Genomic DNA, 57671 nt, shown 5'->3' on the forward strand with positions numbered 1-57671 from the left:
GGACCCTGTGGGAGAGTAGGACGCCGCCGAACAATTATTGTGAGATTGCCCCGTTGGGAGCCTTAGGGTTCCCGACGGGGCTTTTTCGCGTTCCCCGACAGTTTCGCGTTCCCCACCCATTCCCCTTCGTAATTCCGGGTGTGGAATCGGAGGGGCCTCTCTCGAGCTGACAGTCCCGGCGCGTTCGCTGTGAGGTGGTGTGGGGTGAGCCGTGGGGCAGCAGCACGCAGGTGTTCGTGATTGAGCTGGCTTTGGCGTGGTGGGCCCGGGACCGAATCTCGCACATCTTAGGGCTGGTGAGCGGGGAAGGCGCGGGTCTGGTTAGGCGACAGGCAGGACAGAGAAGAGCCCCGGGCGTCGTGACTGGCTCGACGCCCGGGGCTCTCTGGTACGTGGGGGAGGGGCCTCGTCAGAGGCGGCCGGCTGATTTGAGGGTGAGGTAGGCGTCGGCCAGATCGGGGGCCAGGCGGGAGGGCGTGGAGTCGATGACGGTGATGCCGTGTTGGCGGAGACGGTCCGCCGTCCGCCTGCGTGCGGCGCGGGCCTGTTCGGCTGCTGCTGCGGCGTAGACGGCCTGCGGAGTGTGGCGGCCGGCGGCCAGCTTTTCGATGCGGGGGTCGGCGACAGCGGCGACGATGAGCTCGTTGCGCCGGGTGAGACCGGGAAGGAGCGGGAGCAAGGCCTCCTCCACCGGTGCCGTGTCGAGGCCGGTGAAGAGCACGATAAGGGAGCGGCGCGGAGTGCGCCGGTGGATCGTGGCGGCCAGGCCGCGGGCGTCCGCTTCTACGAGTTCAGGTTCTAGCGGGGCGAGGGCATCGGTCAAGGCCGGGAGCAGGTCGCGCGCGGAGCGGCCCTGCACGGAGGCCCGTATGCGCCGGTCGTAGGCGAGCAGATCCACGCGGTCGCCGGCGCGGGCGGCGAGTGCGGCGAGGAGGAGGGCGGCGTCCATCGAGGCGTCGAGGCGGGGGATGTCGCCGACGCGGCCGGCGGAGGTGCGGCCGGTTTCGAGGACCAGCAGGATGCGGCGGTCGCGTTCGGGGCGCCAGGTGCGGACGGCGAGGGTTTGCCGGCGGGCTGTGGCGCGCCAGTCGATGGAGCGGGTGTCGTCGCCAGGGGTGTAGTCGCGGAGGCTGTCGAATTCGGTGCCTTCGCCGCGGGTCAAGATGCTGGTGCGGCCGTCGAGTTCGCGGAGCCGGGCGAGCTTGGCGGGGAGGTGCTTGCGACTGGTGAAGGGGGGCAGGACGCGGAGGGTCCAGGGGACGTGGTGACTGCCCTGCCGGGCTGCGAGGCCGAGTGGGCCGTAGGAGCGGACGGTGACGCGTACGGCGTGGTGGTCGCCGCGTCGGGTGGGGTGCAACGTGGTCGTGAGACGTCGGCGTTCGGCGCCGGGGATGCGCACGCTGTGGCGGGACATGGGGAAGTCCGAGCCGGGGCGGAAGGAGCTGGGGGGCCAGGCGTCCCGGATCCTGGCGCGGAGGATGCGGCGGCTCGGATTGGTGACAGTGAGGTGCGTGTGGGCTTCGCCTGTTAGTCGAACGCTTGTGTCACCGGTTCGGGTGAAATGGAGCTTTCGCACTGGCGCGGCGAGCGCGAGGTCGCACAAGATTGCTATCAGCAGGGCGAGTTGAACGATGAGGATGCCGAGCCAGCTGGGCAGGGCGAAGCCGACAAGCAGGGCTCCGAGTGCGGAGGCGAGGGCTGTGCGTCCGGTGAGGGCCACGGGGTCTTCTCAGCGGGGTACGGGGAGGTGGGCGAGGACAGCGTTGATGACGGAGTCTGCGGTGACTCCCTCCATCTCCGCCTCGGGGCGGAGCTGGATTCGGTGCCGGAGTGTGGGGAGCGCGAGGGCTTTGACGTCGTCGGGGGTGACGTAGTCGCGACCGGTGAGCCAGGCCCAGGCGCGGGAGGTGGAGAGCAGGGCAGTGGCGCCTCGGGGTGAGACGCCCAGGGAGAGCGAGGGGGAATCGCGGGTGGCACGGCAGATATCGACGATGTAGCCGGTGACCTCGGGGGAGACGGTGGTCTTGGCGACCGCGGCTCGGGCGGCTTCGAGATCGGCGGCGGAGGCTACGGGGCGGAGTCCTGCGGCACGGAGGTCGCGTGGGCTGAAACCGTCGGCATGGCGGGTGAGGATGTCGATCTCGTCGTGGCGGGCCGGCAGCGGGACCGTCAGCTTCAGCAGGAATCGGTCGAGCTGAGCCTCGGGGAGCGGATAGGTGCCCTCGTATTCCACGGGGTTCTGAGTAGCGGCGACGAGGAACGGCTCGGGGAGCGGTCGGGGGGTGCCGTCGACAGTGACCTGGCGCTCCTCCATTGCTTCGAGCAGCGACGCCTGGGTCTTGGGAGGCGTGCGGTTGATCTCGTCGGCAAGCAGGAGGTTGGTGAAGACAGGGCCGGGCTGGAAGGAGAATTCGGCGTTGCGGGAGTCGTAGACCAGGGAGCCGGTGACGTCGCTCGGCATCAGGTCAGGGGTGAACTGGACGCGCTTGGTGTCGAGTTCGAGGGTGGCTGACAGGGCGCGGACGAGCAGAGTCTTGGCGACGCCGGGGACGCCTTCGAGGAGCACGTGCCCGCGGCAGAGCAGGGCGACGACGACGCCGGTGACGGCGGGGTCCTGGCCTACGACGGCCTTGGCGATCTCGGTACGCAGAGCCTCGAGTGAGGCTCGGGCGCTGTCAGCTGTCGGGGTGCTCACGGGGGGCGTGCCTCTCTGGGGAAACGACCGCGTCCTGGGAAACGATCGAGGTTTCGAGTTCGTCGAGTTGGTCGGCCAGGCGGACCAGGGCCTTGTCGTCCGTGGGCGGCGGGCCGAAGAGCAGGGCGTCCAGGCCGGATCCGGTGCCGGGTGTGGCGCTCAGGTGGGCGTGCACGGCCGGGAGAAGGACTTCGGGAGTGTGGGCGTGTGCGGTCGGCACTCCGATGAGGGGCGCGAGCCGGGTGCGGGTCGCGGAGCGCAGGACGGCCGAGGCCCGGTCGCGGGCGTTGGCCTGCTCGTAGAGGCGTGCGTGTCCCTCGGTGGTTTCGGTGGCCGGGACGGGCACCGGGAGTCGTTCGGGCACCAGCGGGCCCAGTCGGCGGGCACGCCAGAAGGCTGCGAAGACGGCAGCGAAGCCGAGCTGGAGCAGGCCCCAGCTCCAGCCGGAGGGGATGAGGTCGAGGAAGCCGCGCTTGTCGTCCGGGGCGGACGTCGGGTCGCTGAGGGAGGGGAGGTACCAGACCAGATGCTTGTGTTCACCGAGGAGTTGAAGGGCCAGCGACGCGTTGCCGCGCTCGGCGAGGTGCTGGTTGTGGAAGAGGTCGGAGGAGCCGAGGAGTACGGTGTCGCGCCCGGTGGCGGGGGCCGGTATGCGCAGCAGGGTGGGCAGGTCACCGCTCGGGTAGCAGCGATCGGCGGTGGTGCCGGAGGTCTCGTAGCGCAGGCCGCCGAGGAGGGCGTCGCCGGCGCGGCGGGCCGCGGGGAAGGTGCAGGCGGGAGGACGGGGCGAGGTGTCGGCCGGGCTCTTTGCCCGGACGCCGAGAGCGAGGGTGTCCAGCGTGGTGGGGCCGGGTGCGAGGAGGACGGTGCGGCCCGGGGTGTGCGCGGTCGCGGTGCGCAGATTGGCCAGCTGTCGGTCGCTCAGCATGTCGGGGTCGGTCACGAGGAGGGTGCTGTCGGGGCCTGCGCCCGCGGCGGCCGCCTCGGAAGTGGTCACCACTTGAGTGGTGACGCCGTGGGCGCCGAGGAGGCGGGCGAGTGCACGGCTTCCCGAGCGGTCTGCCGAGCGAGGGTCGAGCCGGCCGTGTTGTTCTCCGGACTGCAGGGCGGCGAGCACCACCCCGCTGATGACGAGCAGGAGCAGCGCGAGGAGCAGTCCACGCGAGCGAGTCCACAGGCGACGGGCGCCGGGGGACAGGGATGAGGTGTCCGTGGTGGTCGTGCTCATCCGCGGCTCCCGGTCGGGGTGTTGTCCAACTGGGGCTTGGCTTGCTGCAGATCGGTGTCGAGGGTGCTCAGGCGGGCGTACTCCCGTTGCGTGCCGGTGCGTCCGCCGTATGTGACGTCGTCGAAGGTGCGGGCCGCGGTGCGGAGACGGTCGGCGTGTGCGGGAAGCACCAGGCCGGCTTCGTTGGCGGCTTCGCCGGCGGTGCGGCCGGGGCCGGGGGTGAGCAGTGCGCGTTCTTCGAGGGCGAGGACGATCGCGCGCATGCGGTCCTGGACTGCCTGGCTCCAGCGGGCGGCGGTGGCGTGTGCTTCGGCGGCGGAGCGATGCTCGGCAGCAGTGCGGGGGGTGTCGGTGAAGAGCGCGCCGCCGGTGGTCGGGGTGCGGCGTACGGCTCCCAGTCGCATCCGGAGGGCGACGAGGAGCAGGAGAACGAAGACGGCGATGGCGAGGAGCCCGATCCAGCCGCCCGGTGTGGTGCCGGAGGCTGTGTCGAGCAGCTCGCCGACGCGCTCCCAGAACCAGTTCAGGGCCCGCTGGATCGGGTTGGGGTCGTGCTGGTGGTACCGCGGATCGGACAGCTCCCGCTCAGCCGCCTCGCGGGCGGGGCCGCGTGGAGTCGACACAGGTATGTCGTCGCCGGAGCCGGCTATGAGCTGTCCGAATGCGGTGGTGATCCCCCTCATGGTCACCGCATCAGCTTCCGGGTGCGGAATCGCCGGGTCGCCGCTCGGGGCCGTCCGCCGGGGCGTCGGGGCTGTCGGGCGCGGTGGACGTGGGGTCGGCGGCGTCCACCGGGGGCGGCGTGGTGCCGGAGGTGGCCGGACCGGTGGTGTCCGAGCCGCTGTCCTCCGTACCGGCGGTGTCCTTTCCGGCCGACTGGCCGGTGGCGGACTCCGGGCGGTCCGCGGCGCTGCCGGCGGCGCCCGGGTCTCCGGTGGCCGGAGCGTTGGCGGCCGGCGGGACGGTGGTCGGCTTGTCCAGAGAGGGCGGCTGTGGCCCGTCTTCGGGAGTCGGGACAGGGGAGGCGGGCGCGGTGGGCGCCTGCGGGCCGTAGCCGGGGAGGCCTGCGGCGCGGGCGAGTTCGAGGTCGAGGGCCTCGCGGCGGATGCGCTGGTCCATGTAGAGAAGCGCGGTGACGCCGGCGCTGACCGGGATGGTGAGGGTGGAGCTGATGACGGCGCCGATGCCCAGCACGGTCAGGAACGTCCAGCCGGTGGAGCCGTCGGTGCCGTTCGCCCAGTCCATGATGTTCTCGCCGCCGATGAGGAAGGCGATGATCGTGGCGGGGATCTGGACGATGAACTCGACGATGGCGATCAGCAGGTAGGCCAGGAGCTGGACGCCCAGAACCCGCCACCAGGAGCCCCGCACGAGCTTGGCGGAGCGTCGCATGGAGGCGATGACGCCCTGCTTCTCCAGCATCAGCGCGGGCGAGGAGAGGCTGAAGCGAACCATCAGCCAGATGCTCAGGACGATGGCGGCCAGGCCGCCGAACAGGCTGAGGATCAGGCCCAGATCCAGGGTGCCCAGGACGGACGCGAGGATGCCGGGTGCCAGGCAGACCGCGATCACCGCCGTGATGAGCAGCGGGAGCAGTACGAGCAGGCCGAGCAGGCGCGGGAGTTGGCCGCGGGCGTCCCGCCAGGCATCGGCGGTGGTCACCGAGCGGCCCAGGACGGCGCGGCTGACGATCATGGTGAGGAGCCCGGTGGCGACCAAGGTGGCGAGCAGCCCGATCAGCGAGGTGATGGCGCTGCCGAGGAGGGAGTTGCCGATGTCGCGCATGAACTCGACCAGCGCGGGCCCGGGGTTCGCCTCCAGAGAGGGTGCACGGTCGCTTCCCTGGAACCACAGTCCGGTGACGACCGTGATCGCGGCCTGCGAGACGACGGCCACGATCAGGGAGATGCCCAGCACGGTACGCCAGTGGGCGCGCATCGTGGAGACCGCGCCGTCGAGGATCTCGCCGACGCCGAGCGGGCGCAGCGGGATGACGCCGGGCTTGGCCGCCGGTGGCGTGGGGGACCAGCCGCCGCCCCAAGGCGCCTGATTGCCGGGGCCCGGAGGGGAGCCCCAGCCGCCCTGGCCGGGGCCCGAGCCGGCTCGGGCGCGGTCACTGCCGGGGCCGCGCCGGCCACCCGGGCCGCTCTGGCCGGGGATGCCGGCGGGAGCCGACCACTGTCCGGCGGGCGGCTGTTCCTTCGACCAGTTCGGCGGGGACGGCTGCTCGGCGGAGGCCGGGCCGTCTTCCGGGGCAGGCCGTGGGGCGGGCGGTTCCTGAGTGCCGCGGTCCGGCTCGTCAGAGGGGGCGGATCCGGGCGAGGCCCAGCCCGGAGAGTTGTTCATCGTCGCTCCTTCTTGAGGCCCGTCCGCCGGGGCGGCCGGGGTCCAGGGTCCGCGGTGGCAGTCATCGTGTCATGGCGCGTGACGCGGTGTACCCGTGCCCTGAGAGACAGGGGACCTTCTGTTCGAGGCGCTGTCGGCGGCAGACTGAGCGAATGGACGATCGGTACGAGGTATCTGAGGCGGGTGCCGTGGCGCCCGCAGTCCCGTCGTTGCGTTGGGAGGAGCTGCCTGAGGGGCCGGTTGTGGTCCTCCTTGATCAGACCCGGCTGCCCGCCGAGGAGGCCGAGCTGGTCTGCACGGACGTGCCGGCGCTGGTGCAGGCGATCCGGACGCTGGCCGTACGGGGGGCGCCGTTGCTCGGGATCGCGGGTGCGTACGGAGTCGCGCTGGCGGCGGCCCGCGGGTTCGATGTGGACGATGCGGCGGAGACGCTGGCGCATGCCCGGCCGACCGCGGTCAATCTGGCGTACGGCGTACGGCGTGCGGCGGCCGCCTATCGCGCGGCGCTGGCCGGCGGGGCCGGTCCGGACGGGGCTGCCGCGGCCGCGCTGGCCGAGGCGCGTGCCGTGCACGCGGAGGACGTCGAGGCCAGCAAGGGGATGGCGGAGCACGGGCTGGGGCTGCTGGCAGAGCTGCTGCCCGGGGGTGGTCACCGGATTCTCACGCATTGCAATACCGGTGCGTTGGTGTCCGGTGGCGAGGGCACCGCCCTGGCGGTGGCGCTCGCCGCGCACCGGGCCGGTGAGCTGCGGCGCCTGTGGGTGGACGAGACGCGCCCGCTGCTGCAGGGGGCGCGGCTGACCGCGTACGAGGCGGCGCGTGCCGGGATGGCGTACACGGTGCTGGCGGACGGGGCGGCGGGGTCGCTGTTCGCCGCGGGTGAGGTGGACGCGGTGCTGATCGGCGCCGACCGGATAGCTGCGGACGGGGCGGTCGCCAACAAGGTCGGCAGCTACCCGCTGGCGGTGCTGGCGCGTTATCACCACGTTCCGTTCGTGGTGGTGGCGCCGACCAGCACGGTCGATCTGGAGACCGAGGCGGGCGCGGACATCGAAGTGGAGCAGCGGCCGGGCCATGAGGTGACGGAGTTCTCTTTGCCGTTCGGGCAGGGTGCCGGAGCCGAGGGTGGCGGTGGGACGCCGGTGGCTCCGTTGGGCGCGCAGGCCTACAACCCGGCCTTCGACGTCACTCCGCCGGAGCTGGTGACGGCGATCGTGACGGAGGCCGGGGTGGTGTCGCCGGTGACCCGGGAGGGGCTTGCCGAAGTGTGTTCCACGTCACGTTGGAGTAAGTCACGATCAGGTAATGGGATGATGGCTGAATGAAGGGACGCGTCCTGGTCGTCGACGACGACACCGCACTGGCAGAGATGCTTGGCATCGTGCTGCGTGGCGAAGGCTTTGAACCGTCGTTTGTGTCGGACGGTGACAAGGCGCTTGCCGCGTTCCGCGAGACCAAGCCTGATCTTGTCCTGCTCGATCTGATGCTGCCCGGACGGGACGGCATCGAGGTGAGCAGGCTGATCCGGGCCGAGTCCGGGGTGCCGATCGTCATGCTGACCGCCAAGAGCGACACGGTGGATGTGGTGGTCGGGCTCGAATCGGGCGCGGACGACTACATCGTCAAGCCGTTCAAGCCCAAGGAGCTGGTGGCCCGGATCAGGGCCCGTCTGCGGCGCTCGGAGGAGCCGGCGCCCGAGCAGCTCTCTATCGGTGACCTGGTCATCGATGTCGCGGGCCACTCGGTGAAGCGTGAGGGCCAGTCGATAGCGCTGACCCCGCTGGAGTTCGATCTGCTGGTGGCGCTGGCGCGCAAGCCGTGGCAGGTGTTCACGCGTGAGGTGCTGCTGGAGCAGGTCTGGGGCTATCGGCATGCCGCCGACACCCGGCTGGTCAATGTCCATGTGCAGCGGCTGCGCTCCAAGGTCGAGCGGGACCCGGAGCGGCCGGAGATCGTGGTGACCGTGCGCGGGGTCGGCTACAAGGCCGGGCCGAGCTGAGATGAGCCGGGACGGTTCGACCCCGGAGGTAAAGCGGGGGCGCACCGTCGGTCCGGCGGGCGAAATGTCCTTTTCGGGAAAGTTGTCTGCTTGGCTGCTGCGTGGCGGCCAGCTGCTTCCCGACGGGGCGGTGAGCGGACCGGTCCATCCGCTGCTGCGGCTCTTCAGCCGCTGGGTGCGGCGCCCGCTGCTGCCCGCACTGCGGCTGTGGCGGCGCAATATCCAGCTCAGGGTGGTCGCGACCACCCTGCTGATGTCGCTCGCCGTGGTGCTGCTGCTCGGCGTCGTGGTCGTCGGACAGGTCCGTAACGGCCTGCTCACCGCCAAGGCGCAGGCAGCCCAGAGCCAGGCCGTGGGCGGCTTCGGCGTCGCCCAGAAGCTGGCCGACGGCGCTGACGCCGACGGCACCCGGCCCGATGAGGGCGCCCGCACCGGGAATCGCGGCAATCAGGACTCCGCGACCTGGCTGACCAGCCTCGTCGAGCAGCTCGCCAGTGGCGGGCAGGGCGTGTTCTCCGTCGTCGCGCTCAGCTCGGACTCCGAGGAACCCTTCGGCGACTCCAGCCGCGGCACCCGGGGGCCCCGCGCCTCCGGGGACGTCGATCCCGAGCGCAGCGTCCCCGCCGACCTGCGGCGCAAGCTCGACGCCAAGGCCGGGACGTTTCGCCAGTACACCGAGATCAAGCGCATCGGCTCCGATGACGGCGTGCCCGCGCTCATCATCGGCAAGCGGCTGAACGACGTGAACAGCAATCAGTACCAGCTCTACTACCTCTTCCCGTTCAGCCAGGAAGCGGAGTCGCTGAAGCTGGTGACGGGGACCCTCGCGACGGCCGGCGTCTTCGTCGTGATCCTGCTCGGCGCGATCGCCTGGCTGGTGGTCCGGCAGGTCGTGACGCCCGTACGGATGGCGGCGGGGATCTCCGAGCGGCTGGCCGCGGGCATCCTCCAGGAGCGGATGAAGGTCACCGGCGAGGACGACATCGCCCGCCTCGGCGAGTCCTTCAACAAGATGGCGCAGAACCTCCAGAGCAAGATCCAGCAGCTGGAGGAGCTGTCCCGGATGCAGCGCCGGTTCGTCTCCGACGTCTCGCACGAGCTGCGTACGCCGCTGACGACCGTACGGATGGCGGCCGACGTCATCCACGAGGGGCGGGAGGACTTCGATCCCGCCACCGCGCGCTCCGCCGAGCTGCTGCGCGGGCAGCTCGACCGGTTCGAGTCGCTGCTCGCCGAGCTGCTGGAGATCAGCCGGTTCGATGCGGGCGCCGCCGCGCTGGAGGCCGAGCCGATAGATCTGCGCGATGTCGTGCACCGCGTCATCGAGGGCGCCGAGCCGCTGGCCGAGGCGAAGGGCACCCGCATCGTGGTGCGCGGCGGTGAGCAGCCGGTGATCGCCGAGGCCGACGCCCGCAGGGTGGAGCGTGTACTGCGCAACCTCGTCGTCAACGCCGTGGAACACGGCGAGGGCCGCGATGTCGTGGTGAAGCTGGCGTCCGCGGGCGGCCGGAGCGGCGGGGCGGTGGCCGTGGCGGTGCGCGACTACGGCGTCGGGCTCAAGCCCGGTGAGGCGAGCCGCGTCTTCAACCGCTTCTGGCGCGCGGACCCGGCGCGGGCGCGTACGACCGGCGGTACGGGCCTCGGCCTGTCCATCGCCGTCGAGGACGCCCGGCTGCACGGCGGCTGGCTGCAGGCCTGGGGCGAGCCGGGCGGCGGATCGCAGTTCCGGCTGACGCTGCCGCGTACGGAGGGCGAGCCGCTGCGCGGCTCGCCGATACCCCTGGAGCCGGACGATTCGCGGCGCCACCGCGGCCTGGACGAGGCGGGCCTGCCGCGCGCCGCGACGGGCGCCAAGGCCTCGACGATCCCGGTCCAGCCACGGGCCGCGGAGCCGCGTGCCGCGGACCGGCCGTCCGCCGACCCGGCAGCGATGCCCGGCAACGGCGCCCGTGTGGTGCCGCAGACCGGGGGCGTACGGAGCGAGGAGACGGCGCGCGGCGCAAGCGTGCGCACCGACGAGGACGAGCCGGCCGACGAGTGTGCGCCGGCCGACGGTGTGGAGCAGGGAGCCGGACGGGGCGTGGAGCAGGAAGGCAGGACGCGTGGACACTGACCGCGGAGGGGAGCGCGGAGTGCGTACGGCGTACCGTGCGCAGGTGCGCGGCGTGCTGCCCGGGACGCCCTGGGCCGGGCGGGCGTTCGCGCTGCTCGGCTGTGCGGCGCTGCTGCTGGCCGGGTGCGCGTCGATGCCGGACAACGGCGACGTCAAGGCTGTCGACCAGTCGCCGCGCGCCGAGGGGGAGTCGCAGGTGCGGGTCTATGGCGTCCCGCCGCAGGACGGCGCGCAGCCGACCAACATCGTCCGCAGTTTCCTCGACGCGACGACCAGCGACGAGGCGGACTTCCGTACGGCCAGCCAGTATCTGGCCAAATCGGCGAAGCGGACGTGGCAGCCCTTCCTGGCCACCAACGTGCTGCAGGAGCGGCCGAAGCCCGAGCCGAAGGCGCAGCCCAGCCGTGAGGACTCCGGCGGCTACACCGTCACCCTGTCCGGCAGCCAGGTGGCGACGGTGGACAGCAACCACGCCTACACGCCCCAGGAGAAGCCGTACCGCCAGACGATCCACCTGATCAAGGAGGGCGATCAGTGGCGCATCGACCGGCTGCCCAACGGACTGGTGCTGGGGCAGTCGGACTTCCAGCGCATCTACCGCTCCGTCAACAAGTACTACTTCGCTTCCTACTCGGAGTCCGAGCAGCCCAGGTCCGGCCGCGACGTCCTCGTCGCCGACCCCGTCTACCTACGCCAGCGAATAGAGCCGATCACGGCCAGTGTGGAGGCGCTGCTCTCCGGCCCCACCAACTGGCTGGACGAGGTGACGACTTCGGCGTTCCCGCGTGGCACCCGGCTCGCCTCCCGTGATCTGTCGCTGGACGACTCCAACGCGCTACGGGTCAAGCTCAGCAAGCAGGCGGCCAGTACGGACATGGCCCAGTGCAAGCAGATGGCCGCCCAAGTCTTCTACACCGTGCAGGACATGACGCGGGCGTCGAAGATCAGCCAGGTGGAGCTGCAGGACGGCAGCGAGAACTCGCTGTGCGCGCTGACCCAGGAGCAGGCCGACCGCGACTTCGCCCCGACCCGGCGTGCCGGGCGCTCCGCCGGCGAGTACTTCATCGACGGCGACCACCGGGTCGTCTCCATGTCGGACCACGCCACCGAACCGACGCCGGTGCACGGACCGTTCGGCACGGGCGCGACGCCGCTGCGGTCGGTCGCCATCTCGCGCGGCGAGGACACCGCGGCAGGTGTGTCGAGCGACGGACGGTCGCTGTATGCGGCGGGCCTGCAGGACGGTGCGGAACGCGGCGATCCGCTGCTGACCAGCTCCCATGGCGGCAAGCACGCCAACGACGGGCTGACCGCGCCGAGCTGGGACGGCCTGGGTGACCTGTGGATCGCGGACGGCGATGCGCGGGGCTCGCGGCTGCTCCGGCTGCGGGAGGGCAAGGGCGACCCCCAAGAGGTCGCGGTGCCGGGGCTCGGCAAGCGGCGGATCACCGCGATCCGGGTGGCCGCGGACGGCATCCGCATCGCCATGCTGGTCGAGGACAAGGGGCGTACGACGCTCCAGTTGGGGCGGGTCGAACGCAGCGGCTCCGCGGAGCATCCGGTGCTCTCGGTGAAGGAGCTGCGGCCCATCGCGCCGCAATTGGAGGACGTGGTGGCGGCTTCCTGGGCGGGCGGCAGCCGGCTGGTGGTCGTCGGCCGGGAGTCCGGCGGCGTTCAGCAGATGCAGTTCATGGAGACCGACGGTTCGGCGTCCAACGCGCAGACCCTGCCGGGAGTCAACGGCGTCAAGGCGGTCGCGGCCTCGGAGGACGAGACCCGGCCGTTGATCGCCGATGCGACGGAGGGGATCGTGCGGCTGCCTCCGGACGCGAACTGGAAGACCGTCGCGAAGGAAGGCTCGGCGCCCGTCTATCCGGGGTGAGGCAGGCCGGCCGGCCCCGATGCCGCCCCGCCCCCGCGCTCCGTCCTGCTTCCGGTTTCCGGTCCGCGTTGTCCACAGCTCCGGTGGGTGGTTTTCCACAGGGGTGGTGGGCCGGGCCGGGCGGCGGGACAGTGGAGTCATGCAGGGGGTATGGCGGGAGCTGGCGGGTCTGGTGTTGCCGGTCGACTGCGCGGGATGCGGCCGGCCGCGTACGGAGCTGTGCGTGACGTGCCGGACGGCGCTGTCGCGGGACGGGCGCGGTGCGCGCCGGGTGCGGCCGGTGCCGGTGCCCGCGGGGCTGCCCCGGGTGTGGGCCGGTGCGCCGTACGCCGACGAGGTGCGGGCGGTGCTGCTCGCGCACAAGGAGCGGGGCGCCATGCGGCTGGCCGGGCCGCTGGGCTCGGTGCTGGCCGGGGCGGTGCGGGGGCTGCGGGCCGCGGGAGGGCCGTTGCTGCTGGTGCCGGTGCCGTCGGCCCGAAGAGCGGTGGCCGGCCGGGGCCATGATCCGGTCCGCAGAATCGCGCTGGCCGCGGCGGCCGAGCTGCGGCGGGCAGGGGGCGTCGTCCGGGTGTGCGCGGTGCTGCGGCAGCGGCGCGCGGTGGCCGACCAGGCGGGCCTGAGCGCCCCGCAGCGGCTGGCGAATGTGGCGGGTGCCCAGGAGGTGCGGGGAGGGGCCGGGAGGCTGCTGGCGGGGGCCTCAGTGGTGCTGGTGGACGACCTGGTGACGACGGGGGCCACTCTCGCGGAGGCGGCCCGGGCGGTGGTGGCCGGCGGGGGCCGGGTGGCAGGGGCCGCTGTGGTGGCAGCGCCGCGGAATGCTTTCGAAATCAACTGGAACGGGGTCCGGAACTGAACAAGAAAATTCATCGTTGCAGGTTGTGAGGGGCAAATGTCACCCAAACGGAGCCAGAGGCGCCGAGGGGGTGCCGACACCCGTCCAGGAGAGCTATGTTCGGTTGTGAGGACTTGGCGGACGCTTTGCCTCGGATGTCGTGATGGCTGCGTTTAGGGGCATTTGAGGCGACCCTGAAAACGTTGGAGTGGAGTGCCTGTCCTCGGGGGAGGAGGAGGTGAAAGTCGCCAAGTCCGAGGCTCCGGCAACCACCGGAGCCTGGTGCAAGAAGGAATTGCCCCGCCCGCTGAGCGGGGTGATCCGGGAACGGAGTTCTGCGTGGACATCGTCGTCAAGGGCCGCAAGACCGAGGTGCCCGAGCGGTTCCGCAAGCACGTGGCCGAGAAGCTGAAGCTGGACAAAGTCCAGAAGCTCGACGGCAAGGTGATCAGCCTGGACGTCGAGGTGTCCAAGGAGCCCAACCCGCGGCAGGCCGACCGTTCCGACCGGGTGGAGATCACTCTCCGCTCCCGTGGCCCGGTGGTCCGGGCCGAGGCGGCCGCAGCCGACCCCTATGCCGCGCTCGACCTGGCAACCGCCAAGCTGGAGGCGCGCCTGCGGAAGCAGCACGACAAGCGCCACTCACGTCGCGGCAACGGCCGCATCCCGGCGAGCGACGTCGCCGGCAGCGTCCCCGACGCCGCACTGCTGAACACCAATGGCGAACTCGCCGCCGAGCGCCCGGCCGAGCCGAAGGTGCCGACCACCAAGATGGGTTCGCTGGATGTGCAGGGTGAAGGTCCCCTGATCGTCCGCGAGAAGACGCACGCGGCGGCGCCGATGGCGCTCGACCAGGCGCTCTACGAGATGGAGTTGGTCGGACACGACTTCTACCTCTTCGTCGACGCCGAGACCAAGCAGCCGAGTGTCGTCTACCGGCGGCACGGATACGACTACGGCGTCATCCACTTGAACCCTGACTCGTTCGGGGAGGAAGAGCCCGGCGGCGCAGGCGGCGCGCTCGGCGGCTGACCCTTACCGGCCCGGTGCCCCCGGCTTGTGCCGGGGGCACCATCGTGCCTGCGGAGGCCAGGAGTTGAAGCCGTATAGTGTTTGTGCCAGCCAGGGACTATGTGGGCACGAAACGGCGACATGCCGGGGAGACGGTCGTATGGCATTGATCGGGCCGGCCGCAGAAGGCTGCAGTCAACCAGCCTTATATCCAAGCTCGGCCTCGCGGCCGGGCAGTTGACGGGGAGGGACAATGGGGGACAGCTTCGGGCCCGTGCATGACCACGCGGACGGCCACGGAAGTGCTGTCGGGGACGGCGACGCGGATACGGCAGAGAGCGTGCCGCGCAAGGAGCCGATCCGGGTCCTGGTGGTGGACGACCACGCGCTCTTCCGGCGGGGCCTGGAGATCGTGCTGGCCCAGGAAGAGGACATCCAGGTCGTCGGCGAGGCCGGGGACGGCGCGGAGGCGGTCGACAAGGCCGCCGATCTGCTGCCGGACATCGTCCTGATGGATGTACGGATGCCCAAGCGCGGCGGCATCGAGGCCTGTACCTCCCTCAAGGAGGTGGCCCCCAGTGCGAAGATCATCATGCTGACGATCAGCGACGAAGAGGCCGATCTCTACGACGCGATCAAGGCCGGCGCCACCGGTTACCTCCTCAAGGAGATCTCCACCGACGAGGTGGCGACCGCGATCCGTGCCGTCGCCGACGGCCAGTCGCAGATCAGCCCGTCGATGGCGTCCAAGCTCCTGACGGAGTTCAAGTCGATGATCCAGCGCACCGACGAGCGCCGCCTGGTGCCCGCGCCGCGGCTCACCGACCGCGAGCTGGAGGTCCTCAAGCTCGTCGCCACCGGCATGAACAACCGCGATATCGCCAAGGAACTCTTCATCTCCGAGAACACCGTGAAGAACCACGTCCGCAACATCCTGGAGAAGCTGCAGCTGCACTCCCGGATGGAGGCGGTGGTCTACGCGATGCGGGAGAAGATCCTCGAAATCCGCTGAGGCGGCGGGGGACCGGCCGGGGCGTTCAGCCGCCCTGGTGGGCGAGTTCACTGCGCAGGGCGGCCGCCAGGCGCGCGTCGTCGCAGCGTTCGAGGCGTACGGAATCGCAGCCGACCCAGCCCGCGGCCTCATGGAGGGCCTGGGCCATGGGACCGACGGCCTTGGGACCCTGCACTGAGACCTGGCGGGCGACGAGGGTGCTCCCGTCGCGTCCCGGGTCCACGCGGCCGACCAGCCGGCCGCCGGCGAGCAGGGGCATCGCGAAATAGCCGTGGATCCGCTTGGGGCGGGGGACGTAGGCCTCCAGGCGGTGGGTGAAGCCGAAGATCCGTTCGGTGCGCGGGCGGTCCCAGATCAGGGAGTCGAAGGGCGAGAGCAGGGTGGTGCGGTGCCGGCCCCGGGGCGGGGTGGCCAGCGCGTCCGGATCGGCCCAGGCGGGCTTGTCCCAGCCCTCCACCTCGACCGGGACCAGGCCCGAGTCCGCGAGGACGCCGTCGACCTGCTCGCCCTTGAGGCGGTGGTAGTCGGCGAGGTCGGCCCGGGTGGCGACGCCCATCGCGGCACCGGCCTGGGCTACCAGGCGGCGCAGGCATTCCGCGTCGTCGAGGTCTTCCGTCAGCAGTGACCCCGGGACGGCGCGCTCGGCGAGGTCGTACACCCGCTTCCAGCCACGGCGCCGGGTGCAGACCACCTCGCCATACATCAGCGCACGCTCCACGGCGATCTTGGCGTCGCTCCAGTCCCACCACAGGCCGCCGTTCTTGGCGCCGCCCAGCTCCGTCGCGGTCAGCGGGCCGTCCGCGGTGAGGCGGTCGATCACGGCGTCGTACGCGGCCTGCGGCATGTCGTGGTGCCAGTGGGGGCGGGAGCGGTAGGCGCGGCGGCGGAACGCGAAAAGCGGCCACTCCTCGATGGGCAGGATGCAGGCGGCGTGCGACCAGTATTCGAAGCTGTGGGGTGCCGCCGCGGGGGAGCCGGCGGTGGGCGTGTGCCAATAGGCGGCCTCGACGGCCGGGCGGCCGACCGCGCCGAGCCGCGCGTACGGCACGAGCTCATGGGAGCGGGCCAGCACCGAGATCGTGTCCAGCTGCACCGCGCCGAGGTGTCGGAGCACCCCGCGCACTCCGGACCGGCGGTCCGGGGCGCCCAGCAGGCCCTGCGCCCGCAGCGCCAGGCGCCGGGCGTCGTCCTGCGACAGGGTGGTCACGGGCTGCGGCTGCGTCACTGCGGTCATGCGGCACAGCGTAGGGGTGGGCACTGACAACGGGGCCCGGGTGAGCCGCCGCCCCGGTGGGGCGGCCTCGGCGTGGTCTCAGCGGGGGTAAGGCAGATACGGCGTCGGATCGGCCCCGGCCCCGGACGGCTCGCCGTCCCCGGCCTCGGACTTCGCCCCCTTCTCGCCGTATTCATGCAGGTCATAGGGGAGCAGGGAGCCGATCCAGGCGTCCCGGCGGGTGCCGTCGTGCAGCAGCTTGGCGCGCAGGGTGCCCTCCAGGTGGAAGCCGACCTTGCGGGCGACGGCCCGGGAGCCCTCGTTGCCGGCCTCCGCGATCCACTCCAGACGCTCCACACCCAGGTCACGGAACGCCCAGCGCGCCACGGCGCGGGCCGCCTCCGCCGTGTACCCCTTGCCGCGCTGCTGCTTCGCGGTCCAGAAGCCCAGCTCGGCCTGCCGCTCGGCGGTGTGCAGCCGGTCGAGGCGGACCAGGCCCATGGCCCCGACCAGCGTGCTGCCGTCCCGGGTGAGGACGGCGAAGCTGTAGGCCGTGTCGTCACGCCAGCCCTCCGGGACGACGGTGCCGATGAAATGCCGCGCGTCCCGGAGGCCGTACGGTGAGGGCACATTCGTCCAGCGCGGGATGTCGGGTTCCTGGCAGGCGGCGTGGACGGCGGCCGTGTCCTCAGGGGCGAAGGGGCGCAGAATGAGGCGCTCGCTGGTCAGGGTGACAGGCTCCATGGGAGGAGTCTGCGGCGCCGCGGAAGGCGCCGCGAACGGATTTCGCGGTGATTCCCGGCACCTTCTCGTGGGCTCATGCGTTCACGTGGGGAGGGGATACCGGCCTTCGCGGCGGCGGACCTCCCGGCCGAGCTGCGTCCTCCCTTACGATGGCCGTTGCGGCGGGGCCTGCCCCCTTGGAAAAATGCCGCGCCCGCGCACCCGACCGTGCAGGCCCGACCGGCAAGGAGACCAGCCCAAGTGTCCGTCTTCAACAAGCTCATGCGTGCAGGCGAAGGAAAGATCCTGCGCAAACTGCACCGCATCGCGGGCCAGGTCAACTCCATCGAAGAGGACTTCGCTGCCCTCTCCGACGCCGAGCTGCGGGCGCTCACCGATGAGTACAAAGAGCGGTTCGCGGACGGCGAGACCCTCGATGATCTGCTCCCCGAGGCGTTCGCCACGGTCCGTGAGGCCAGCCGGCGTGTCCTCGGCCAGCGCCCCTACGACGTCCAGCTGATGGGTGGCGCGGCTCTTCACCTGGGCTATGTCGCCGAGATGAAGACCGGTGAGGGCAAGACCCTCGTCGGTACCCTCCCGACGTATCTCAACGCGCTGTCCGGCAAGGGCGTCCACCTGATCACGGTCAACGACTATCTGGCCGAGCGTGACTCGGAGATGATGGGCCGGATCCACAAATTCCTGGGTCTGACGGTCGGTTGCATCCTCGCCGACATGACGCCGGCCCAGCGCCGTGAGCAGTACAACTGCGATATCACCTACGGCACGAACAACGAGTTCGGCTTCGACTACCTGCGCGACAACATGGCGTGGTCGCAGGACGAACTCGTCCAGCGGGGCCACAACTTCGCGGTGGTCGACGAGGTCGACTCGATCCTCGTCGACGAGGCCCGTACGCCGCTGATCATCTCCGGCCCGGCGGACTCCGCCACCAAGTGGTACGGCGACTTCGCCAAGTTGGTGCGCCGCCTGAAGAAGGGCGAGGCCGCCAACCCGCAGCGCGGCATCGAGGAGACCGGCGACTACGACGTCGACGAGAAGAAGCGCACGGTCGGCATCCACGAGTCCGGCGTCAGCAAGGTCGAGGACTGGCTGGGCATCGACAACCTCTACGAGTCGGTGAACACCCCGCTGGTCGGCTACCTCAACAACGCCATCAAGGCCAAGGAGCTGTTCAAGAACGACAAGGACTACGTCGTCATCGACGGCGAAGTCATGATCGTCGACGAGCACACCGGCCGTATCCTCGCGGGCCGCCGCTACAACGAGGGCATGCACCAGGCCATCGAGGCGAAGGAGGGGGTGGAGATCAAGGACGAGAACCAGACGCTCGCCACGATCACCCTCCAGAACTTCTTCCGCCTCTACGACAAGCTCTCCGGCATGACCGGTACGGCCATGACCGAGGCCGCCGAGTTCCACCAGATCTACAAGCTGGGCGTCGTCCCGATCCCGACGAACCGCCCCATGGTGCGGATGGACCAGGCCGACCTGATCTACCGCACCGAGCCGGCGAAGTTCGACGCGGTCGTCGAGGACATCGTCGAGAAGCACGGGAAGGGCCAGCCGATCCTGGTCGGCACCACCTCGGTCGAGAAGTCCGAGTACCTCTCGCAGCAGCTCAACAAGCGCGGCGTCACCCACGAGGTGCTCAACGCCAAGCAGCATGACCGTGAGGCGCCGATCATCGCGCAGGCCGGCCGCAAGGGCGCCGTGACCGTCGCGACGAACATGGCCGGCCGTGGTACGGACATCAAGCTCGGCGGCAACCCCGACGACCTCGCCGAGGCGGAGCTGCGCCAGCGCGGCATGGACCCGGTGGAGCACGTCGAGGAGTGGGCGGCGGCGCTGCCCGCCGCTCTGGAGCGCGCCGAGGCCGCCGTCAAGGCCGAGTTCGAAGAGGTCAAGAGCCTCGGCGGGCTCTACGTCCTGGGCACCGAGCGGCATGAATCGCGCCGTATCGACAACCAGCTGCGCGGCCGTTCCGGCCGTCAGGGCGACCCCGGCGAGTCCCGTTTCTACCTCTCCCTGGGCGACGACCTGATGCGGCTGTTCAAGGCGCAGATGGTCGAGCGGGTGATGGCGATGGCCAACGTCCCCGATGACGTCCCGATCGAGAACAAGATGGTGACGCGGGCCATCGCGTCCGCCCAGTCGCAGGTCGAGCAGCAGAACTTCGAGACGCGTAAGAACGTCCTGAAGTACGACGAGGTCCTCAACCGCCAGCGTGAGGTCATCTACGGCGAACGGCGTCGCGTCCTCAAGGGCGAGGACCTGCAGGACCAGGTCACGCACTTCATGGACGACACCATCGACGCCTACATCCAGGCGGAGACCGTCGAGGGCTTCGCCGAGGAGTGGGACCTGGACCGCCTGTGGGGCGCGTTCAAGCAGCTCTACCCGGTCAAGGTGACCACCGAGGAGCTGGAGGAGGAGGCCGGCGACCGCGCGGGCATCACCTCCGACTTCATCGCGGACGCCATCAAGGACGACATCCACGAGCAGTACGCCGCCCGCGAGGAGCAGCTCGGCTCGGACATCATGCGTGAGCTGGAGCGCCGCGTCGTGCTGTCCGTCCTGGACCGCAAGTGGCGTGAGCACCTCTACGAGATGGACTACCTCCAGGAGGGCATCGGCCTGCGGGCGATGGCGCAGAAGGACCCGCTGGTCGAGTACCAGCGCGAGGGCTTCGACATGTTCACCGCCATGATGGAGGGCATCAAGGAGGAGTCCGTCGGCTACCTGTTCAACCTGGAGGTCCAGGTCGAGCAGCAGGTCGAGGAGGTGCCGGTGCAGGCCGACAAGACCTCGCTGGACAAGGACGCGCAGGACGCCGTGCCGGCCGGCACGGGCCGCCCGGAGATCCATGCCAAGGGCCTGGAGGCGCCGCAGCGGCCGGACCGGCTGCACTTCTCCGCGCCGACGGTCGACGGCGAGGGCGGTGTCATCGAGGGTGACTTCGCCAACGACGAGGACGGTGAGCCGGCCCGTTCCGAGTCGGACGGCCTGACCCGCGCCGAGCGCCGCAAGGCCCAGAAGAGTGGCGGGCGTCGCCGCAAGAAGTGAGTGCGGCCCTCGGCGGCGGAGATGCGGCCGCCGAGGGTGAGAACGCGCGCGAGGGGCGCTCCGGCCGGTCATCGGCGGGGGCGCCCCTCGTCGTTGCCGCGGCAGGTGTGCGGCGGGCACGCGTCGGCTCACGCCGTCCGCCAGGGGGCAGGGCCGATGTCGAGGGCGGCGCAGCGCCAGCGGGAGTCGGCCCCGAGCTCCAGCCGGAAGGCCAGGGCCCGCAGCCGTTCGCCGGTCGCGATCCGGGCGAAGGCCTCGATGACGCCGCTGCGCGGCCGGCACAGCCCGCAGTCGCGCACGGTGGGGGCGGGCATCCGGCGGCCGGGCCCGATGGCGGGCCGCAGCGGGGCCTGCGGGGCGAGTTCGGCCAGCCGGTCGTACGCGACCGGGAGGGCGTGCCCCAGCAGGGCGTGCACGGGGCGCTGTCCGCTGAGGGTGAGCAGCAGCTGCTGGGCGAACCAGTGGTGCGGCCGCTGTTCGTGGGCGCGGCGCTGTGCGCCGACGGTCGGGAGCGGGGCGCCGGCGGCGCCGCGCGGGAGCCGACGGCCGGGGGTGCTGCGGGTGGGTCCGGTGCTGGTGCCGGTGCCTGTGCCGGGGCCGCGTCCGGGGCCGGAACCGGCGGGGCCTGCGGGGCGGCTCGTACGGGTCTGGCGGGTCTGGCGGGGGACCGTCGGGAGCGCGGTGGTGCCGGCCGGTGCGGCGGACGGGGTGCCGGGGCCGGTGCCGGTCGTGCGGAGCGGCTTGCTGCTGGTCGGGGTGTTGGTCGGGGTGCTCGTCGGGCTGGTCGTGGAGCTGGTTGTGGTGTCGGTCATCGGAGTCCCCCCGTGGTGGTGCCGGCCCGCCCGGCGGTTACCGGGCGGTAGTTTCGGTGGAGACCTTCTATCGGCGCGGCGGACGCCGCAGCAAGGCGCTGCGGGGCCTGCGCGGCGGGGGTGCGGAGTTCACCCGTCCGTGTCACGGGCCCGCGATACGGCCGCGGAACGGGCGTGGAGCGTGCGGCCGGGACGGGTGGCACGGACGCGGCGGGGGCGCCACGATGGGGGACTCACGCCCGTATGCTGGCTGGGCATTCTTCAGAGTCGAGCGAATTGAGCGAGAGCGACTGCCATGCGCGTCTATGTCCCCCTGACCCTTTCCGGTCTCGCAGAGGCGCACAAGAGCGGCGAGCTGGGCCCCGGCGCGCTGGACGCCTACGCCGTCACCCCCGCGCTGCGCGAGTGGTACGTCTCGGACGACATCGAGGAGCTGGAGTACGCGGCGCTGAACCGCGCGGCCCAGGCCTCACTGCGGATGCTCGCCGGGCATCCGCAGATCGCGCGGCGCCGCGTCGTGGTGGCCCTGGAGGTGCCGGACGGCGCCGCGGTGGCGGATCCGGACCGCGGGCTCGACGAGTCGGCGCTGGGCGAGGTGCGGGTCGCGGGTCCGGTGCTGCTGGCGAAGGCGGCCGCGGTGCATGTGGACGCGGGGGACGCGGAGGCGGATGTCGCGGCGGCCGCAGCGGCGCTCGGCGCCGCCGACCAGGGCGACGACGACGCGCAGTTCACGGTGGACGGTGCCGAGGACCACGACCTGATGTGGTTCGGGGTGCAGGAGATCCCCCAGCTGATCGCCTGATCGCCTGATCGCTGCGCGGCGGGCGGCGGGCGGCGGCGTCGGCCGGACTGCCGCGTTGTCAGTGGGTGCGGGTACTTTTTCTTCATGGGCAAGCGCACGGGTACGGGTACCGGCAAGCGCATGGGGAAGCATCTGGGGGACCGCATGGCGACAGACCCGGCAGAAGCGCGTCACACGGCGGACTCGACGGGGACGGCGGGCGCGGCGGGCGCGACGCACATCGTGTGGGACTGGAACGGCACGCTGTTCCATGACATCGACGCCGTCATCGGGGCGACGAACTCCGCCTTCGCGGAGATCGGTCTCCAGCCGATCACCCTGGAGCGGTATCGGGAGCTGTACTGCGTGCCCGTGCCGCGGTTCTACGAGCGGCTGATGGGCCGGCTGCCGACGGACGCCGAGTGGCTGATGATGGACGAGGTCTTCCACCGCCACTACACCGAACACCGCGTCGGCTGCGGTCTCGCCGAGGGCGTGGACGCGCTGCTGGAGGGGTGGCAGGCGGCAGGGCGCAGCCAGTCGATCCTGAGTATGTACGGCCACGACCAGCTGGTGCCCCTCGTGCGCGGCTTCGGTATCGAGTCGCGGTTCGTGCGGGTGGACGGGCTGACCGGGCCGACCGGCGGCAGCAAGAGCGCGCACATGGTGCGGCACCTGGCGGCGCTGGAGGGTGTGGAGCCGGGCCGTACGGTCGTGATCGGTGATTCGGTCGACGACGCGGTGGCCGCGCTGGAGGCGGGCGCGTCGGCGGTGCTCTACACGGGCGGCTCGCACAGTCGCGGGAGTCTGGAGGCCGCCGGGGTGCCGGTGGTGGACACCCTCGCCGAGGCGGTCGAGGTGGCGGCGGGCGGCATAGCGGGGTGAGGCCGGGGGCCGCCTACCCTCTCCGCGGCCCTGAGGTGTTGTCCAGAAGGTCTAAGTTCGGCCGGTGGTTTTGTACACCCGTGGCCCATGACGGCACCCGTGGCGAGGGCGATAGCCTTGCACCGTGATCAGCGCGATAACCCGCGGGGGCATCGAAGCCCCTGCCGTGCGCCCGGGACACCAAGGTGACCGGGCGATCGCTGGTCTTTCCGGCCACGAGCCGATGTCGACTTTGTCAAAAAAAGTCGATTGCGGCACGGCCATCTCTCATCGCGGCATAGCGTCGACCTCGACAGGACACCCCGCGTCGCGGCGGCGTTGTGCAGCTTCCACGGAGTTCTTCCACGACGTCACGCAACGGCGCGCGACAGGAGCCAGAGGACATGCAGACCAAGCTGGACGAAGCCAAGACCGAGCTGCTCGCAAGGGCGGCGCGGGTCGTTGAAAGCAGCCCGGCCGGGGGCAAAACCCCGGTACGAGGTCTCGACCAGGAGACCCTCACGGGATACCTCCAGCGCTACTACCTGCACACCGCACCCGAGGACCTCGCGGACCGGGACCCGGTCGATGTCTTCGGCGCCGCGCTCTCCCACTACCGCCTGGCGGAAATGCGCCCCCAGGGCACCGCGAACGTCCGGGTGCACACCCCGACCGTCGAGGAGAACGGCTGGACCTGCAGCCACTCCGTCGTCGAGGTCGTCACGGACGACATGCCGTTCCTGGTCGACTCGGTCACCAACGAGCTGTCCCGCCAGGGGCGCGGCATCCATGTCGTGATCCACCCGCAGGTGATCGTGCGCCGTGACGTCGCGGGCAAGCTGATCGAGGTCTTCGACTCCAACTGCGACGCGCACGGCAACACCGGCAAGGGCAGGACCGCCGAGCTGCCGCACGACGCGGTCACCGAGTCCTGGATCCATGTCGAGATGGACCGCGAGACCGACCGCGAGGACCTCAAGCAGATCACCGCCGATCTGCTGCGGGTGCTCTCGGACGTCCGCGAGGCCGTCGAGGACTGGGAGAAGATGCGGGCGACCTCGCTGCAGATCGCCGAGGCCCTGCCCGCCGAGCCGACCGCCGACGACCTGCGCGACCAGGAGATCGACGAGGCCCGGGAGCTGCTGCGCTGGCTGTCCGACGACCACTTCACCTTCCTCGGCTACCGCGAGTACGCGCTGGACTCCGCGCCCGGTGAGGGCGGTGTCGAAGAGGACGCGCTGACCGCGGTGCCGGGCACCGGCCTGGGCATTCTGCGCGCCGACCCCTCGCACCGCGAGACCGGCGACGGCCACCCGGTGTCGCCGTCCTTCAACCGGCTCCCGGCCGACGCCCGCGCCAAGGCCCGTGAGCACAAGCTGCTCATCCTGACCAAGGCCAACAGCCGCGCCACCGTCCACCGCCCCTCCTACCTCGACTACGTCGGGGTCAAGAAGTTCGACGCCGACGGCAATGTCATCGGTGAGCGCCGCTTCCTGGGGCTGTTCTCCTCCGCCGCGTACACCGAGTCGGTGCGGCGCGTCCCGGTCATCCGCCGCAAGGTCGCCGAGGTCCTCGAAGGCGCCGGGTTCACCCCGAACAGCCACGACGGCCGCGACCTGATGCAGATCCTGGAGACGTACCCGCGCGACGAGCTCTTCCAGACGCCGGTCGACGAGCTGCGGGCCATCGCCACCAGCGTGCTCTACCTCCAGGAGCGCCGCCGGCTGCGCCTGTACCTCCGCCAGGACGAGTACGGCCGCTACTACTCCGCGCTGGTCTACCTCCCGCGTGACCGCTACACCACCGGCGTCCGGCTGCGCCTGATCGACATCCTCAAGGAGGAACTCGGCGGCACCAGCGTCGACTTCACCGCCTGGAACACCGAGTCGATCCTCTCCCGGCTGCACTTCGTCGTCCGTGTCGAGCCCGGAGCGTCCCTCCCGGAGCTGACCGACGCCGATGTGGACCGCCTGGAGGGCCGCCTGGTGGAGGCCGCCCGCTCCTGGGCCGACGGCTTCGCCGAGGCGCTGAACGCCGAGCTCGGCGAGGAGCGCGCCGCCGAGCTGCTGCGCCGTTACGGCCACGCCTTCCCCGAGGGCTACAAGGCCGACAACAGCCCGCGCAGCGCGGTCGCCGACATCCAGCATCTGGAGAAGCTCACCGGCGAGCCGGACAAGGACTTCTCCGTCAGCCTCTACGAGCCGGTGGGCGCCGGCCCCGGCGAGCGCCGGTTCAAGATCTACCGCCGGGGCGAGCCGGTCTCGCTGTCCCGGGTGCTGCCCGGTCTGAACAAGCTGGGTGTCGAGGTCGTCGACGAGCGGCCGCACGAGCTGCGCTGCGCCGACGCCTCCATCGCCTGGATCTATGACTTCGGGCTGCGGATGCCGGAGCACGTCAAGGGTGACGACGCCCGCGAGCGCTTCCAGGAAGCGTTCGCCGCGGTGTGGACCGGCGCGGCCGAGAGCGACAACTTCAACACCCTGGTCCTGCGGGCCGGGCTCAACTGGCGCCAGGCGATGGTCCTGCGGGCGTACGCCAAGTACCTGCGGCAGGCCGGCGCGACCTTCAGCCAGACGTACATGGAGGACACCCTCTCCAACAACGTCCACACCACCCGGCTGCTGGTCTCGCTCTTCGAGGCGCGGATGTCCCCCGAGCGCCAGCGCGCCGGCACCGAGCTGACCGACGGGCTGCTGGAGGAGCTGGACGGCGCCCTCGACCAGGTCGCGTCCCTCGACGAGGACCGCATCCTGCGCTCGTTCCTCACCGTCATCAAGGCGACGCTGCGCACGAACCACTACCAGAAGGACAGCCAGGGGCGCCCGCACTCCTACCTGTCCATGAAGCTGGACCCGCAGGCCATCCCCGACCTGCCGGCGCCCCGCCCCGCCTACGAGATCTGGGTGTACTCCCCGAAGGTCGAGGGCGTCCACCTGCGGTTCGGCAAGGTCGCCCGCGGTGGTCTGCGCTGGTCGGACCGCCGGGAGGACTTCCGTACGGAGATCCTCGGCCTGGTCAAGGCGCAGATGGTCAAGAACACCGTCATCGTCCCGGTCGGCTCCAAGGGCGGCTTCGTCGGGAAGCAGCTGCCGGACCCGGCGCAGGGCCGGGACGCGTGGCTGGCCGAGGGCATCGCCAGCTACAAGACCTTCATCTCCGGTCTGCTGGACATCACCGACAACCTCGTCGCCGGCGAGGTCGTGCACCCGGAGAACGTCGTCCGCCACGACGAGGACGACACCTACCTGGTGGTCGCCGCCGACAAGGGCACCGCGACGTTCTCCGACATCGCCAACGAGGTCGCCGAGTCCTACGGCTACTGGCTCGGCGACGCCTTCGCCTCCGGCGGCAGCGCCGGCTACGACCACAAGGGCATGGGCATCACGGCGCGCGGCGCCTGGGAGTCCGTCAAGCGGCACTTCCGCGAGCTGGGCCACGACAGCCAGACCGAGGACTTCACCGCGGTCGGGGTCGGCGACATGTCCGGTGACGTCTTCGGCAACGGCATGCTGCTGAGCGAGCACATCCGCCTCGTCGCCGCCTTCGACCACCGGCACATCTTCATCGACCCGAACCCGGACGCGGCGACCTCGTACGCCGAGCGCCGCCGGCTCTACGAGCTGCCCCGTTCCTCCTGGGCCGACTACAACACCGAGCTGCTCTCGCAGGGCGGCGGCATCCACCCGCGCAGCGCGAAGTCCATCCCGATCAACGCGCAGGTGCGGGCCGCCCTCGGCATCGAGTCCGGCATCAAGAAGATGACGCCCGCCGACCTCATGCAGGCCATCCTCAAGGCGCCGGTCGACCTGCTGTGGAACGGCGGCATCGGCACCTACGTGAAGTCGACCGCGGAGTCCAACGCCGATGTGGGTGACAAGTCCAACGACGCGATCCGGGTCGACGGCGAGGACCTGCGGGTCAAGGTCGTCGGCGAGGGCGGCAACCTCGGTCTGACCCAGCTGGGCCGTATCGAGTTCGCCACCGCCGGCGGGAAGATCAACACCGACGCGATCGACAACAGCGCCGGTGTGGACACCTCCGACCACGAGGTGAACATCAAGATCCTGCTCAACTCCCTCGTCGCCGAAGGCGATATGACGGTCAAGCAGCGCAACAAGCTGCTGGCCCAGATGACCGATGAGGTCGGCGAGCTGGTGCTGCGCAACAACTACGCGCAGAACACCGCGCTGGCCCTGGCGCTCGCCCAGTCGTCCAGCATGCTCAACGCCCAGCAGCGCTTCATGCGCCGGCTGGCGCGGGACGGCGACCTGGACCGGGCGCTGGAGTTCCTGCCCACCGACCGCCAGATCCGGGAGCGGCTGAACTCCGGCCGCGGGCTCACCCAGCCCGAGACCGCCGTGCTGCTGGCGTACACCAAGATCACGGTTGCCGACGCGCTGATCCAGACCGGCCTGCCGGACGACCCGTATCTCCAGCGGCTGCTGCACGCCTACTTCCCGTCGGCGCTGCACGAGCGCTTCGCCGAGCAGATCGACGGGCACGCGCTGCGCCGCGAGATCGTCACGACGGTGCTGGTCAACGACACCGTCAACACCGGCGGTACGAGCTTCCTGCACCGGATGCGGGAGGAGACCGGCGCGTCCCTCGAAGAGGTCGTGCGGGCGCACACCGCGGCCCGTGCGATCTTCGGCCTCGGCCAGGTCTGGGACGAGGTCGAGGCGCTGGACAATGTCGTCGCGGCCGATGTCCAGACCCGGATCCGGCTGCACACCCGACGGCTGGTCGAGCGCGGCACCCGCTGGCTGCTCAACAACCGCCCGCAGCCGCTGGAGCTGTCGCAGACCATCGACTTCTTCACGGACCGGGTCGCCGGGGTCTGGGCGGAGCTGCCGAAGCTGCTGCAGGGCAGTGACCTGGAGTGGTACCAGACGATCCTGGACGAGCTGACCGAGGCGGGCGTGCCCGAGGCGCTGGCCGTCCGGGTGTCCGGCTTCTCGTCGGTCTTCCCGGCGCTGGACATCGTGGCCATCGCGGACCGCAACGGCAAGGAGCCGCTGGATGTCGCCGAGGTCTACTACGACCTGGGTGAGCGGCTGCGGATCAACCAACTCCTGGACCGCATCCTGGAGTTGCCGCGCAACGACCGCTGGCAGTCGATGGCCCGCGCCTCGATCCGCGAGGACCTCTTCGCGGCCCACGCGGCGCTGACCGCCGACGTGCTCTCGGTCGGCAACGGCACCTCGACGCCCGAGCAGCGCTTCAAGGCCTGGGAGGAGGCGAACGCGGCGATCCTCGGCCGCGCCCGCGCCACCCTGGAGGAGATCCACAGCTCGGACGACTTCGACCTGGCGAACCTCTCGGTCGCCATGCGGACGATGCGTACGCTGCTGCGGACCCACAGCTGAGCACGCCGCTCGATGAGCACGGCCGACGGCCCCGGAGCTGATGCTCCGGGGCCGTCCCCGTTTCCGCCTCGGGAGGGGCTACTTGCCGCTCTCCTTCTCGTAGGCCTTGATGACCTCGTCGGTCGGGCCGTCCATCAGCAGTTCGCCGCGCTCCAGCCACAGGACCCGGTCGCAGGTGTCGCGGATGGACTTGTTGTTGTGGCTGACGAGGAAGACCGTGCCGGCTTCCTTGCGCAGTTCGCGGATGCGGGCCTCGGAGCGCTTTTGGAAGCTGCGGTCGCCGGTGGCCAGTGCCTCGTCGATCATCAGCACGTCGTGGTCCTTGGCCGCGGCGATGGAGAACCGCAGGCGGGCCGCCATGCCGGAGGAGTAGGTCCGCATCGGCAGCGAGATGAAGTCGCCCTTCTCGTTGATGCCGGAGAAGTCGACGATGCCGTCGTAGCGCTCGTGCACCTGGTCGCGGGACATGCCCATCGCCAGGCCGCCGAGCACGACGTTCTTCTCGCCGGTCAGGTCGTTCATCAGGGCGGCGTTCACGCCCAGCAGCGAGGGCTGGCCGTGCGTGTAGACCTTGCCGCGCTCCGCGGGGAGCAGCCCGGCGACCGCCTTGAGCAGCGTCGACTTGCCCGAGCCGTTGGAGCCGATCAGGCCGATCGACTCGCCCTTGTAGGCGGTGAAGGAGACACCGCGGACCGCGTGCACCTCGCGGACACCGGCCGACGGCTTGCGCCGGATGATGCGGTTGAGTGCCGCCGTGGCGCCGCCCTTGCCCGCGCCGGTGCCGTACACCCGGTAGACGATGTGCAGGTCGTCCGCGATCACCGTGGGGACGCGGGCCTGCGCCGCTGCCGTCGGCTCGACGGCGTCCTTCTGCTGCTCAGCCACGTCCGTACCGCTCCTCAGCCTTCCAGAAGTACACAAAACCCACGACGCCCATCAGCAGCGCCCAGCCACCGGCCAGCGGCCAGATGTGCGGGGGCAGCTTGTCGTGGGTGAAGCTGTCGATCAGCGCGAAGCGCATCAGGTCGATGAAGACCGCCGCAGGGTTGGCGTTGAGGGCGACCTCCACCCACCCGGGGATGTCCTTGCCCTTGAGGATGACGTCCATGCTGAACATCACGCCGGACGCGTACATCCACGTCCGCATCAGGAACGGCATCAGCTGCGCCAGGTCCGGGGTCTTGCTGCCCAGCCGGGCCATGACCATCGCCAGGCCGGTGTTGAACACGAACTGCAGCGCCAGCGCGGGGATGGCCAGCAGCCACGACCAGGTGGGGATCTGCCCGTAGCCGAGCAGGATGAGCACCAGCACGCCCATGGAGAACAGCAGCTGCTGCAGCTGCATCAGGCAGAACGAGATCGGCAGGCAGGCGCGCGGGAAGTGCAGGGCCCGCACCAGCCCGAGGTTGCCCGAGATCGCCCTCGTGCCGGCCATCACCGAGCTCTGGGTGAAGGTGAAGATGAAGACGCCCGTCACCAGGAACGGGACGAAGTCGTCCACGCCCTTTCTCGTCCCGATCAGCACACCGAAGATGAGGTAGTAGACGAGGGCGTTCAGCAGCGGCGTCGCCACCTGCCATATCTGCCCCAGCTTGGCCTGGCTGTACTGCGCCGTCAGCTTGGCGCCGGCGAAGGCCGAGATGAAATGCCGCCGGTCCCACAGCTCCCGGACGTACTCGGGCAGCGACGCGCGGGCGCCGCTCACCGTCAGGCCGTGGAGCGCGGCCAGCGCGTGCGGCTCGGTGGGCGTACCCGGGGCGGGGCGCCGGTCAGGCGCCGGTGGCGGGGGAGCGAGGGTCTGAGGCATGAAGGCCGCTTTCGCTTGCGTACGGGGGCGGCGGAACGAGTCCGACGTCGTACGGATCCTTCGATGGAACGGTTCCGTATCGTCGCGACGCCGACTGTAGAGGTGTCCCACGTCGAAACGCAACCGTAGCGTCGTGACGCTATGCTCGGGCCATGGCACACGACGGCAGCGAGAGCGACCCCGCAGCGGCCCGCCGGGCACCGGCCGGCGCCGCCGTCCTACGGGAGGACAAGACCGCCGCGATCCGCGCCGCGGTCTTCGAGGAGCTGGCGGCGAACGGCTTCGCACGGATGTCGATCGAGGGCATCGCACGGCGCGCCGGCGTCGGCAAGACCGCCGTGTACCGGCGCTGGCGCTCCAAACTGCACCTCGTCCTGGACGTGGTCTCCGCGGTGGCCGCCGCCGGCCTGCCGAGCCCGGACGCCGGCTCGCTGCGCGGCGACGTACGGATGCTGCTGGAGGTCGCGGCCCGTGCGCTGCGGCATCCGATGGCGTCGCAGATCATCCCGGACCTGCTGGCGGAGGCGGCGCGCAGCCCCGAGCTGGCCGGGGCGCTGCGCACCGCCCTGCACGACAGCCAGGAGGGCATCGCGACGGAGATGGTCGCGCGGGCCGTCGCGCGCGGGGAGATCCCGGCAGGCGTCGACGGCCGGCTGGCGCTGGACCTGCTGACCGGGCCGCTGTACTGGCGGCTGGTGGTGGTCCGGGGCGAGCTGCCGGGCGGCTACCTCGACGACCTGGCGAAGGCGGTCGCCGGCGCGCTCGGTGGGCGCTGAGCGGGTCAGTGAACGAGCTGAACGGCTCATCGGGCGGCTCACCGAGCGGGGCGTGGGCGGGGCGCTGAGCGGCGGGGAGGGCTCGGCCCGGCAGGTGTCGAGGGCGCCGGGGGTGGGTCCCGACCCGGGCGTCCGGCCTGCGGCGCCGCGCTCCGGGACCGCTTCCGCGCGGGGGTGACGGTAGTGCCGCCGAGCGCGTGCGCGCCGCGCCTTCGGGCCGTGGCCGGAGGTAGTGGAGGTGCTGGACGCCGGGGCTGTTGTTCGCCGCCCGGTCGTCCACGGCCCCGGCAGCACATCATGAGTCGCCGTAAAGAGCGATTTGCCGGGCAGAACTGATCATCGGCGCAACCAAACGCGGGACGAACACCTCTTGTCAGGTGGCTCGATCCGGCCTGCGGCGCTCTGCCGCCCTCTGCCACGATTCGGCCGTTTTTGCTGAGACTTCGCATGGATGTGGCGCCGGCCGGCGCTGTGGAGGAGACCCCGAGTGCACGCGCGCCCCCCTCATATATCCCGGCGCCGGCTGCTCCAGGCGGCCGGCGGCGGTGCGCTCGCGGCGTCGGCCGGCGCCGGCATCTGGGCCTGGCGCTCCCCGGGGGAACAGCTCGCCCGTACCGTCGAACCCGCGCGCCGGGGACGGGCCGTGGCCGACGCGGCCGACCAGGCGTTCCTGCACGTCATCGCGCACGCCGACGATGCGCTGTACTTCATGAACCCGGACCTGGAGCAGTCCATCCGCAGTGGGGCGCGCTCGGTCACCGTCTGCCTCACGGGCGGCGAGTCCGACGGCCACAACGTCGGCCGGAGCACCTACGCACCGCGGAGCGTGCCGCGGAACCGGGCCGCATTCACCCGGGCCCGCGCCAACGGACTGCGGGCCGCACATGCCGTGATGGCCACCGGCGACCCCGCGAGCCCGTGGGACGTCGAGGCGATATCCCTGATACCCGGCTTCCAGGTGGAGATCCAGACGCTGCGGGACGCCCCGCAGATTCAGCTGATCTTCCTCGAACTCGTCGAGGCCAGAACGGTCCTGGCGCCCCGCGCGAACAGCCTGCGCGGGCTCTGGCTCGGGGTCGCCGGCACCCTGCCCACGCTGCGGCCCGAAAACTCCCCGGTGCGCGGGCAGTTCCGCTACACCCGCGACCAGGTGACCGCGACCCTGGCGGCGGTACTGGACCGCGTCCGGCCCACGGTCGTCCGCACCCTGGACCCCAACGCGGTGCATTCGCCCAAGCCGCAGTTCCCCGCCGCCGACCCCCGGCTGGCCGGTCTGCGCTACTTCGACCACCAGGACCACACCGCCTCCGCCTACTTCGCGCAGGCGGCGCTGGCCGACTACTGGGGGCGGTCCACCGAGCGCCCCGCCATCGTCGAGAACTACCTCGGCTACGAGGTCGGCGGGCTGCCCAACAACCTCGACCTCGCGACCGCCCGCCGCAAGGGCGAGCTGCTGTCCGTCTACGGCTGGGCCGACAACCGCGACTGCGGCGACACGGCCGGCTGCGGCGACCGCAAGGTGGGCGGCACGGCCTTCGCCGGCGGAACCCGGAACTGGACCCGCTCCACCCGGCTGCGCGCCCCCGGCTCCAACGCCTGGATCCGCCCCGCCAAGGACGGCCGGCTCGCCGCCTTCGCCGTCCTCGACGGCGTGGCGCACTGCTGGGCCGAAACCGCCCCGGGCAGCGGCACTTTCCATCCGCCCGCCCCCGTGGGTGGCAAGCTGCTCCAGGGGCAGATCCAGGTGGTGCGGCACCCCGACGGCACCCTCCAGCTGTTCGCGAGCCGCACCGTGCTGCCGGGCCGCAACGCCGCGCACCGCCGCGAGGTGATGACCGCCGTGCAGACCGGCAGCTCACCGGACGGGGTGCCCGCCTTCGCGCGCTGGGAATCCCTGGGATCCCCCGACGGCGAGCCGGTCAAGTCGCTGGAGACCGGATTCCCGGCGGCCGTCGCCGCTCCGGACGGCACCGTGCACGTCTTCGTACGGACCTGGGACGGCGGCATCGCCCACCGCAGCGGACCGCGCGGCCGGCAGTGGTCGCTGTGGCAGCGGCCTGCGGCCCCGGCAGGGCTCCCGCAGGCGGCGACGCGGATCACCGACGGGCTGGATGCCGGGGTGGACTCCGACGGGCGGATCCATGTCGTCGCGCCCGGCGGCGGCACGGTGCGGCACTGGATGTCGCAGGAGCCGGGCGGCGCACCGCAGCCGGCCGCGGCCACCGGGCTGCCGGAGGCCTCCGGGCCGGTCAGCCTCGTCCCGTTGGAGGGCGGCACGGTGCGTATCGCCTACCGGGCGGCGCCCGGCGCGCAGATACTGCTCGCCGAACGGCGGGCCGGGGGCTGGCGGGTGGCGGCGCGTTGTGCGGATGTCGGCGGCTACGGGCGGGTGGCCGCGGCGCCCGCCGGCCCCGGAGGCCGGATGGTGATCGCGGCGCGGGACGCCGCGGGCGCGGTGCGGATCGCGACGGCCGGGGACGGTGTGCAGCCCTGGCAGAGCGGGAAGGTGGCGCACTCGGCGGCGCCCGGTGTGGTCCGTGGCGCCGGGGGCCGCGCCGTCGTCGTGGCGCTCGGCAACGACGGCCTGCTGTACGCGACCCGGCAGAAGACGGCCGGGGCCGGCGCGCCCTTCGACGGCTGGCGGGCTCAGACCGGCTCGCCGGACCGGGTGGTGGGCGACGGATCGGTCTGATCCGGGCCCTGGTCCTTCCGGCGGCGGGGCAGCAGCACCCACCGGGAGACCAGGAAGGTGAACGGGATGGCGAGCAGCGCCGCCAGCAGGGGCGCCACCGTGCTGCTCATCCCCAGCCAGCTCACCAGCACCACCAGACCCACGCTCTGTGTCACGTAGTTGGTGACCTGGGTGAGCGGGAAGAGCAGGAACTTCTTCCACGTCGGCCGGGTGCGGTAGGTGAAGTAGGTGTTCAGGAAGAACGAGCAGACCATGCTCAGCACGAAGCCGACGGTGTAGGCGGCGAAGTACGGCAGCGAGCGGTGCAGCGGCAGGTAACTGGCGTAGAACGTCAGGGTGTTGACCCCGCCGACGAGGGCGAAGCGGGCTATCTGCGCTCGCTGGCCCCGCGCCGGCAGCAGCCGCATCAGCCGGCCTGCGGGGCGCCGGGGGTGACGCGTGCCGTGGTGGAGCGGGCGGCCGCGCTCGCGGGCCGGCGGCCGGGGGCGGTGCCGTTGGACTCCTTGACGAGGAAGTGCGGCCGCCGCTTGGACTCGTAGTAGATCCGCCCGATGTACTCGCCGATCAGCCCGAGCATCACCATCTGCAGACCGCCCAGGCCCACGATGATGGCCACCAGCGTGACGTAACCGGGTGCGGTGATCCCGCCGACGGCGGCGGCGCCGATGATCCACAGGGTGTAGAGGGAGGCGCAGAAGGCCAGGCCGAGGCCGGTGTAGATGGCCGCCCGCAGGGGACGGCAGTTGAAGGAGAGCATGCCGTCGATGCCGTAGTTGATCAGCGAGCCGAAACGCCATTTGGTCTCGCCGGCCTCCCGGGCGGCGTTGCGGTAGTCGAAGGTGACGGTGTCGAAACCGATCCAGGAGAACAGCCCCTTGGAGAAGCGGTTGTACTCCGGCAGCGAGATCAGCGCGTCCACCGCCGTACGCGACAGCAGCCGGAAGTCGCCCACGCCGTCGGCGAGTTCGACATCCACCCAGCTGTTGACGGCGCGGTAGTACATCCGGCTGAGCGCGGTCCGCAGCCGCCGGTCGCCCTCCCGGCTGCGCTTGGCGACGACCTGGTCGTGGCCGAGCTGGTAGAGGTCGAGCATCTTCTCGATCAGCTCGGGCGGATGCTGGAGGTCGGCGTCCATGATGATCACCGCGTCGCCGGTGGCCTCCTTGAGCCCGGCCAGCATCGCGGGCTCCTTGCCGAAATTGCGGCTGAAGGAGAGATAGCGGGTGGTGGTGCGGTGCTGCTGCGCGATGCTGCGCAGCCGGAGCAGGGTGCCGTCCGCGCTGCCGTCGTCCACGTAACACAGCTCGTACTCGACAGCGAGTTCGCCGAGCACCGTGCGGATCCGCTCGTCGAAACGGCTTATGACGGCTTCTTCGTTGTAGCAGGGGACGACGATGGAGAGCTTCATGGGCGGGCCTTTTCGCCGGGGGCAGGGGACGGTTCGAGCGCCCTCCCCTGAGGTGTAAGTCTACAAATATGTTGGGATGTCAGGCTTGGGTAGTTCGGCGGGACTCGGCGGTTCGGGCGCCGCGGCACCCGTTCGGCGGTCCCGGCGCCGCCGGTTGGCGGTGACCCCCGCCACCGCCGCCAGCGCCAGCAGGGCGCCGCCGCTCGCCGCCAGCCCCGGTTTCAGGCCCGGCGGGGTGTACGCACAGGACAGCCGCGAGGCCCCGGACCCGAGCGGCACGGCCAGCAGGCCGCCGAAGGAGCCGGGGGCGCGGGAGGGCCCGCCGTCCACCGCACAACTCCAGCCGCGCACCAACGGGACCGCGAGCACCGCACTGCCGGAGCTGCCCGCGGGGAGTGCGGCGGTGAGCCCGTGCCCGCTGGTGGCCAGCCGCAGCGGGCCCCTGGCGCGCAGCGCGGCCACCGCGGCGTCCAGCTTGCGGGGGGAGAGGCAGCCGATGGCGTGCTCGGGGACGCGCTGCGCGCCGTGTCCGGTGAAGCGCACCACGAGCCTGCCGTCCGCGGGGACGGTGCCCAGCGCGCGCGCCGGGTTGGCGGTGATGTCGCGGCGGCCGACGCCCGTGGCGGTGCCGCCCGCTGCGGCGGCCTCGCCGTCGAACCAGGGCGCGTGGAGCACGGCCGTACTGCCGGGGGTGCACCGGGCCGTGAAGGTGGCTGCGCCCGCAGCGGGCAGCAGCCGGCCGCCGGGGACGCGGGCGGGCGCGGGCCCGGCGGCCGGGACCAGCTCCGGGACCTCGTAGACCTTCGCGCCCAGGACCCGCTCCTGGCGGGCGAAGACGGTGTCGTCGCTGCCGCCGGTCGGCAGTTCCTGGCGCACCGTCAGCAGCGGGGCGGCGTCCCGGTGGCGCACGGTGTAGCTGCCGCGGCCGTTCGGGCCCATCGCCAGGGAGCTGCTGACGCCCATCAGCGCGCGGCCGACCGGGTCCTCGAAGCTGAGCGTGTGGCGGCCCTTGATGTACCAGCCGCCGCCCAGGCCGTGCAGGGTGCGGGCGGTGGCGGCGGGCACATAGCTGCTGTAGTAGGAGCCGCCCTCGCCGCCGATCAGCAGCGGATCGTTGTTGGCGAACTCGTGCGGGCCCGGGTCGGTGCGCGAACGGGGCCAGTCGGCGCGGGCGGTGAGCCCGTCCCGGGCGGCCAGCGCCTGCTCGCTCAGGGTCGTCTTCGGCCGGAACCACGCGACCTTGTCCCGCAGGGCCGTCACGGAGAACGCCGAATAGGCCGAGCCCAGCAGGACGGTGCAGGTGAGCGTGATGGCGGCGACGGCCCGCAGGGCGCCGCCCGCCCGTGGGCGTGGCGCGTCGGGCCGGGCCCGCAGCGCCGAAAGGATCATCAGGGCCGCCAGTGCCACCGCACCGCCGCCGGCCACCAGGATCCAGGTGGAGGTGCCGACCGAATGCCGGTCCCGGCAGAGCAGCGCGAGCAGGGCGACCAGCCCGGCCCCCGCGGCCAGTTCACGCACCCGCGGGTGGTGCGCCAGCGCGAGCCAGGCGATCATCACGAAGATCCCGCTGAGGACGAAGGCGGCGCGGTACGGGCTGCCGTTGGGCAGCGCGAAGCCGTGCCACAGCAGGATCGTCGGCTGCCATACGAACGACACGGCGATCCCCGCCGCCAGGGCGTACCAGCCGACGCGCACCTTGAGCGGTACGGCCCGCACGAACGGGAAGGCCGCCACCAGCAGCAGCCCGAGCACCCCGATGAAGATGTTGGGCACCGGGGCGTCGCCCCGGCCGCCCGGCAGCAGCTGGGCCAACTGGTCGAGCAGCGGGGGCCGGCCGGGGAAGACGGCCTCGGGGGCCGGCTGGGAGTCCTTGCTGGCCTGGAGGGTGACGGTCATCGCCGGCGCCGCCAGGGCGATGCCGACCAGCGCCATCGAGGCGGCGCGGGCCAGGGACCGCAGCCGGTCGCGGGCCGGTGTCTTGTCGGCGAGCAGCAGCCGCAGCGCCAGCACCAGCGCCATCGCGAGGGTGGCCATCGCCGCCGTGTAGAAGTTGCCCGCCCAGGAGAGCGCGAGGAGCAGGGTGCCGGCCACCCAGCGGCGCCGGTGCAGGCACCAGTCGGCGGCGATGCCGATCAGGGGGAGCGAGACCAGGCCCCACATCCACATCGGGTCGGCGTGACCGTCGTTCAGTACCCAGGAGCACATCCCGTAGCCGACCGAGAGCAGCGCCCGCAGCCCGCCGGAGCCTGCGCGCAGCCGGCCGAGGAACACGGTCATCAGGGTGGTGGCGAGGCCGACGCTGAGCAGGGTGACGAGGAAGACCGGGAAGTCGACGAGGTCGCGGGGGAAGAGTCCGACGAGCCAGGAGAACGGGTTCATCAGGTAGGTGAGGAAGTCGGCGAGGAACGGGACGCCGTAGCCGCTGTTCCAGTTGAAGAACAGGTCGCCGCTGGATTCGCCGTGCAGCAGGTCCCACAGCCGCGCGTGGAACGGGATGAACTGGTTGCCGAGGTCGTTGACGGCGCGGGAGCGCGGCCCGAAGGGGTAGCTGCCCAGGATCGCCATGGCCAGGCAGTACGCCCCCATGGACAGCAGCGCGGCGAGGCCGGGTGCGGCCAGGCGTCTGATGGTCGGTCTCACTGGTGCCGCGTTCTCCCTGCTCATCCGGACTATGAACGAGTAGATGGCGCTTTTGCGTGACACGTTCCCCATGAGCCGTATGTCGTGATTCAGCTCTCGCCGATGCCGCTCACGGTGGCGCCGCGCGAGTGCGGGTGGGCGGGCGGAGCGGCACTGCGCGAAGGGGCCGGGCAACCTCACCGGCCCGGAGCGCCTCTTACGGGGTGGCGATACGGAATGACCGATACCGCTCCGGGACGGCAAGATCGACAAGCGGTCACTCTACGGTATATGCCGCAATAATCCGTTTTACTCAGCGGCGGCGCGGGGTATTTCCCAGGTCCGCAGGCAGAATCGGAGGCCAAGGTGCCCGTTCCGGACGAGTCACCGGCCGCCGCCGGTCAGCACGCTGCCCCGCCGACCGTCTCCGTGATCGTGCCGGTGCACAACACCCGGCCCTACCTCGACCGCAGCCTCGGCTCGGTCTTCCGCCAGACCCTCGACCAGCGGCGGATCGAAGTGATCGCGGTCGACGACGGCTCCGGCGACGGCAGCGGCCACCGGCTCGACGAACTGGCCCGCGATCACCCCCACCTGAAGGTGATTCATCAGCCCGCGTCGGGCGGACCCGGAAAACCCCGCAACATCGGGCTGGCACACGCCGGCGGCGACTACGTCTTCTTCCTCGACTCCGACGACCGGCTCGGCACCGAAGCGCTCGCCCGCCTCATCCAGATGGCCGAGACCCACCGCTCCGACATCGTCTACGGGCGGATCGTCGGCGCCGACGGCCGCGACGCCCCCGTCGACCTGCGCACCACCAGCGGCAGCGTCTCCGTCTACGACTCCCCGGTCTACTGGACGCTGGCCGCCTACAAACTCTTCCGCCGCTCCTTCATCGAGCAGCACCACCTGCGCTTCGCCGAGGGCCGGCTGCTGGCCGAGGACCTGCCGTTCGGGATCACCGCGCTGCTGCGCGCCCGCACCGTCTCCGTCCTCGCCGACTACGACTGCTACTACCTGCACGGCCGCGACGACGACAGCAACGCCAGCCGCCAGGAACTCGACTGGCCCGAACACCTCGGCTACCTCGCCGGAGTGCTCGCCGACGTCGCCGCCCAGGTCCCGCCCGGCCCCGACCGCGACAAACTGATGGTCCGGCACTTCCACGGCGAGGTGCTCGCCGCCTTCGCCGCCCCCTACCTGGCGTGCGACACCGACGGGCGCCGCAAGATGGCCGACGCCGCCCGCCCCCTCGTCGAGCGCTACCTCACCGACCGGGTGCTGGCCGCCCTGCCGCCCCGGCTGCGGCTGCGCGCCCACTGCCTGCGCGCCGGGCTCGACACCGAACTCACCGGCATCATCCGCGCCGACACGGACCTGCCGGGCGACGCCGGGGCCGGACCGCCGCACATCGACGCGGACGGGCGCGCCTACGCCGCCTACCCCTACTTCCGTGACCCCGACCGCGGCATCCCGGACGCCTGCTACGACCTCACCGACCGCCTCGTCCTGCGCCAGCAGCTCACCGGCCTGCACTGGGTCGGCGGGGTCCTGCATCTGCGCGGCACCGCCGCACTCCCCGGCCTCGACACCGGCGCCGTCGAACTCGTCCTGCTGCGCAGCGGCACCGAACACCGCCTGCGCGCCCAGCACGTCGACGGAGCATGGCGCGCCGCCCTCGACCCGGCGACCGCGGCCGGCGGCGGCCCGCTCGACGACGGACTGTGGGGCCTGAAGGTCGCGGTCACCGCTCACGGCGCGGGCGGCGCCGGCACCCCCGCCGTACACCGGGCGGCCTGGCTGTGCCCGGAGGACCGGGACCCCGCCGGCCTCCGGCCGCGGCTCGTCGGACGCGGCGCCGCGGGACCGGCCGTCGCCGCGCTCTTCCCCTCCGACCCGCACGGCCATCTGCACCTCGACCTGGACGGCGCCGGCGCCCGCCACCCGCTCGGCGCCGACCTGCGGGGCGAGGCCCACTGCACCCGCACGGGCCGGGCCACCCTCGCCGCCGGCGTCACCCTCCCCGGGTGCCCCGCCGACGCCGGACTCCAGCTGGTCCTGCACAACGCCGCGCTCACGGTGGCGCTGCGTACGACTGTCGAGCGTGCCGCGGGCGACCGGTTCACCGTGCGGTCGCTGCTCCGCAGCGGTCCGCCCGGGACCTGGCGGGTCGGGCTGCGACTGACCGCGGGAGGCTTCCACCGGGAACTCCCGGTGCACACCGCGGGCGGGCGCCCGGCCGGCCGCACCCCGCTGATCCTCACGATCCCGGACGCCGGGCCCGGGGCGGCGGGGCTGCGGCGCCTGCTGGGCGGCTGACGGCCGCCCGGCGCCGGGCCGTGTCCGCCCTAGGGTCGGTGGTGCTGCCAGCCCGCCCAGGCCGAGGTGATCATGTCGCGGACGTCGTGGTGCGCCTTCCAGCCCAGTTCGGCGGTGATCCGGTCGGCGGTGGCCACCACCCGGGCCGGATCGCCGGGGCGTCGCGGGGTGACCTCGGCGGTCACGCCCTCGTGGCCGGTGATCTCGGCGATCAGATCGACCATCTCGCGCACCGAAACGCCTTCGCCGCGCCCGATGTTGAGCGTCAGATCGCGCACCGGGCCCGGCTCGGCGAGCTTGCGGGCCGCCGCCACATGGGCGTCGGCGAGGTCGGCGACATGGATGTAGTCGCGGATGCAGGTGCCGTCCGGGGTGTCGTAGTCATCGCCGAAGATGCGCGGGGCGGCGCCGGTGGTGAGCTTCTCGAAGACCATCGGGACGATGTTGTAGACGCCGGTGTCGGCCAGCTCGGGGGTGGCGGCCCCGGCGACGTTGAAGTAGCGCAGGCAGGCGGTGCTGATGCCGTGCGCCTTCCCGGCCGCGCGGGCCATCCACTCGCCGACGAGCTTGGTCTCGCCGTACGGGTTGATCGGCGAGCAGGGGGTGTCCTCGGTGACCAGGTCGACGTCCGGCATGCCGTAGACGGCGGCCGAGGAGGAGAACACCAAGCGGCCCACGCCGCCCGCGGCCAGTGCCTCCAGCAGCGTCTGCAGACCGTGGACGTTCTCGCGGTAGTAGTGCAGCGGCATCTCGACGGACTCGCCGACCTGCTTCTTGGCGGCCAGGTGCACGACGTCGGTGACGCCGTACTCGGCGAGCGTGCGGTCCAGCAGCGCGCGGTCGAGCGTGGAGCCGACGACCAGCGGGACGCCCTCGGGGATCCGGGCGGTCACGCCCGTCGTCAGGTCGTCCAGCACGACGACCGTCTCGCCCGCCTGTCGCAGGGCGCGTACGACATGGGCGCCGATGTAGCCGGCACCACCCGTGATCAAGTAAGACATGGCGTCAATCCTAGGCTCGGGGGACGGGAAACGGGGACGTAGGGACGGGGCAGCGCGGCGCGCGACGGTCAGCGGCGCAGCCGGCGGGCCGCGATGCGCCAGACGCTGCGCAGGCCTGATGCCACGCGCAGGGCGAGCGCACCGCCGGTCGTCGCGTAGGGCTGGGCCAGCAGGACGGCGTGCCGGCGGCTGGGCAGGACGCGGCGGCGCAGTCCCGGGCCGACGGCGCGCAGCGAGGCGCGGAAGCTCGAACCGTCCGCGCAGCTCACCTCGGCCATCAGGTCCCACGGCTCGGGGTCGGCCGAGCGGCTCTCGCCGCGGTCGGTCAGCGCCGCGAGGTCCAGCACCACCTCGGCGGTCCAGCAGGCGCCGGAGCCGGGGCCGGCCGGGATCGCGGTGAGCGCGGCGGTGTGCACCGGGCCGCGCCGGTCGTCGGTGCGGCGCCGCAGCTCGATGTCGATGCCGGTCGGTTCGGCGGCGGCCAGCCGCCCGTACATCTCGTGGACGCGCACCCGCAGCACGCTGCGGGTGCCGATGACCGGCTCCGCGTCGATGGCCACCGGAAGCCGGTGCATCGGCTTGGTGCCGAGTGCGTCGAGTTCGACGCCGGGCAGATCGGCGGACCACACCGGGTGGCCGTCCGCCTCCGCGTACGGGGGCAGCAGCCGGCCGGGGCGGGCCGCGAGCTGGGTGAGGCGGTCCAGGTCGCGCGGGTCGGGCGAGGCGAGCACGACCCGGGCCAGCCAGCGGGCCGGGGCGCGGGCTGCGTGCAGATCGGCCTCGTCGAAGCCGGTCAGGTAGTCGCGGGTCAGGTGCCACCACTCGGTGCGGTAGTCCGCGCCGCGGGTGTGCAGCTCGCGGACGTACATCCGCAGGTCGTGGTCGAGGAATTTGGTGTCGGCGGCGTGTGCCAGTGCCTTGAGGCCGGCGTCCTTGAAGATCCGCACGCTGGTGCGGTGCGCGTCGATCCGCGCCTGCCAGTTCGCGACGTCCTTGCGGTCCAGCGAGATGGACTGGCGGGCGGCGGAGCGGCGGACGTGCCAGACGTAGACGCTGTCGGGGATCGTCGCCACCCGCGGGGCGGCGGCCAGCACCTTCGCGGTGAACACGAAGTCCTCGTAGGTGTAGCGGCCTTCGGGGAAGACGATGCCGTGCTCGGCGAGGAACGCCCGGTCGTAGAGCTTGTTGACGCACAGCGTGTCCCGGACCAGCTGGGGGCTGGTCTCGGGGGAGCCGTGCACGGCCGCCTCGCGGTAGAGGGCGGGCTGCCAGGGGACGTCACGGCGGGCGGGCAGTTCGCGGCGTACGCAGGCGCCCGCGGTGACCGGGGTGCCGTGCCGCAGCGCGGCGGTCAGCAGCGCCTCGGCCGAGCCCGGGGGCAGTACGTCGTCGCTGTCCAGGAACATCACGAAGCGGCCGCCGGCGGCGCGCAGGCCGTCGTTGCGCGGGGTGCCGCAGCCGCCGCTGTTCTCGGCGCGGTGGATGACCCGCAGCCGGGGTTCGGCGCGGGCGAGGGCGTCCAGGGCGGCGCCGGTGCCGTCGGTGGAGGCGTCGTTGACCGCGATCACCTCGGTGACCGTCTGTCCGGGGGCTCCCTGCGCCAGAGCGGAGCGCACGGCATCGGAGACATGGGCGGCATCGTTGAAGGCGATGACGACGATGCTGACCTGCGCGGTGGGCGTGATGGTGGGCCCAGGCCGTGGCTCAAGGGCTTCTTTCACAGTCACTAAATCTACATTTCGTGTCGACAGCAACTCTGGGCTTCGAACGGGATCCGGTCTCCATATCCGATGATTCAGAGGGCGAATCCCGTCGCTGGGTTGCACCCGACGGCACGGTTTTCTCCCGTGATCGCCGTCTTGTGACGGCTTCGAACGCCGGCCTTGGGGTGCGCATGGCCCCGTGAGGACGCCCGCACATGCTGTAACGACGCGAACGCCGCACGATGCCGATATGCGCGCCGCCGGCTTGCCGCGCGGGGCCCGCCACCCGGTGACGGGCCCCCGTTCACTGCGCCAGCAGGTCCGCGACCCGGCCCGCCGCCCCGCCGTCGTCCCGGTGGCAGAACGTCTCCCGGAAGTCCGCGTACGCGTCCGCGCCGGCCCGGCCGATCGCCTCCAAGTCACCCAGCGCGTCGATCAGTTCACCCGTCGAGGTGAGCAGCGGCCCCGGCGCCCGGGCCTCGAAGTCGAGGGTGAAGCCGCGCAGCGAGTCGCGGTAGTGCGGCAGGTCCGGGGTCAGGAACAGCATCGGGCGCCCGGTGTTGGCGAAGTCGGCGGCCAGCGACGAATAGTCGGTGACCAGCACGTCCGCCGCCAGCAGCAGCTCGGTGGCGTCCGGGTGGGTGGAGACGTCGCGCGCGAACGGGGCGTGGTGGGCCGGCAGCCGGTCGGCGACCAGCGGATGACTGCGCACCAGCAGGACGTGATCGGTGCCCAGTGCCTGCCGGGCCGCGTCCAGGTCGAGCGGCAGATGCAGCCGGTGGTGGCGGGCGTCGTAGGCGAGATCGTCGCGGGGCGTCGGCGCGTACAGCACCACCGTGCGGCCGTCCGGGATGCCGAGCCGGGCGCGTACGGCGGCAGCGGTGTGCTCGCGGTCCGCGGCGAGCAGCGCGTCGGTGCGCGGCAGCCCGGTCTCCAGCAGCTCGCCGGAGTAGCCGAGCGCGGAGCCCAGCACCGGTGTGCTGTGCCCGTTGGGCGACAGCAGCACGCTCCACTGCCGGTCGGCCCGGGGGCGCGGCGCCAGGTGGGGGAGCCCCGCGCACAGCGTGCCGGCCAGGTCCGCGCCGATCCGCTTGAGCGGGGTGCCGTGCCAGGTCTGGACGACGGTCTGGCCGCTGCGGCGGGTGAACCACGACGGCAGATGGGTGTTGGTGACCACCCAGCGGCTGTGCGCCAGCGCGCCATGCCACTCCGCGCTGCCCACCACCACGGCACGGGCGCTGCCCGGCACCGGCGTCTGCGCGTCGCGGACCGCCCACAGATGCTCCACATCCATGCCCCGGCGCACCAGTTCCTCATGCACGGCGCGCGGCGAGTCCCCGTACGCCCGGCCGCCGAAGCTGCTGTAGAGGACGGTGTCGCGCAGCGGGCGGGAGCGGTGCAGCGGATAGTGCTCCTCGCGCAGGACCCGGCGGCGGTAGGGGCCGCGGTCGGTGGCGGGCAGCGCCGGGCCCGCCGCCACGAACGCCTCGTCGTGCCGGTGCCGGTCCAGGGTGAGCGGCTTGCCGTGGACCGTCCGGGAGGCGGGCAGACCGTCGAGGACGGCGGGCGCGAAGCGGACCGGGGCGTCGAGAGCCGTGCCCAGAGCGCCGCGTTCGCGCAGATGCAGGGTCCAGCGGCCCTCGCGCAGCGGGACCGGGCCGGCCAGCGAGTCGAGGGCGGCCAGCGGCAGCGCGCCGTGGAACCGGCCGTCGTCATGGGTAGCGGGGAAGACCGCCTCGGTGGCGTGCGCACCGTGTTTGAGGACCAGCTCGGTGGCGTGCGGCGCGGCGTCCGGCAGCAGGCCGCCCACCAGCAGGGTGCCGTCCGCGCGCCAGAAGAACCGGTCCAGGAACGGCTGCGGGGTGCGGTCGTGCAGCAGCAGATTCCCGCCGGCACCGGCCGCCACGACCAGCTCGCGGCCGTGCGAGAGCGGATGGGCGACGGGGGCGAGGTCCGGCGCGCAGGCGATCGTGTCGGTGCCGCCGTCGGGCAGTACCAGTTCCGGCAGCCAGGTCTCGGTGTGCGCCGGCGCGATCGCGCGCGGGGCACCGTCACGCGTGGGGCGGGCGGCGGCGAGCGCGTCCAGCCGGATGCGGACGGTGAGGCGGGGCGGGGCCGCGGCGGCCGTCCCGTCCCCGTGGCCCTCCGTCCCCTCCTCCACCGGGAACGACACCACCGTGCCCGTCCCCTGGTGGGTCAGCCGCAGTGCGGACGGCGGCGTACCCGGTGCCGTGACCGTGAGATCCAGCGCGCCGCCCGGCACCGCGCGGTGACCGGCCAGCCGGCGGGTGGGGCGCTCCACGGACAGCCGGAGCCGCCCGTCCGCGTACCGGGGCGTGAGGCGTACCTCCGCCGCGCCGTCCTCCCCGGCCACCTCCAGGGTGCGCGGCGCGGCGCCGGAGCCGGTGTCCGGGGCGCGCAGCGGCGCCGCCCGCACCACCCCCGCCGACGCGACGATCACCCCGACACTCCACTCGCCCGGCTCCCAGCGCCCGCCCCTGCGCAGCCGCCCCGGATCGAGCGCCACCTCGAAGCCCGACCAGTCGTAACAGTGCTGCTCCTGGCCGGAGTCCGCGGTGACCTCCGGCATCGCCACCGGCCGCAGCGGCAGCAGGATCCGGCGCCGCCCCTGGGTCAGCAGCACCGTTCGGAGGTAGCTGTGCCGGGTCGCGGCGTCCAGATTGCGGAGGTAGGCGTGGCCGCGCAGATGCAGCATCCCGCCCCGCCACTCCGCCTCATGGACCTGCGCCCGTACGGGGAAGTCCGCCCGCTCCAACCGCGTCACGCCCGGTGGGAGTGCGAGCGGTGGCGTGAGCGGCAGCACCGCGCGCTTGCGCAGCGGCGGCCCGGCGACGGTGAAGCCGCCCGGGTTGCGGGCCTCGTGGGCGAGCAGCGTGAGCAGGTCGTCGAGCCGTCCGGTGCGGATCAGATACCAGCGCATCCGCAGCTCCACGGACAGCGCGGGGAACAGCCGCGGGTCGACGCGGGCCAGGAAGTCGCGGGCGCAGTCCAGGAAGGCGGTGCGGCACTGCGGTGTGGCCGCCGGCAGCGACTCGACCAGGTCCAGCAGGCCGTCGGTGAGCTGCGCCCGGTCGTAGTCGCTGCGGTAGGCGGTCCAGCGGGGACGGGCCGGGTCGGCGAGGAACGCCCGCACGCCCGCCACCGCCGCGAAGCGCTCCCGTACGGCGCGGACGTCGGTGCGGGCGGGGTGGGCGCGGGGCAGGCGCCGGTAGCAGACGTGTTCGTGCAGGACGTCGACCGCGTCGGCGAGGAAGTGGGCGGGCAGCGTCACCACCGCGTCCTCGCAGAACTCGCCCTCGGGGAAGGCGAGTTCATGGCGGTCCCAGAAGGCGCGGCGGAAGACCTTGTTGCGGGCGAAATGGTCGGACAGCAGCGTGCGGTCGTCGGCGACATGCGTGCGCAGCGCCGTCTCGCGGGCGGCCGGGTGATGCCGGGACTGGCTGCGGCCCGCCGCGCCGAGCAGATAGACATTGCCGGTCGCCAGGTCCGACCCGGACCTCTCCAGCAGGCCGACCAGGTCCTCGTACGCGCGCGGCAGCAGCACATCGTCCGGGTCGAGGAAGGCCAGGTACGCGGTGTGCGGATAGGCGTGCCGGGCGCCGGTGTTGCGCAGCGCGCCGGGGCCGGGCGGCGGGCCGGCGGCGGGGCCGGCCGGCCGGTGGTGGTGGACGATCCGGAACCGCGGGTCCCGTTCGGCGAAGCGGCGGGCGAGGAGAAGCGGCGCGTCCTCCGGGGAGGGGGCGTCGGCCGCGCCGTCGGCGGACGGTTGTGCCGCCCCGCCGGGGTCCTCGGCAAGGCCGGCCGCGACCATGACCACATCCAGATCGGGCAGCGTCTGGGCCGCGACCGACTCCAGGCACTCCTCCATATTCCGCTCGGACCCCTCGATGCGATGGACCGGGACGACGACGGTGAGCCGAGGCTTCATGCGCGCGGACCAAGCCTTTCCGAACAGGCGAATCACGGGACGGGCCGTTCAACTCGCCCATCGGCGGCACGGTCACCGGATCTGCGCTGAAAGGGTGAGGCGGACCGCCGGCGGGGCCCCGGCGGGCGCCGCCGTGGAGGGGAGTTGCGGTGGCCCGGGTCGGCGCGCCGTACGGGCGGGCCCGCTCCGATGCCGTAGACCCGATGCCGTAACCGTCGGCGCCGCCGCGCCGTGCCCCTCAGGGAAGGTGACCGCGACCCGATGTCCGGCCGAACCGACAGCTCCGCCACCACCGGCAGCCCCGAAGCCCCCGCACCCCGCACCGAGAGCGCCCCGCGCGGCCCCCGGAGCGCGGACACCGCCGGCACCGCTCCGCACGCCTCCACCGCGCGGCTGCCCTCCGGGGTGCGTACCGGCGCCGCGCGCCTGCTGCCCGCCGGGGCTCCGTACCGCAGGCAGCTGCGGCGGATCGGCACCGGGCGGGTGCTGGAGATCGGCTGCGGCACCGGCGACACCCTCACGGGCTGCGCGCCCGGCAGCGTCGGCGTGGACCACGACCCGCGGTCCGTCGAACGGTGCCGGGCCCGGGGGCTGACCGCCTACACCGCCGACGCCTTCCTCGCGAGCCCGCACGCCCGGCCCGGCGCCTTCGACGCGCTGCTGTCCGCCCATGTGCTGGAGCAGCTGGACGACGAGCAGGTGGAGGGGCTGCTGCGGGCCTACGTGCCGTATGTGCGGCCCGGCGGCGGCGTGCTGCTGATCACCCCGCAGGAGGCCGGGCAGCGCGCCGAGGAAGCCGCGGTCCGCTTCACCGACTTCCCCCTGCTGCGCGCCTTCGCCCGGTCCGCGGGCCTGGCCGTCCGGCGTACGTACTCCTACCCGCTGCCGCGCTCGGCCGGGAAACTGCTGCGCCGCAATGTGTTCGTGCTGGTCGGGCAGGTGCCGCGGTAGAGGGCGGCACCTGCCCCTTCCCGGCCTCAGCGGCCCGCCGGGGCCTTCCGCTTCCTGCGGGCGTTGACGAGGGCCCGGGTGACGATCGGCGGCAGCAGATCCAGCGCGAGGCCCCGCGCCGGGTGCCGCGGGGCGGGGCGGGCCGCGGACGCCTTCGGCCCGGTGGCGGCCGGCCGCTTGGTTGCGGGCTTCGCCCGGTGGCGGGAGACCGGCTGCTCGGGGTCCGCGGCGGCCTTGGCGCTCAGCCGGATGATCGGGGCGTCGTTGATGTACTGCACTTCGTGCCAGATGCCGCCGGTGGCCTTGATCCACTCCACCAGCGCGGTCCGGTAGGGCTCGGGGTCGCCCCAGGTCCCGTAGAACTTGGTGCCGGATATGCAGATGGGGCGCAGGCCCTCGTTCGCCACGGCCTGCCAGGTGGCGGCGGCGACGCCGGGGCAGTGCTCGGCGCGGTAGTCGTCCAGCGCGACGACCCCGTCGTCCTTGAGCAGCTCGCGCACCGCGAGGATGTCGGCGTGCACATGCTCGTAGAGATGCGAGGCGTCGATGTGCGCGAAGCGCACCGTGTCGTCCTCGACATGCTCACGGATGATCGAGGTGAGGCCCTGCAGGACGGTGGGCAGCTCGTCGTGGAACGAGAGGTAGTTCGCCTCGAAGGCGCGCCGGGTCAGCGTCGAGTAGGACCGCTTCATCTCCTGGGAGTTGGAGTCGTCCCCGGCGGGGGAGTCGAAGAGGTCGCAGACCGTGAAGCGCTCGTCCTCGCCCAGCCGGGCCCCCAGGAAGATCGCGCTCTTGCCCATGTACGCGCCCAGTTCGAGCAGGTCGCCGGACGCGGACCGGTCCCGCTGATGCGCGAGGAACCAGTCGAAGAGCAGCTGGTCGGTGGTGAACAGCCAGCCCTTGACGTCGGACAGCCGGGTGGGGCGCGGGAGTTGTTCGGCACTCTGGTCTGCGGTCGGGGCAGTCATGTGCGGTCCGTCTCCAGACGATCGGGAATCCATGGCGATGTGCACGCGTGGAGATACGAAAGGTGAGGCGCGGAATCTGCTGTTGTGGAGGAGCCCGGCGCCTGGCCGGTTGCTCGCCGGCACGAAACCCGCGCGGGCCCGCCGTGCCCCGGCCCGCCACGGGAACGTACGCACACCGTCGGCAGAGTCCACGACGAACCCCTGGCGCACCCTGCGTGTCACGCGGTGAGCGTCATCGGCCGCCATCGTAGGCAAAGCGACATGAACGGAAGATGGCGTGGCGGCACCGTGTTCCGGTTACTTCACCGCGCCCGCCATCACGCCGGAGACGAACTGCCGCTGGAAGGCGAAGAAGACGATCAGCGGCACCACCATCGACACGAACGCCCCCGGCGCCAGCACATCGATGTTGTTGCCGAACTGCCGCACCTCCTGCTGGAGGGCCACGGTCACCGGCGGACTGCCGCTGTCCGCGAAGATCAACGCGATCAGCATGTCGTTCCACACCCACAGGAACTGGAAGATCCCCAGCGAGGCGATCGCGGGCCCGCCCAGCGGCATCACCACCCGCGTGAACAGCCGCAGTTCGCCCGCCCCGTCCAGCCGGGCCGCCTCCAGCAGCTCGCGCGGAATCTCCGCGAAGAAGTTGCGCAGCAGGAACACCGCGAACGGCAGGCCGAAGGCCGTATGGAAGAGGATCACCCCGGCCGTCGTCTCGAACAGCCCGACCGCTCCGAAGAGCTTGGCCACCGGGATCAGCGCCACCTGGACGGGGACCACCAGCAGCCCCACGACGACCAGGAACCAGGTGTCCCGGCCGCGGAAGTCCATCCAGGCGAAGGCGTAGCCGGCCAGCGACCCGATGACGACCACCAGCACCGTCGCCGGCACCGTGATCGCCGCGGTGGTCAGCAGCGAGCCCATCACCTTGTCGTTGGACAGCAGCTGACTGTAGTTGTCCCAGGTGATCTGGGCGGGTTCGCTGAAGACCTGCCACCAGCCGGACTCGGCGATCTGCTGCGGGCTGCGCAGCGACGACAGCAGCAGCCCGATGCTGGGCATCAGCCAGAAGAGGGCCACCAGGATCAGCGCGATCCGCAGCACGCCGCCGCCGGTCCGGGCCGCGAGCCGGGTCGCCCACGACCGCTCGGGCCGTACGGCGGGTGCGGCGGAGGTGTCCGCGCGCCCGCCCGGGGCGACACCGTCCACGGTCGTCATCGGCGACGCTCCTTCCGTATGCGCCGGAGATTGACGTACATCACCGGCATCACGAGCAGCAGCAGGAATACGGCGATCGCACTCCCCAGGCCCTCGTCGACATCCGTACCGAACGACGACTGGAAGAGCTGGAGCGCGAGCACATTGGCGGACCTGACGCTGGCGCCCGGCGCGATGATGTAGACCAGATCGAAGATCTTCAGGACATTGATCATGAGCGTGACCAGCACGACCACCAGGACCGGTGCCAGCAGCGGCACCGTGATCCGCCGGAAGACCTGCCATTCGCTCGCGCCGTCCACCCGCGCCGCCTCCAGCAGCTCCCGCGGCATCCCCGCAAGCCCCGCCGCGATCAACACCATCGCGAACCCGGCCCACATCCAGACGTAGCTGCCGATGATGGCCGGAGTGACCAGGGACGGCCCCAGCCAGTCGACGCCCTGATAGGCCTCGGCGAAGTTCGCGGCGGGCAGCCGGAGCCGGGCGCCGTCGGCCTTGCCGGCGGGCAGCGCGTACGTCCCGTCGGCCGCCGTCGTCGCGGAGGCGACCACCCTGCCGCCCTTGACCGCCTCGACCGTCAGCCCGGCGAGCGCCTTCTCCTTGGCGTCGATGACGTCCATCCGGCCACCGCCGCCGCGGGTGAAGTCCAGCCAGACGGTGCCGGTGATCCTGCCCGGCCGCGGTGTCGCGGCCGCCGCCGGCTTCGCCGTGCGGACATCGTCCTGCTGGACGGCGACCAGCGGCAGATTCACCGACGACGCCGGACCCCCGGCGTGCACCGGCGACTTCGTGGTGAAGGCGCCGCCGCCGGAGGGCCGGAGGGCGGCGGTGGGCCGCGGTTTGGCGCCGGGGAACGGCGCCGGCTCGGCGAAGGTGTCGTGCACGCTCGTCCACACCGCGTTGGCGACGCCGCGCTCCGGATCCTGGTCGTAGACCAGCCGGAAGATGATGCCGGCCGCCAGCATGGAGATCGCCATCGGCATGAAGACGATCAGCTTGAAGGCGGTGCCCCAGCGGATCCGCTCGGTCAGCACCGCGAAGATCAGGCCGAGCGCCGTCGACACGGTCGGCGCGACCACGACCCAGATGATGTTGTTCTTCAGCGCGGTACGGATGCCGTCGTCCGAGAACATCTCGCCGTAGTTGCCCAGCCCGACGAATCCGTCCCCGGACGCGTCGAACAGACTGCGGTAGACGGAGAACACGATCGGATAGACGACCAGCGCGCCCAGCAGCACCAGGGCGGGCAGCAAGAACGCTGCCGCGACCCAGGGGCGGGTGCCCAGCAGGCGGCTGCCGCGCCGCTTTTGCGGGGCGCGCCGGGTGCCGCCGGCGCCCGCTGGGTCAACGGCCTCTGCGCCACCGGCCCGTATGCCACCGTCCGCGGTGTCGCGGCCCGTCACGTCACGGCCCTCCATCTCACTGTCCGAACGACTTGGCGGCGTCCTTCTCCAGCTGCGCCTGGGCGCCCGCGATGTCCTTGGGGCTCTTCAGGAAGTCCTGCAGGTCCTTCCACTCGCCCTGGCCCGGCTTGCCGCCGAAGGAGGCCGGCGCCTGGTCGGACATGTCGAAGCGGAAGTCGTCGCCCGCCGCGATCAGCGCCTTGGCGATCTTGCGCAGCACGTCGTTGGCGTACGCCGCCTGGTCCAGCTTCTTGTTGGGCGAGATGAAACCGCCGGCCTGCGCCCAGATCTTGGCCGCGTCCGTCGACGCCAGGAAGGTCAGCAGCGCCTGTGAGGCCTTGCTGTCCTTGAGCGCGACGGCCACATCGCCGCCGGTCACCACCGGGGACTCGGCACCCACCGCCGGGAACGGGAACACCTTGGCGTCCGTGCCGACCTTGGACTTGGTCTGGGTGATGTTGGCGGCGGCGTAGTCGGCCGAGGAGACCATCGCGGCCTTCGGGGTGTCGCCGCCGCTGAAGGTCTGGGTCACCGACGTCGGGAAGTCCGTCTGCAGCGCGCCCGCATTGCCGCCCGCGAGCAGATCCTTCCGTCCGAAGAGCTGGCCGAGGGTGGTCAGTGCCTGCTTGACGGACGGATCGGTCCACTTGATCTTGTGCTGCGCCAGTTGGTCGTACTTCTCGGGGCCCGCCTGGGAGAGATAGATGTTCTCGAACCAGTCGGTGAGCGTCCACCCGTCCGAACCGCCGACCGAGACCGGCTCGACACCGGACTCGGCGAGGGTCCGCGCGGTGGTGAGGAAGTCCTTCCAGGTCTTCGGCTCCTGGGCGCCCGCGTTCTCGAACGCCTGGGTGTTGTACCAGACCAGCGATTTGTTGCTGGCCTTGAAATACACGCCGTACGGCGTGCCCTTGTGGGCGCCGAGGTCCTGCCAGCCCTTGGTGTAGTTCTTGGCGAGCTGCGCCTTGGCCGTCGCGCCGAGCGGCTTGAGCCAGCCCTTCTGCGCGAACTCGTTGAGCACGCCCACCTGTTGGAGCATCGCCACGTCCGGCGGACCGCCGCCCGCGATCTTGGATCCGACGAAGCCGGCCATGTCGTCGCCGCTCGGCACGAAGTCGACCTCGGCGCCCGTGCGCTCCTCGAACTCGTCGAGCACCTTGACGAAATTCTCCCGCTCAGGGCCCGTCCAGACCGCGGTGACCTGGAGCTTCTGGCCCTTGAGGCGGGGGAGTTCGACCGTGGGCGCGGTGCTGCCGCCCCGGCCGCCACCACCGTCGTCGTCCTTCGTGCCGCCACCGCTGCCACAGGCGGCGAGCGCGAGGGCCAGGGCAGCCGTCGCCGCGAGTGCGGTGGTGGTGCGTGTGGTGGCGCCCCGTGCCGTCCCGGCGCGTGTGGTCCTGGCGCGTGCGGCCGTGCGGTCGAGTCGTGTGCGCATCCCCGTAGCCCCTTATCGCTGCGCCTGCCGTGCCCTGCGGTGGTGCCGAGCGTGCCGAGCGGTGGTGCCGATCGATGGTGCGTGTGATGCCGCGGCGCGTGGTGTGGTGCGCCGGCGTCGTCCGGCCGCCGCGCGGTGCCGGTGCCGGTGCCGATGCCATGACGTCGCCGCGCCGCGGTGCGCAGCGCGGTTCGCGGTCGCGCCGTGCGGGTGTGCGACAGTCCTACGCCCTGATCACCGGCGCCGCAATACCGCGATCCACGTCAACCCGCCTTTCGTGATGGTGCTGTTACGGGGCGGGGGAGGGGACGGCGTCGCCCCGCCCCCTCGCTCACAGCAGCGGCGGTGCGGACGCGGCGCCCGAGGACTGGGCGGCCCGCTGGAGCGCGCTGGCCAGCAGGGCCAGGTCCGTCGGGCCGTTGCCCAGCTCACGCAGCGGACGCCGGGCCGGCGGGTCACCCATCCGCTGCCACTCCAGCGGCACGACCGTCGGCCGCAGGGTGGAGGTCCGGGGAATCCGTCCCGTCACCCGGCCCGCCTGGAACGGGGTCGAGGAACCGTCCTGCGCGCGGTGCAGCCGACCACGGCCCGGCGGCACCGGGTCCGCCGGGTCAAGAGCGCCGGAGGCCGCCCCCAACTGGACGCGCAGACCGGCACGTTCACTCGTCGCGGTGTCGGCCGTACGGTCCGGATGGCCGGTCGCCGCTATCAGATGGACGCCCAGCGCGGCGCCGTCCCGGGCGACCGCCTCCAGGGCCCGCACCACGGAACCGGCCGACGGCCGGCCGGTGCTGCCCAGCGCCGGGGAGACCAGCGCGTCGAAGTCGTCGACCAGCACGAACAGCCGCGGCATCGGGACCGCCTCGCTGTCCGCCGGCGGCTCCGCCTCGCGCGAGCGCAGCCGCAGCGTCCGCGTCGTCATCGGATCCTGCTCGCCGGCCGGCGCACCGGTGGTGCCCTCGGTCGTACGCCGCGGCGCGATGATCCGCGGCGCCGGCAGATGCTTGGCGCGCCACTCGGCGAACGGCGTCCCGGCCAGTATTTCCGCGCGCCGCTTCAGCTCCGAGGACAGCGCCTGCGCGAACTCCCGCATCCGCACCGGATCCGAGGCGGCGAGATACGTCGTGACATGCGGCAGGTCCGTGCACACCCGCAGGCCCTCACCGCGCTCGCTGCCGCCGCCGTCCACCAGCACCACCGACAACAGATCGGGACGGTCGGCGGCGGCGAGCGAAGCGGCCAGCGAACGCAGCAGCTCGGTCTTGCCGGTGGCCGCCCCGCCCTCCAGGAGGAGATGCGAGCCGTCGCAGGCGAGATCGGCGCTGAGCGGGCCGTGCGGACCGGCGCCGAGCACGGCGGGGGCGCCGGCCCGGTCGGTGTCCAGGGCGGCGGCCCAACGGGCCATCAAGGAGGCCGGGGTCGCGCGGGCCAGCCCCAATTCGTCCAGCAGCCGGGAGGATTCGGGCAGCGGAACGGCCGCGCGATGCACCGTGGTGCCGCCGACCGTGGCTGTCGCGTCGGCCTCGCGCAGCGGCGCCAGCGCACGGGCGAACCGCTCGGCCCAGGCGACGGAGACCGCGTCCACCGTCGCGACCGTGCCGTTCGGCCCGGAACCCGGCTGCACGACGCGCAGCGCCGTCGCGACATCGCCGCTGAGCACCGCCACCGCCCCGCACTCCCCGAACGCCGGCGACGCCCGCCGCGCCGCCTCATACGTCGCGGTCAACGGGAAGGCCGGCGAAGCGGCGGGCGTCTCCGCCAGACAGACGAGGTGGATACCGGCCGCCGCGCCGCCCGCCGCGAGCCGGGCCGCCGTCTCGCGCAGCGCCGACGAACCGAGGTCGCCGTCCACGATCACGAGGGTGAACGGGCCGCGGTGGCGGGCGGCGGCGGAGGCGACGTCCGCGCGGTCGGCACTGGCCCAGCCGGGCCCCAGCACTCCGTCGTCCAGCCGGCGCACCAGCTCGGACGTACGCGCCGCGGCCTGCTCCTTGTCGTAGGCGAGCAGCAGCCGGCAGTCCTGGCCATGGGCCGGGCGGACCTGCGGCAGCCAGCCCAGCCAGGACCAGTCGGCCACCCGCTCCTCGGCGCTGCGCGACCGGTCCGTGCTGATCAGCACGATCTCAAGGGTGCCGGGGGCGTGCAGGGCGGCGAGCTGGGCGATCGCGGAACGGGCCAGCCCGGCCAGCCGGGCACGCGGTCCGGCCAGCCCGAGGGAACCGGCCCGGCGGAGCTCCACGGTGACGGGCACGGCGGCCCGGCCACCGCCGCGGCTCGCCGTCCCCAGTCGCACCGTCAACGCGTCGGGGTGCTCCTGGCCGCGCTCCCAGAGCCGGGGGCCGGGGCCGAGCGCGGTCAGCAGCACCGCGGCGGCATCCGGCCAGCGTTCATGGGCCGCGGGCCCCGAAGGCGCCGCGGCCGCTGCCTCACCGGCGCCGGCCGGGAACATCCCGCCCGCCCCCTCGCCCGGCGCCTCGGGCACGGGCGCCGGGACATCCGCCGACTCCTCCAGGGCGGGCCTGCCACCGGCCAGCCGCCGCGCCCACGCACCGATCCCGCCGCGCCGACCGCCCTTACGGGCCGGTCCCTCGGAGGGCGCCAGCTCCTGCTGACCGCCGTGCGTCAGCTCCTGCGCCCCGGCCGGAACGCCGAGCGCCCGCTCGCGTACGCCCGGACCGGTGCCGTCCTCCGGGGTGCCGGGGGCGGTGGTCCCGTGGGCCGGGGTGCGGTGTGCCGGGCCGCCGGGCGCCGGGTCGTCGTACGCCGGGCCACCGGGGGCCGCGGTGGTGTGCTGCGGGCCGGTGTACGGGGAGCCCGGGTGGCCGGGGCCGCCCGGACGGGGGACGCCCGAGGTGCCGTGGCCGGTGCCGTACGCCGGGGTGCCGCGCAGCGGGGTGTCCCTGCGGGTCGGACCTCCCTGCTGGGCGCGGGCGGTGTGGGCGGACCTGGGCGAGGGGACGGCGGACGCCCCGGCGGCTCCCCCCGCGGACGGCCCGTCCGTAAGGGGTCCCAGGGGTTCCTGGGACCCGGGAGATGCCGGAGTAACCGGAGAACCCGGTGACGGGGGAGTGTCAGTGCCGAAGACGTCGGCGCCATAGGGGTCGGCCGGGCCGTCCCAGGAACCCGGAGCGCGCGGTACGTCGGCCATGCCGGGGCGGGCCGCCACACCCGGATCGCCGGGGACGCCCGGATGGCCCGAAGCGGCCGTGCCGGCGGTGTCCCCGGGCCGTGTGTGCCGGGGGCGTCCTTCGGGGAAGCGCTGGTAGGCGTCCGGCCGCCCGGCCTCCGGGACGGGCCACGCACCGGCACCCGGACCGGCGTCGCCCGGCGGCGCGAACCGAGGCCCCGAGGGCGCGGCCTCCTCCCCAGGGAGGCGCGGGGAAGCGTGCGGCACCTGCGCGCCCCGCGGTGTCTGCGGGCCCCGCGCCCCCGCGCCGTATCCGCCGGGGGAGCCGTCGTCGTACGCGCGGTACCTGTCGGGTCCGCCCCGCGCGTCGGCCTCGTCGGCCCCATAGGCCCCATGGGCCCCGTCGTGTCCGTCGTGTCCGTCGTGGCCGTCGGACCGCGCCTGCTCCTGCCGTGCCGCCGCCGCGCCGTCGTCCGAGGGGGCAGGGGAGCCGGCCCCCTCCGGGGCGATCCGCAGCTGGCCCTCGCCGTCGGGGGTGGCCGGCAGCACCGGGTCCGGGGCATCGGGGGAGGCCTGGAGAGCCAGGGCGGATTCGCCGATCCGCAGCAGGGCGCCGGGGCGGAGCGGGACGGGCTGTTCGCCGAGGTCGGTGCCGTCGACGGCGGTGCCGTTCGTGGAGTGCAGGTCGGCGACGAGCACCGAGCCGTCCGGCTCGACCGTCACCGCGCAGTGCAGCCGGGAGACATCCGGGTCGTCGAGGGGGACATCGGCGTCGGCGGAGCGGCCGATGCGGATCTGGCCGCCGTGCAGCAGATGGACGCCGCCGGCATCCGGGCCCGAGATGACCCGCAGCCGGGCGGGGCCGTGCGGCAGGCCGTGCGCCGGGGCGGGGCCGGGGCCCTGGAGGGACAGCACCGCGCCGTCGATCAGCGGCGGCTCACCGATCGCCGCGCGCTGCGGATCGAGCCGCTCGGCCCCCGCGAACAGCACGACCGGGCCGCTGCCACCGCCGGTGTCCGCTCCGGCTCCCGCCACCGAAGCGGCGAGCGCGCCGGCCACCGAGGCCAGCGCGGTCCCGGCGGGGGCCGTCACGAGCACGTCGCAGGCCCGGGTGGTGTGGCCGCTGCGCGGCCCGAGGACGGTCAGCCGGATCTGCATCGCCGTCAACGGTCCCTTCTGCCGGGAATCCGGCAGGGGCTGCGCTCACTCCCCCGCCATCGCCCGAGCACGTCGGCACGTACATGTCCCTAGTGCACGTCGCGACAAAGACCGCGCGCCCCCACCGCATGCGTGCTGGATGCATCCTCGCACCTGCCGCTGACAACACGCCCGTCGACCGCCACTCAGTGATCTTGATTGGTCTTCCCCGGGCCAAAAACAGCCTGGTTGCGTGCCGTGTACGCCTGATTCGGATCTCCGTGATCAGCTGCGGCGACGGCTGCGGGCGGCGAAATGGGGCACGGCGGCCCGTTCGGGGCCCGTCTCCCGCCCTCTTGGCAACCATCTGTCCGGAACTCACGTCTTTCCCGCAAGCCCCGCCGCCGCTGTCGATCGGATCGACTTGTACGACGGCCTACAGTGGGGCGGACGGACCGCGAGCTGACCCAGCGGACCGGGCAAGAAGATCCACACGACCAGGGAGCGCATGACGTGCGGCCGGTAGGCAGCAAGTACCTGCTCGAGGAACCGCTGGGACGCGGCGCCACGGGCACCGTCTGGCGTGCCCGCCAGCGGGAGACGGCCGGCGCCGAGGCGGCCGTGCCAGGAGAGCCCGGCGAAACGGTCGCGATCAAGGTCCTCAAGGAGGAGCTGGCGCACGACGCGGACGTGGTGATGCGCTTCCTGCGGGAGCGCTCCGTCCTGCTGCGGCTGACCCACCCCAACATCGTGCGGACCCGCGACCTCGTCGTCGAGGGCGACATGCTGGCCCTCGTCATGGACCTGGTCGACGGCCCCGACCTGCACCGCTATCTCCGCGACAACGGCCCCTTCAGCCCGGTGGCGGCCTCGCTGCTCACCGCGCAGATCGCCGACGCGCTGGCCGCCAGCCACGCCGACGGCGTCGTGCACCGCGACCTCAAGCCCGCCAACGTCCTGCTCGCCGGTTCGGACGCCGACGGCGAGATGCACCCGATGCTGACCGACTTCGGCATCGCGCGCCTGGCCGACTCCCCGGGCCTGACCCGCACCCACGAATTCGTCGGCACCCCCGCCTATGTGGCGCCGGAGTCCGCCGAGGGCCGCCCCCAGACCTCCGCCGTGGACATCTACGGCGCCGGCATCCTGCTGTACGAACTGGTCACCGGGCGTCCGCCGTTCGCCGGATCG

General features: G+C 72.4%; 37 protein-coding genes (1 of these 37 running past the window's edge). 16 read left to right on the forward strand and 21 right to left on the reverse strand.

Annotation, left to right across the window (positions count from 1 at the left end; all coding sequences use genetic code 11):
* Positions 1 to 409 precede the first annotated feature (409 nt).
* Genes ACIRQ7_RS27175 through ACIRQ7_RS27195 form a run of 5 tightly spaced genes read right to left on the reverse strand, consistent with a single transcriptional unit; the run spans position 410 to position 6269 of the window.
* On the reverse strand, positions 410 to 1720 hold the full coding sequence (locus tag ACIRQ7_RS27175) for a DUF58 domain-containing protein (RefSeq protein ID WP_404265307.1): 1311 nt from the start codon (positions 1718 to 1720) through the stop codon (positions 410 to 412).
* 9 nt (positions 1721 to 1729) lie between these two features.
* Complete coding sequence (locus ACIRQ7_RS27180; RefSeq protein ID WP_404265308.1) at positions 1730 to 2695, reverse strand: AAA family ATPase; 966 nt, start codon at positions 2693 to 2695, stop codon at positions 1730 to 1732.
* Positions 2676 to 3923, reverse strand: coding sequence for a DUF4350 domain-containing protein (locus ACIRQ7_RS27185; protein ID WP_404265309.1), 1248 nt, complete (start codon positions 3921 to 3923; stop codon positions 2676 to 2678). Before ACIRQ7_RS27185 ends, ACIRQ7_RS27180 begins: the two co-directional genes overlap by 20 nt.
* Complete coding sequence (locus ACIRQ7_RS27190) at positions 3920 to 4606, reverse strand: DUF4129 domain-containing protein (protein ID WP_404265617.1); 687 nt, start codon at positions 4604 to 4606, stop codon at positions 3920 to 3922. Before ACIRQ7_RS27190 ends, ACIRQ7_RS27185 begins: the two co-directional genes overlap by 4 nt.
* Positions 4607 to 4616: 10 nt before the next feature.
* Complete coding sequence (locus ACIRQ7_RS27195; protein ID WP_404265310.1) at positions 4617 to 6269, reverse strand: hypothetical protein; 1653 nt, start codon at positions 6267 to 6269, stop codon at positions 4617 to 4619.
* A 152-nt stretch (positions 6270 to 6421) separates the two neighbouring features.
* On the opposite strand from ACIRQ7_RS27195, the gene mtnA reads away from it, so the two are divergent.
* The 7 genes from mtnA (at position 6422) to ACIRQ7_RS27230 (ending at position 15118) form a co-directional block, all read left to right on the forward strand.
* Positions 6422 to 7594: an S-methyl-5-thioribose-1-phosphate isomerase gene (gene mtnA / locus ACIRQ7_RS27200; protein ID WP_404265311.1), complete on the forward strand. Its 1173-nt coding sequence runs from the start codon at positions 6422 to 6424 to the stop codon at positions 7592 to 7594.
* Positions 7591 to 8268 (forward strand): two-component system response regulator MtrA, encoded by a 678-nt coding sequence (mtrA, locus tag ACIRQ7_RS27205; protein ID WP_401469321.1) that lies wholly within the window; start codon positions 7591 to 7593, stop codon positions 8266 to 8268. The genes mtnA and mtrA overlap by 4 nt, the downstream gene beginning before the upstream one ends.
* Before the next feature lies 1 nt (position 8269).
* On the forward strand, positions 8270 to 10381 hold the full coding sequence (gene mtrB / locus ACIRQ7_RS27210; RefSeq protein ID WP_404265312.1) for an MtrAB system histidine kinase MtrB: 2112 nt from the start codon (positions 8270 to 8272) through the stop codon (positions 10379 to 10381).
* Between the two features lie 43 nt (positions 10382 to 10424).
* Positions 10425 to 12263 (forward strand): LpqB family beta-propeller domain-containing protein, encoded by a 1839-nt coding sequence (locus ACIRQ7_RS27215; RefSeq protein ID WP_404265618.1) that lies wholly within the window; start codon positions 10425 to 10427, stop codon positions 12261 to 12263.
* A 139-nt stretch (positions 12264 to 12402) separates the two neighbouring features.
* Entirely contained in the window at positions 12403 to 13116 is a 714-nt protein-coding gene (locus ACIRQ7_RS27220) for a ComF family protein (RefSeq protein WP_404265313.1), read from the forward strand.
* A gap of 318 nt (positions 13117 to 13434) precedes the next feature.
* Entirely contained in the window at positions 13435 to 14127 is a 693-nt protein-coding gene (gene hpf / locus ACIRQ7_RS27225) for a ribosome hibernation-promoting factor, HPF/YfiA family (protein ID WP_404265314.1), read from the forward strand.
* A gap of 232 nt (positions 14128 to 14359) precedes the next feature.
* Positions 14360 to 15118, forward strand: a complete 759-nt coding sequence (locus tag ACIRQ7_RS27230; RefSeq protein ID WP_404265315.1) for a response regulator — start codon at positions 14360 to 14362, stop codon at positions 15116 to 15118.
* 25 nt (positions 15119 to 15143) lie between these two features.
* Here ACIRQ7_RS27230 and ACIRQ7_RS27235 read toward each other — a convergent pair whose 3' ends face one another.
* Together ACIRQ7_RS27235 and ACIRQ7_RS27240 are read right to left on the reverse strand one after the other, a co-directional pair.
* The gene (locus tag ACIRQ7_RS27235; RefSeq protein ID WP_404265316.1) at positions 15144 to 16352 is read right to left on the reverse strand and encodes a winged helix-turn-helix domain-containing protein; all 1209 of its coding nucleotides are present in this window, start codon (positions 16350 to 16352) and stop codon (positions 15144 to 15146) included.
* Between the two features lie 78 nt (positions 16353 to 16430).
* Positions 16431 to 17075 (reverse strand): GNAT family N-acetyltransferase, encoded by a 645-nt coding sequence (locus ACIRQ7_RS27240; protein WP_404265317.1) that lies wholly within the window; start codon positions 17073 to 17075, stop codon positions 16431 to 16433.
* 240 nt (positions 17076 to 17315) lie between these two features.
* Here ACIRQ7_RS27240 and secA point away from each other — a divergent pair, with 240 nt between their 5' ends.
* Positions 17316 to 20141 carry a preprotein translocase subunit SecA gene (secA, locus tag ACIRQ7_RS27245; protein ID WP_401469346.1) on the forward strand — a complete coding sequence of 942 codons (2826 nt, stop codon included), beginning with the start codon at positions 17316 to 17318 and terminating at the stop codon, positions 20139 to 20141.
* A 128-nt stretch (positions 20142 to 20269) separates the two neighbouring features.
* Here the strand turns inward: secA and ACIRQ7_RS27250 are convergent, their stop codons facing one another.
* Positions 20270 to 20953 (reverse strand): Rv3235 family protein, encoded by a 684-nt coding sequence (locus ACIRQ7_RS27250; protein WP_404265318.1) that lies wholly within the window; start codon positions 20951 to 20953, stop codon positions 20270 to 20272.
* Between the two features lie 295 nt (positions 20954 to 21248).
* Here ACIRQ7_RS27250 and ACIRQ7_RS27255 point away from each other — a divergent pair, with 295 nt between their 5' ends.
* The 3 genes from ACIRQ7_RS27255 (at position 21249) to ACIRQ7_RS27265 (ending at position 27964) form a co-directional block, all read left to right on the forward strand.
* Positions 21249 to 21755 (forward strand): DUF6912 family protein, encoded by a 507-nt coding sequence (locus tag ACIRQ7_RS27255; RefSeq protein WP_401469352.1) that lies wholly within the window; start codon positions 21249 to 21251, stop codon positions 21753 to 21755.
* A 144-nt stretch (positions 21756 to 21899) separates the two neighbouring features.
* The gene (locus ACIRQ7_RS27260) at positions 21900 to 22619 is read left to right on the forward strand and encodes an HAD family hydrolase (protein ID WP_404265619.1); all 720 of its coding nucleotides are present in this window, start codon (positions 21900 to 21902) and stop codon (positions 22617 to 22619) included.
* A 383-nt stretch (positions 22620 to 23002) separates the two neighbouring features.
* Positions 23003 to 27964 (forward strand): NAD-glutamate dehydrogenase, encoded by a 4962-nt coding sequence (locus tag ACIRQ7_RS27265; RefSeq protein WP_404265319.1) that lies wholly within the window; start codon positions 23003 to 23005, stop codon positions 27962 to 27964.
* A gap of 78 nt (positions 27965 to 28042) precedes the next feature.
* Here ACIRQ7_RS27265 and ACIRQ7_RS27270 read toward each other — a convergent pair whose 3' ends face one another.
* A complete protein-coding gene (locus ACIRQ7_RS27270; RefSeq protein ID WP_404261926.1) occupies positions 28043 to 28849 on the reverse strand; it encodes an ABC transporter ATP-binding protein in 807 nt (268 codons plus the stop codon).
* A complete protein-coding gene (locus tag ACIRQ7_RS27275) occupies positions 28842 to 29771 on the reverse strand; it encodes an ABC transporter permease (RefSeq protein WP_404265320.1) in 930 nt (309 codons plus the stop codon). The genes ACIRQ7_RS27270 and ACIRQ7_RS27275 overlap by 8 nt, the downstream gene beginning before the upstream one ends.
* Positions 29772 to 29923: 152 nt before the next feature.
* Here ACIRQ7_RS27275 and ACIRQ7_RS27280 point away from each other — a divergent pair, with 152 nt between their 5' ends.
* Positions 29924 to 30547, forward strand: a complete 624-nt coding sequence (locus tag ACIRQ7_RS27280; protein ID WP_404265321.1) for a TetR/AcrR family transcriptional regulator — start codon at positions 29924 to 29926, stop codon at positions 30545 to 30547.
* 487 nt (positions 30548 to 31034) lie between these two features.
* Positions 31035 to 33239 carry a PIG-L family deacetylase gene (locus tag ACIRQ7_RS27285; protein ID WP_404265322.1) on the forward strand — a complete coding sequence of 735 codons (2205 nt, stop codon included), beginning with the start codon at positions 31035 to 31037 and terminating at the stop codon, positions 33237 to 33239.
* On the opposite strand, the gene ACIRQ7_RS27290 is transcribed toward ACIRQ7_RS27285, so the two are convergent.
* From ACIRQ7_RS27290 to ACIRQ7_RS27300, 3 genes are read right to left on the reverse strand one after another with little or no spacing between them, the layout of a single operon-like run.
* Positions 33194 to 33646 (reverse strand): GtrA family protein, encoded by a 453-nt coding sequence (locus tag ACIRQ7_RS27290; RefSeq protein ID WP_404265323.1) that lies wholly within the window; start codon positions 33644 to 33646, stop codon positions 33194 to 33196. The two genes, ACIRQ7_RS27285 and ACIRQ7_RS27290, sit on opposite strands and share 46 nt — an antisense overlap.
* Positions 33646 to 34647 (reverse strand): glycosyltransferase family 2 protein, encoded by a 1002-nt coding sequence (locus tag ACIRQ7_RS27295; RefSeq protein WP_404265324.1) that lies wholly within the window; start codon positions 34645 to 34647, stop codon positions 33646 to 33648. Before ACIRQ7_RS27295 ends, ACIRQ7_RS27290 begins: the two co-directional genes overlap by 1 nt.
* A 60-nt stretch (positions 34648 to 34707) precedes the next feature.
* Positions 34708 to 37287: a YfhO family protein gene (locus ACIRQ7_RS27300; RefSeq protein WP_404265325.1), complete on the reverse strand. Its 2580-nt coding sequence runs from the start codon at positions 37285 to 37287 to the stop codon at positions 34708 to 34710.
* Positions 37288 to 37632: 345 nt separating this feature from the next.
* Here ACIRQ7_RS27300 and ACIRQ7_RS27305 point away from each other — a divergent pair, with 345 nt between their 5' ends.
* Complete coding sequence (locus ACIRQ7_RS27305) at positions 37633 to 39588, forward strand: glycosyltransferase family 2 protein (RefSeq protein ID WP_404265326.1); 1956 nt, start codon at positions 37633 to 37635, stop codon at positions 39586 to 39588.
* Positions 39589 to 39617: 29 nt separating this feature from the next.
* Here the strand turns inward: ACIRQ7_RS27305 and galE are convergent, their stop codons facing one another.
* The 3 genes from galE to ACIRQ7_RS27320 all read right to left on the reverse strand — a co-directional run bounded on the left by galE (position 39618) and on the right by ACIRQ7_RS27320 (position 46241).
* A complete protein-coding gene (gene galE / locus ACIRQ7_RS27310) occupies positions 39618 to 40589 on the reverse strand; it encodes a UDP-glucose 4-epimerase GalE (RefSeq protein WP_404265327.1) in 972 nt (323 codons plus the stop codon).
* 68 nt (positions 40590 to 40657) lie between these two features.
* Positions 40658 to 42310, reverse strand: coding sequence for a glycosyltransferase family 2 protein (locus ACIRQ7_RS27315; protein WP_404265328.1), 1653 nt, complete (start codon positions 42308 to 42310; stop codon positions 40658 to 40660).
* A gap of 286 nt (positions 42311 to 42596) precedes the next feature.
* A complete protein-coding gene (locus ACIRQ7_RS27320; protein WP_404265329.1) occupies positions 42597 to 46241 on the reverse strand; it encodes a CDP-glycerol glycerophosphotransferase family protein in 3645 nt (1214 codons plus the stop codon).
* A 261-nt stretch (positions 46242 to 46502) separates the two neighbouring features.
* Here ACIRQ7_RS27320 and ACIRQ7_RS27325 point away from each other — a divergent pair, with 261 nt between their 5' ends.
* The gene (locus ACIRQ7_RS27325) at positions 46503 to 47192 is read left to right on the forward strand and encodes a class I SAM-dependent methyltransferase (RefSeq protein ID WP_404265330.1); all 690 of its coding nucleotides are present in this window, start codon (positions 46503 to 46505) and stop codon (positions 47190 to 47192) included.
* Positions 47193 to 47218: 26 nt separating this feature from the next.
* Here the strand turns inward: ACIRQ7_RS27325 and ACIRQ7_RS27330 are convergent, their stop codons facing one another.
* The 5 genes from ACIRQ7_RS27330 to ACIRQ7_RS27350 form a co-directional block, all read right to left on the reverse strand.
* Positions 47219 to 48160 (reverse strand): class I SAM-dependent methyltransferase, encoded by a 942-nt coding sequence (locus ACIRQ7_RS27330; RefSeq protein ID WP_404265331.1) that lies wholly within the window; start codon positions 48158 to 48160, stop codon positions 47219 to 47221.
* Positions 48161 to 48457: 297 nt separating this feature from the next.
* The gene (locus ACIRQ7_RS27335) at positions 48458 to 49378 is read right to left on the reverse strand and encodes a carbohydrate ABC transporter permease (protein ID WP_404265332.1); all 921 of its coding nucleotides are present in this window, start codon (positions 49376 to 49378) and stop codon (positions 48458 to 48460) included.
* Positions 49375 to 50781 (reverse strand): carbohydrate ABC transporter permease, encoded by a 1407-nt coding sequence (locus ACIRQ7_RS27340; protein WP_404265333.1) that lies wholly within the window; start codon positions 50779 to 50781, stop codon positions 49375 to 49377. The genes ACIRQ7_RS27335 and ACIRQ7_RS27340 overlap by 4 nt, the downstream gene beginning before the upstream one ends.
* A gap of 16 nt (positions 50782 to 50797) precedes the next feature.
* On the reverse strand, positions 50798 to 52216 hold the full coding sequence (locus ACIRQ7_RS27345) for an ABC transporter substrate-binding protein (protein WP_404265334.1): 1419 nt from the start codon (positions 52214 to 52216) through the stop codon (positions 50798 to 50800).
* Between the two features lie 331 nt (positions 52217 to 52547).
* Entirely contained in the window at positions 52548 to 56501 is a 3954-nt protein-coding gene (locus ACIRQ7_RS27350) for an FHA domain-containing protein (protein ID WP_404265620.1), read from the reverse strand.
* A gap of 492 nt (positions 56502 to 56993) precedes the next feature.
* On the opposite strand from ACIRQ7_RS27350, the gene ACIRQ7_RS27355 reads away from it, so the two are divergent.
* Positions 56994 to 57671: the 5' end (the start) of a serine/threonine-protein kinase gene (locus ACIRQ7_RS27355; protein WP_404265335.1), read on the forward strand. 1026 nt of this gene lie beyond the right edge of the window; the window shows 678 of its 1704 coding nt (coding positions 1–678); its start codon is at positions 56994 to 56996; its stop codon lies off the right edge, out of view.

The organism is Streptomyces sp. NPDC101393, from assembly GCF_044767385.1.
In the GTDB taxonomy this organism is placed as follows: Bacteria; Actinomycetota; Actinomycetes; order Streptomycetales; family Streptomycetaceae; genus Streptomyces.

Coding starts and splice junctions, on each gene's coding strand:
- ACIRQ7_RS27185 (WP_404265309.1), bottom strand. CDS start 3,923: ATGAGCACGACCACCACGGACACCTCATCCCTGTCCCCCGGCGCCCGT.
- ACIRQ7_RS27190 (WP_404265617.1), bottom strand. CDS start 4,606: ATGAGGGGGATCACCACCGCATTCGGACAGCTCATAGCCGGCTCCGGC.
- ACIRQ7_RS27195 (WP_404265310.1), bottom strand. CDS start 6,269: ATGAACAACTCTCCGGGCTGGGCCTCGCCCGGATCCGCCCCCTCTGAC.
- mtnA (WP_404265311.1), top strand. CDS start 6,422: ATGGACGATCGGTACGAGGTATCTGAGGCGGGTGCCGTGGCGCCCGCA.
- mtrA (WP_401469321.1), top strand. CDS start 7,591: ATGAAGGGACGCGTCCTGGTCGTCGACGACGACACCGCACTGGCAGAG.
- mtrB (WP_404265312.1), top strand. CDS start 8,270: ATGAGCCGGGACGGTTCGACCCCGGAGGTAAAGCGGGGGCGCACCGTC.
- ACIRQ7_RS27220 (WP_404265313.1), top strand. CDS start 12,403: ATGCAGGGGGTATGGCGGGAGCTGGCGGGTCTGGTGTTGCCGGTCGAC.
- ACIRQ7_RS27230 (WP_404265315.1), top strand. CDS start 14,360: ATGGGGGACAGCTTCGGGCCCGTGCATGACCACGCGGACGGCCACGGA.
- ACIRQ7_RS27235 (WP_404265316.1), bottom strand. CDS start 16,352: ATGACCGCAGTGACGCAGCCGCAGCCCGTGACCACCCTGTCGCAGGAC.
- ACIRQ7_RS27240 (WP_404265317.1), bottom strand. CDS start 17,075: ATGGAGCCTGTCACCCTGACCAGCGAGCGCCTCATTCTGCGCCCCTTC.
- ACIRQ7_RS27250 (WP_404265318.1), bottom strand. CDS start 20,953: ATGACCGACACCACAACCAGCTCCACGACCAGCCCGACGAGCACCCCG.
- ACIRQ7_RS27255 (WP_401469352.1), top strand. CDS start 21,249: ATGCGCGTCTATGTCCCCCTGACCCTTTCCGGTCTCGCAGAGGCGCAC.
- ACIRQ7_RS27260 (WP_404265619.1), top strand. CDS start 21,900: ATGGCGACAGACCCGGCAGAAGCGCGTCACACGGCGGACTCGACGGGG.
- ACIRQ7_RS27265 (WP_404265319.1), top strand. CDS start 23,003: ATGCAGACCAAGCTGGACGAAGCCAAGACCGAGCTGCTCGCAAGGGCG.
- ACIRQ7_RS27275 (WP_404265320.1), bottom strand. CDS start 29,771: ATGCCTCAGACCCTCGCTCCCCCGCCACCGGCGCCTGACCGGCGCCCC.
- ACIRQ7_RS27280 (WP_404265321.1), top strand. CDS start 29,924: ATGGCACACGACGGCAGCGAGAGCGACCCCGCAGCGGCCCGCCGGGCA.
- ACIRQ7_RS27290 (WP_404265323.1), bottom strand. CDS start 33,646: ATGCGGCTGCTGCCGGCGCGGGGCCAGCGAGCGCAGATAGCCCGCTTC.
- ACIRQ7_RS27295 (WP_404265324.1), bottom strand. CDS start 34,647: ATGAAGCTCTCCATCGTCGTCCCCTGCTACAACGAAGAAGCCGTCATA.
- galE (WP_404265327.1), bottom strand. CDS start 40,589: ATGTCTTACTTGATCACGGGTGGTGCCGGCTACATCGGCGCCCATGTC.
- ACIRQ7_RS27320 (WP_404265329.1), bottom strand. CDS start 46,241: ATGAAGCCTCGGCTCACCGTCGTCGTCCCGGTCCATCGCATCGAGGGG.
- ACIRQ7_RS27325 (WP_404265330.1), top strand. CDS start 46,503: ATGTCCGGCCGAACCGACAGCTCCGCCACCACCGGCAGCCCCGAAGCC.
- ACIRQ7_RS27330 (WP_404265331.1), bottom strand. CDS start 48,160: ATGACTGCCCCGACCGCAGACCAGAGTGCCGAACAACTCCCGCGCCCC.
- ACIRQ7_RS27335 (WP_404265332.1), bottom strand. CDS start 49,378: ATGACGACCGTGGACGGTGTCGCCCCGGGCGGGCGCGCGGACACCTCC.
- ACIRQ7_RS27345 (WP_404265334.1), bottom strand. CDS start 52,216: ATGCGCACACGACTCGACCGCACGGCCGCACGCGCCAGGACCACACGC.
- ACIRQ7_RS27350 (WP_404265620.1), bottom strand. CDS start 56,501: ATGCAGATCCGGCTGACCGTCCTCGGGCCGCGCAGCGGCCACACCACC.